The organism is Actinomadura sp. RB99 (assembly GCF_014706005.1).
GTDB lineage: Bacteria > Actinomycetota > Actinomycetes > Streptosporangiales > Streptosporangiaceae > Spirillospora.
In genome coordinates this window covers 1-57,014 of sequence record NZ_JABMCA010000062.1, presented here as the reverse complement: position 1 = coordinate 57,014, position 57,014 = coordinate 1, and the positions used below count along the sequence as shown (strand labels likewise).

The window sequence follows — 57,014 nt, the reverse complement described above, 5'->3', positions numbered from 1 at the left end:
AGCTGTACGTCACCGGCCGCATCAAGGACCTCATCATCGTCGACGGCCGCAACCACTACCCGCAGGACATCGAGGTCACCGCGCAGGAGGCGCACCCGGCGGTCCGGCCCGACCACGTCGCCGCGTTCGCGCTGCCCGGCGAGGAGACCGAGCGGCTCGTCGTGGTCGCCGAGCGGAACCGGCGGGTGCCGCTCGGCCGGCTGGACCTGGACGAGGTCGAGTCGGCGGTGCGCGGCGCCGTGAACGTCGAGCACGAGATGAGCGTGCACGCGTTCCTGCTCGTCGAGCCGGGCGCGGTGTCCCGCACGTCCAGCGGCAAGATCGCCCGCGCGGCGACGCGGCAGCGGTACCTGGACGGCGCGCTGCCGACCACGGCGGCGCGGCTCGCGTCCCGCAAGTAGTCTCGGCCTCGCACGCACGGGGCGAGGCCGCCGCACGATCGGCTCGACACGGGCATCGGCTCGACACGGGCATCGGCTCGACAGGGGGCCGCGGGGCACCGCGCCCCGCGGCCGCGACGACACAGGAGGACCATGCTCTCGGGGCTGGGGCGTCTCATCCACCGGCGACGGTGGGTCAGCCTCGTCTGCATCGTGCTGCTGACGGGCGTCGCCGGCGCCTGGGGCCTCGGCGTGTTCGCGAAGTTCAAGGCGGGCGGCTTCGAGGACCCGAACGCGTCCTCGACGCTCGTCGCGCGGCTCGGCGCCACCTACTTCGGCAGCACGAACCCCGACGTCCTCGTCCTCTACAAGAGCGACACGATGACGGTCGACGACCCGCGCTACGAGGCGAGTGTCATCAGCACCGTCGCGCGGCTCCCCAAGGACCGCGTCGAGGAGATCATCTCCTACTGGGCGCTGGACCAGAAGGACGCGGCGTCGTTCGCGTCCCGCGACAAGCACGAGACGTTCGTCGCGGTGAAGCTGAAGGGCGACGACCCGACCAAGCTGAAGAACTACCAGGACATCAAGGAGCGGCTGAAGGCGCCGGGGCTGACCGTTCAGTTCGGCGGCGCCGTCCCGCTCGGGCAGGAGTTCGGCGAGCAGGTCACCGCCGACATCGTCCGCGCCGAGACCATCACCGCGCTGCCGCTGCTGATCCTGCTGATCCTGCTGTTCGGCGCGGTCGTCGCCGCGTCGCTGCCGCTGCTCGTCGCGGTGTTCTCGATGATCGGCGGGCTCGCCGTCCTGCACGTCGTCACCTACGCCGCCGACGTGACGTCGTTCGCGCTCGAGGTCGTCACGATGATGGGCGTCGGCCTCGCGATCGACTACTCGCTGTTCATCATCAGCCGGTTCCGCGAGGAACTGCAGCGCGGCATGGCCGCGCACGGGATACCACCCGGCAAACCCTGGAAACGGGAGCGCGGGAAGCAGGCGCGCAAGGCGGCGAAGAAGGCGCACCGGGAGGCGATGCGGCCGCTCCGCGAGGACGCCCTCGCCGCGACCCTCGCGACCGCCGGCCGCACCATCATGGTCTCCGGCGTCACCGTGTCCGCCGCGCTCGCCGGCCTGCTGCTGTTCCCGCAGATGTTCCTGCGCACCATCGGGCTCGCCGGCATCGCCACCGTCATGGTCGCCGTGTTCGGCGCGACCGTGCTGCTCCCCACCCTCCTCGCCATCCTCGGCCCGCGCGTCGAGGGCGGCCGGATGCCGTGGCGGCGCCCCACGTCCAAGCGCGCGCAGCGCGACCACGACAGCGGCTTCTGGTACCGGCTCGGCCACAGCGTCATGAAGCACCCGCTGCCGTACTTCGCCGTGGTCCTGGTGATCCTCGGCGTCATGTTCGGGCCGTTCCTGCACGTCCAGTTCGGCAGCATCGACGCCCGCGTCCTGCCGAAGGACAGCGCGACCCGCGCCGTCGTCGAGAACGTCAAGGCCGACTTCCCGAACGGCACCGCCGAGCCCATCGACGTCGTCATCTCCGGCGACCTCATCCCGCGCGACTGGAAGCCGTCCAAGTCGGGCGACAACATCCCGCCCTACCTGGAGGACTTCCGCAAGAAGCTCGCCGCGCTCCCGGGCGTCACCGAGGCGAAGTTCACCGGCTACTCCGGCGCGTACGGCGGCGTCCGCGTCTCCGTGACGCACAAGTACGAGCCGATGGACGAGCACGCCCAGGACCTCGTCAAACGGATCCGCGGCATGAGCCTCGTCAAGGACGGCTACCCGATGCACATCGACGTCGGGGGCAGCACCGCCGCGCAGATGGACCTGATGTCCAGCCTGATGCGCAGCCTGCCGAAGATGGCGATCGCCGTCGGGCTCGCCACGTTCCTCCTGCTGTTCATGTTCTTCGGCTCGGTGGTGCTGCCGCTGAAGGCCATCGTCATGAACGTCCTGTCGATCGGCGCGTCGTTCGGCGCGATCGTGTGGGGGTTCCAGTACGGGCACCTCGCCGGCGTCCTGGACTTCACCCCGACCGGCGGCGTCGAGGCCACGAGCATGATCCTCATCCTCGCGGTCGTGTTCGGCCTGTCGATGGACTACGAGGTCTTCCTGCTCAGCCGGATCCGCGAGGAGTGGGACCGCACCCACGACAACCGCGCCGCCGTCGCCCGCGGCATGCAGCACACCGGCGGGATCATCACCAGCGCCGCGCTGCTGTTCCTCGTCGTCATCGGCGCGTTCAGCATGGCCGGGATCACCGTCGTGAAGCTGATCGGCGTCGGCATGTTCGTCGCCGTCGTCGTGGACGCCGCGCTCGTCCGGTCCCTGCTCGTGCCCGCCACCATGCGGTTCATGGGCAAGGCGAACTGGTGGCTGCCGGGCCCGCTCGCGTTCCTGCACGCCAAGATGGACCTGCGGGAGCACAGCGTGGCCGCCGCCGGTGCGGGGGCCGCGACCGTCGCCGTCCCGCCGCCGCTGCCCGAGGCGCAGCCGTACCCGTACCGGATGCACTGGGAGCAGGGCACGCCCGAGACGCCCGCGCCCCCGGCCCCCGCCGCGCCTCCCGCGCCCGCCGCGCCTCCCGCGCCCGCTGTGCCTGCGGCGCCGGTGCTGGACGCGAACGACGCCTTCCAGCCGGCCCTGCAGCCCACCCCCAGCGGACCGCCCGACGGCGAACGCCCGCAACTGGTGTTCCGCGACCCGCACCCGTCGGCCGCGCACGCGCCCGCGGCGCACGCGCCCGCGGCCCGTACGGAGCGGCCGCAGGCTCCGTGGGCCCCGTGGGCGAACGGCCAGCCGCAGCCCCGCCCCGTCCGGCCCCCGCGCGTCAAGCGCCGGATCGTCCCGTCGCCCGACGGCGACGGCTGGACGTGGAGCTCCGACTGACCCTCAGCGCAGCAGCCCGTCGATGACGTCCCGGGCGCGGCCCACGCCGTCCTCCGCCCGGATCCGCCGGCCCACCTCGTACGCCCGGTCGGCCATCTCCTGGTCCTCGGCGACGCGCCGCAGCTTCCGCGCGAGCCGCGGCACCGTCATCGCGCGGAACGGCAGCGGCGCGGGCCCGGCGCCCAGCGCGGCGACCCGCTCCCCCCAGTACGGCTGGTCGCCGAAGAACGGGCACACCACCGTCGGCACCCCCGCCCGCAGGCCCGCCGCCGTCGTCCCGGCACCGCCGTGGTGCACGACCGCCGACATCCTGGGGAACAGCCACGAATGCGGGACGTCCCGCACCGCGAGGACCTCGTCGTCCGACGTCTCCGGATCGCCCTGCACCACGCCGCGCACACCGGCCAGCCGCAGCGCCGCCCGGACGGCCCGCCCGGTCATCTCCGCGTCCTTCGGCACCATGCTCCCGAACCCGACGTAGACGGGCGCGGGGCCCGCCTCCAGGAACGCCGCGATCTCCTCCGGCGGCTCCCACTCCGGCTCGTCCAGGAACCAGTACCCGGTCATGTGCACGCTCGCCGGCCAGTCCTTCGGACGCGGCACCACCGCCTCGCTGAAGCACGCGAGCACCGTCGTCCCGTCGCGGCGCAGGCCGCGCAGCGGAAGCCGCGGCAGGCCCAGCCGCTCGTCCCGCCACGGGTTGATGAACGGGCGCGACAGCTGCCACGCGATCTGGTCGACCGCCCCGAAGCTCGCCCGGTTCCCCCACCGGCCCAGCATCCGCGCCTGCGGCACGAACGGATGCGGGAACGCCCCCGTCGGCTGGCTCGGCTGGAAATGGATCAGCGCCCGCGGCACGCCCAGATGCGCGCCGATGTGCTCCGGCAGGAACCCCAGCGTCGGACCCAGGATCAGATCGGCGCCCTTGCACGCGTCCAGGCACTCGCCCAGCAGCCGCTCCGCCATCGGCCCGAGGATGCGCCGGAACCCGCCGAGGAACTTCACCGGGTTCCGCCCGCCCGCCAGCAGCTCCTGCCCCGCGTCCGACTCCAGGATCTCCGTCGGATCGGCCGTCAGCGGCGCCAACTCGAGCCCCGCCGCAACGGCCATCGGCGCGTACCGCGCGCTCGCGACGAGCCGGACCTCGTCGCCCCGCTCCAGCAGCGCCCGCCCGAGCGCCACGCACGGCTGGACGTCCCCCCGCGAACCCGCGGCGAAGATCACGATTCGGCTCACGGCAGCTCCCTACCAGGCGTCGCTACGCGGACTGACCGACGGCTCGCCGGACGGGTCGTCGTCCTCGGGCACGTACGGCGTGTACAGCCATCCGTCCGGCGGCGGCGGAGGCCACCCCGGCCCGCCGACCTCCGGAACCTCCTCGGCGACCGCCCCGTCCCCGTCGGGTCCTGCCGCGGCCGCGGCGCCTCCGCGTCCGGCCACCCAGGCGTCCCCGGGCTCCCCGCCCAGAGCGCCCGCCTCACGAGGCTCGTCCTCCGGGGCCTGCTGCCCCACGCCGCCGGTCTCGGAACCCTCGGGCGTCACGGCCTCGCCGGGACCGTGTCGCTCGTCGAGCGGGTCGGCGCCCTCCGAGCTCGAGGCAACCGGCGGCGGCGCGACGGCGCCGTGCCCGCCGGCCTGCTCTTCCGCGGTCGTCGTCGCGCCGAGAGGGTCGGTGCCGTCCTGGTTCGAGGTGACCGGTGGTGGCGGTGCGGTGGGCCCGTTGACGTGCTGGTCGCCGCGCGGACGTGCGGTCTCGCGCGAGGCGGCCCGGTTCGGCGGCGCCTCGCCATCGTCCTGGGGGTCGGGTGCCTCTGACCTCGCGGTCGTCGTCGGGGCGGGGGCCTGCGTCCGGGGCGCCGCCGGCTCGACGTTCACGGTCTCCGGATGTGACGTCCTGAGTGCCGGGTCGCGCTCGGCGTCCACTGGTTGGACGGGGGTGTCGGCGGCCGGTGCTGGGGTGCCGTCGGTGGGGGCCGTGCCGTCGTCCTCGGGGGCGGCGGTCTCGGGGCCAGGGGTGAGGGGGGCCGGAGGCTCGCCGTCGGGGAGGGCCGCCTCCGGCGATTCGGGGGTCGCGGGCTCTGGAACGCTCGGTTCGGGGGGCGGGGTTCCGGTGGTCGAGGGGCTCTTGCCGCGGGACGCCAGTTCTTGGAGGAGGGCGTGGGCTATGGGCTCCGAGCTGGGCGTGGGGGCGGAGAGGGGGGAGCCGCCCGGGGTCCAGCGGTCGGGGAGCGTGGCGAGGGGGTCGTCGTCGGGCGGGAGGGTGCCGCGGGAGCGGGCGGCGGACTCGTCGTCGAACCACTTGCTGGTGGGCGGCGGCGGGGGCTCCTCGGCGGGGGTGGTCCAGGTGGGGATGGCGGTGTCGGCCCAGTCCTGCCAGGGGGACGTCGCGTCCGGCGGGGTGGGGCGCCAGGTGGCGGGCGCGTCGTCGTCGGGGGTGTCGCTCCACCAGTGCGGGCCGGGGGTGCGCGGTGCGGCCATGGGATCCGTTTCCGTCCTGAGGGGGATGGGCGCGGGGACGGGGTCGGCGGACGGGACGGCGCCGACGGGGTCCGGGCCCGGGACGACAGGGAGCGGGTCGCGGGGGGTCGCGGTGGCGGTGGCGGTGGCGGTGGCCGTCGCGAGGGCGGGTTCGGGACGGGCGGCGGCGGGTTCGGCGACGAGGGGGGCCTGCTTGCCGTGCTTGGGGCCGGTCCAGCCGCGCCGGCTGGGCAGGGTGAGGGCGCTGATGACGCCGCCGATGAGGACGAGGGCGGCGCCGAGGGCGAGCCCGGAGGAGGTGCCGTGCCGGAAGGATTCGAGGGCCCGGGCGCTCGCGCCCTCGTCGGGGACGGTCTGGATGAGCAGGCCGACGATGGCGATGCCGAACGCGCCGGACGCCTCGCGGATGACGTTGATGACGCCGCTGGCGACGCCGGCGCGCTTCTCGGGCACGGCCTTGAGGACGTACATGACGAGCGGCATGGCGAGGGCGGCGCCGACGCCGACGAGGAGGACCCCCGGCATGAGGTCCGCGTACCCGTCGCCGATCTCGAGGGTGGAGAACAGGATCATGCCGACGCCCATCAGCGCCATGCCGGCGCCGATCGCGGGGCGAGGGCCGATCTTGGTGGCGAGGAGGAACGCGACCGGGGTCAGCACCATGATCGTGAGGGCGGGGGGCAGCATGACGAGCCCGGCCTCGGGCGGTGAGAAGCCGAGGAAGCGCTGCAGGAACGGCTGGGAGTAGAACATCATGCCGTTGAAGCCGATGCCGTAGAGCATCTGCGAGACCAGCCCGCCGGAGAAGACGCGGTTCCGGAAGAACCGCAGGTCGATCATCGGGTCGGGGGCCCAGCTCTCGACGACGATGAAGCACACGAGCGCGATGCCGCCGAGCGCGAAGGTGCTGAGGACGGACGGGTCCGCCCAGCCGTGCTTGTTGCCGTCCTCCAGGCCGTAGATGAAGGCGAACAGCATCGTCGCGGAGATCAGCACGCCGGGCAGGTCGATGCGGGCGTGCGGGTTCTTGCTGCGGCCGGTGAGGACGACCGCGCCGAGCAGGATGACGAGGATTCCGGGGACGATGTTGATGAGGAAGATCCAGCCCCAGTGGAAGTGCTCGACGATGATGCCGCCGATGGTGGGGCCGAGCGCGGTGGCGCTGGACGCGGCGCCGATGAAGACGATGTTCCCGATGGAGCGCTGCTTGTCGTTGCGCCCGACGGTGACCATGACCTGCGTGGCGGGAAGGACGAGCGCGGCGCCGCCGCCCTGGACGATGCGGGCGAGGATGAGCACCTCGGAGGTGTGGGCGAGGCCGCAGACCGCCGAGGCGGAGGTGAAGACGATCATTCCGGTGGTGAAGGTGACGCGGCAGCCGTAGAGGTCGGTGAGCCGCCCGCCGGTGATCATCAGGCAGGAGAACATGAGGATGTAGCCGGTGGCGACCCAGTCCTTGGCGGAGGACGACATGCCGAGGTCGGCCATGATCCTGGGCAGGGCGGTGAAGACCACCGTGTTGTCCATGGTGGTCATGAACGCGCTGACGGCCACCACCGCCAGCGCCCATCGGTATCGGCCCCGGGTCACCTGATCCTGCGGCGGGGGTCCCGTGCCGCCGGGAAATCCGCCGCTTCCCCCTAAAAGCGTTCGTGGCTATTGTTACTATTGGTTGGCATCCGGTCACTCGGCCCACGGTTAGGGCAGAGTCCCTCAACTATCCCATCAGGCCACATTGGTTACTGCCGAGTCTTGTCATCACCGTGACAAGTGGCCGGGGAGAAAAGTGGTCTGGATGCGCATCGTGAGCCGGTCACCGTAGGACAAAGTGGTCCCTCCGCTTCGATGAACGATCCCGGTTTCATGGGGGGAACCCACCGCATGCAGAGCAACGATCGTTCCGGAGCCGCGCGGGACAACGCGGAGGGCGACCCACGGATCGGCGAGGACGCGATTCGCCGGCACCTCATCGAGCAGATCGCGCGGCGCTCCAGGATCGCCGAGGCCGAGGTCGACCCGGACCGTCCCCTGGAGGAGTTCGGGCTGGCGTCGCGGGACGCGGTGGCGATCGCGGGCGACCTCGAGCAGATGCTGGGCCGGGCCCTTCCCGCGACGCTGGTGTGGGAGCACCCGACGATCAGCAAGCTCTCCTGTGCGCTGGCGGGCGGCGCCGACGCCGCCGAGGCGGAGCCGGCGGCGGTGCCGGCCCGGGCGGCGGCCCGGGACGACGAGCCGATCGCGGTGGTCGGGATCGGCTGCCGGTTCCCCGGCGGTGACCGCGACCTGACCGGGCCGGCGGAGTACTGGCGGTTCCTGACGGGCCGTGGCGACGCGATCCGGGAGGTGCCGGACGGCCGCTGGGACGCGTTCGACGACGGGTCCCCCGAGGTCGGCGACCTGCTGGCGAGGACGACGCGGCTCGGCGGGTTCCTGGACGACGTGGCGGAGTTCGACGCGGGGTTCTTCGGGATCACGCCGCGCGAGGCGGCGGTGATGGACCCGCAGCAGCGGCTCGTCCTCGAGGTGGCGTGGGAGGCGTTCGAGCACGCGGGGATCGGACCGGCGTCGCTGCGCGGCAGCCGCACCGGCGTGTTCGTGGGCGTCTCGGCGCCGGAGTACGCGGCGTTCACCGCGTCGGACCTGGCGTCGCTGGAGCCGTTCACGGCGACCGGCGCGGCGCTGAGCATCATCGCGAACCGGCTGTCGTACCTGCTGGACCTGCGCGGCCCGAGCATGATCGTCGACACGGCGTGCTCGTCGTCGCTGGTGTCGACGCACCTGGCGGTGCAGGCGCTGCGCAGCGGCGAGGCGGACGTGGCCCTCGCGGGCGGCGTGAACGTGCTGCTGTCGCCGACGGTGACGATGACGTTCGACCTGGCGGACGCGACGGCCAGGGACGGGCACTGCAAGGCGTTCGACGCGTCGGCGGACGGGATGGTCCGCGCGGAGGGCTGCGGCGCGGTGGTGCTGAAGCGGCTGTCGGACGCGGTCCGCGACGGCGACCGGGTCCTCGCGGTGATCAAGGGCTCGGGCGTCAACTCCGACGGGCGGTCCAACGGCCTGGTGGCGCCGAACTCGGACGCGCAGCGGGCGCTGCTGCGGGATGTGTACGCGGCGGCGGGCGTGGAGACCACCGAGGTCGACTACGTCGAGGCGCACGGGACGGGCACGTTCCTCGGCGACCCGATCGAGGCGAAGGCCGTCGGGGAGGTGCTGGGCGCGGGCCGCGCGGCGGACGAGCCGCTGCTGATCGGGTCCGCGAAGAGCAACCTCGGCCACATGGAGTCGGCGGCGGGCGTCGCGGGGCTGATCAAGACCGTCCTGGCGCTGCACCACAAGGTGATCCCGGCGAGCGCGCACTACAAGGAGCCGAACCCGCACATCCCGTTCGACGAGCTGCGGCTCCGGGTGGTCGCGGACGAGACGCCGTGGCCGGAGCGGAGCCACCCGGCGCGGGCGGGCGTGTCCGGTTTCGGGTTCGGCGGGACGAACGCGCACGTGCTGCTGGAGGAGGCTCCGGCGCAGGAGGTCGTGAGCCGGCCGGCGGTGGTGCGGACGTTCCCGCTGTCCGACACGAGCGACGACCGCGTCCGCGACCACGCCGCGCTCCTCGCGGAGTGGGTCGCGGACCGCGATGACGTGAAGCTCGCCGACGTGGCGCGGACGCTGCACCGGCGCGGCGGCCGGGGACGGTCCCGCGCGGCGGTGTCGGCCCGCGACCGCGCCGGCCTGGTCGAGGGCCTGAAGGCGCTCGCGGAGGGCCGCCCGCACCCCGGCGTGGTGATGGGGTCGGCGCTCGGCGTCCCGGGACGTCCGGTCTGGGTGTTCTCCGGGTACGGCGCGCAGCGCGCGGGCATGGCGCAGCGGCTGCTGGAGGAGGAGCCGGCGTTCGCCGAGGCGATCGACGACCTGGACGGCCTGTTCGCCGAGGAGGGCGGCCCGGACCTGTGGTCGCTGCTCGAGGAGGGCCGCAAGCCGGACGGCCCGGCCGACACGATGCCGGTGCTGTTCGCGATCCAGCTCGGCCTGGCGCGGATGTGGGCGTCGTACGGCGTCGTGCCGGGCGCGGTGATCGGGCATTCGATGGGCGAGGTCGCGGCGGCGGTCGTCGCGGGCGCGCTCACCCCGCAGGACGGCGTGCGGGTGATCGTGCGGCGGTCGAAGCTGCTGACGCGGCTGGTCGGCGGCGGCGCGATGGCGGTGCTCGGCGCGTCCGCGCAGGAGGTCGAGCGGCTGGCGGACGGGCTGCCCGAGGTGTACGCGGCGGTGCACTCGTCGCCGAAGCAGACGGTCGTGACGGGCGACGCCGACCAGGTCGCGGAGGTTGTGAAGCGCGCGGAGGCGGAGGGCCGCCTCGCCCGCATGGTGCAGGCGGAGGGCGCCGGGCACTCCCCGCAGGTCGACCCGCTGCTGCCCGACCTGCGCGAGCAGCTCGCCGAGGTCGGTCTCGAACCCGGCACGCCGCTCGCGGACGGCATCAGGCTCTACACGACGGCGCTGCCCGACCCGCGCGCGTTCGACGGCGCGGACGCCCGCCTGGACGTCGAGTACTGGGCGGCGAACCTGCGCAACCCGGTCCGGCTGACGGACGCGGTGTCGGCGGCGGCCGAGGACGGGTTCCGGACGTTCGTCGAGGTCAACGCGCACCCGATCCTTGCGCACGCGGTCGGCGAGACGCTCGGCGGCAGCGGCGCCCTGGTCACGCACACGCTGAAGCGCGCGCCGAAGGGCCAGGAAACCGACGACACCCTGACGTTCCACGCGCAGCTCGCGACGCTCGCCGCGCACGGCCTCGCCGTCGCGCCGCCCGCCGACGGCCGGATCGTGGACGTCCCGCAGTCGCCGTGGCGGCACGAGCGCCACTGGGTCGACCTGTCCACGCGCAACCGCGGCGGCCGCGACGAGCATCCGCTGCTCGGCGCGCACGTCGAGCTGCCCGGCGAGGACCGGCACGCCTGGCGCGCCGACGTCGGCCTGGACGCGCAGCCGTGGCTGTCCGGTCTCACCGTGCACGGCCTGCCCGCGCTGCCGGTCGCGGCGTTCGCGGAGATGGCGCTCGCGGCGGGCGCGACGGCGCTCGGCACCGACGCGGTCCGTGTCAACAGCCTGTGGATAGAGCGCCCGCTCGCGCTCACCGAGCACACGACCGTGACGACGACGTTCGCCGAGGCCGAGCAGCGCGTCGAGGTGCACGCGCTGACGCCCGCGGGCACGTGGGCGCGGCTGGCCAGCGCGGACGTCGGCGAGGACGCCCGTCCCGCCCCCGCGCCGGAGCACGGCGCGGCGACCGAGGTCGCGGGCGCCGAGCGCGGGTCGCGGCACTACCGGCTGCACCCCGAGGTGTTCGACCGCTGCCTGGCCGCGCTGTCGGCGGAGGCGGCGGCGGTCGCGGGCGGCGGCGTCTGGCTCGCCGAGACGATCGGCAGCCTGCGCGTGCACGGGCCCGCGCATCGCGGCGGGCACGTCCGCGCGGCGGCGGCCGAGGACGACGGCGAGATGACCGGTTCCGTGCTGCTGCTCGGCGCGGACGGCGAGGTCCTCGTGGAGGCGACCGGCATCGTGCTGCGCCGCACCGAGCGCCACGACGTCCCCGTCCCCGTCGCGGACAAGCTGGTCGAGCTGGTGTGGGACGAGTCCGAGGCCCCTGAGACCGGCGAGGGTGACGGCGCCTGGCTGATCCTCGCCGAGGACGGCGACGCGCTCGCCGCGGCGACCGCCGCCGGGCTGGAGGAGCGCGGCCACCGCGCCGTCCGCCGCGACCTCGCCGACCTCGGCGACACGTCCGGGGTGGAGGGCGTCGTCCTCGTCCCGTCCGCCGACCTCCTCGACGAGGACCTCGTGCTGGCCATCGCGGAGACGAGCCGCTCGCTGCCCGACGGCCCGCGCCTGTACGTCGCGACGCACCGCGCCGTCCCCGTCCTGGACGGCGAGGCCGGCGAGCCCGGGCACGGGTTCGCCGCCGCGCTGACCCGCGTCCTGGCGTTCGAGCGGACCGTCCAGCGGGCGACGCTCGTGGACGTCGACCGCCCCGCGGACCTCGTCGGCGAGTTGCTCGGCGGCGGCGACGCCCGCGAGGTCGCCTGGCGCGGCGGGAGGCGGTACGTCGCGCGCCTCGCGCAGGCCGCCCTCCCGGCCGGGGACGCGAAGCCCAAGAAGATCGTCCGGCGCGGCGGCGCCTACGTCATCACCGGCGGGTACGGCGGGATCGGCCTGGTCACCGCGCGGCTGCTGGCCGAGCGCGGCGCCGGGCGCATCGTGCTGTCCGGCCGGTCCGGTCCCGGCGCAGACGCCGAGAAGGTGATCGCGAAGCTGCGGGAGAGCGGCGTGGACGTCGGCGTCGTCCTCGGCGACATCGCCGCGCCCGGCACCGCCGAGCGCCTCGTCGAGGCCGCCCGGGAGGGCGGCCTGGCGCTGCGCGGCGTCGTGCACGGCGCCGGCGCGATCGACGACCGGCTGATCGCCGACCTCGGCGCCGAGGATCTCCACAGGGTGTGGACGGCGAAGGTCGAGGGCGCCAGGCGGCTGAGCGACGCCACCTGGGACGCGGACCTCGACTGGTTCGCCGTGCACTCGTCGGCGGCCGCGCTGCTCGGCTCGCCCGGCCAGGCCGCCTACGCGGCGGCGAACGCGGCGATCGACGCGCTCACCGCGTACCGGCGGGCGCACGGCCGCCCCGGCACCACGATCAACTGGGGCACCTGGTCGCGCGTCGGCGGCGCCGCCGAGACCGCGGTGACCGTCATCGACCCGATCAGCCCCGAGGAGGGCGCCGAGGCCCTCGAAGCGGTCCTCGCGCACGGCCTGACCGCGACGGGCGTGCTGCGGTTCGACCCCGTCACGGCCGTCGAGCTGTTCCCCGAGATTCGCTCCATGCCGTACTTCGCGGCGCTGACCGAGGCCGCCGCCGAGCGCGGCGCCGACGACGCGGGCGACTGGCCCGGCGTCGACGCGCTCAAGGAGCTCGACCCCGCCGAGGCCCGCGCGCTGATCGCCGCGCGGATCCGGTACCGGATCGCGTCCGTCCTCGGGTTCGACCCCGAGCGCCTCGACCCGGCCGTCCCGCTCACCGACCTCGGCCTGGACTCGCTCGTCGCCGTCCGGATCAAGAGCGGCGTCGAGCACGACCTCGGGCTGACCGTCCCGCCGTCCGTGCTGCTGCAGGGCGCGAGCGTGAACGTGTTCGAGGAGTGGGCGTCCGGCGAGCTGGGCCTCGCCGGCGCCGCCGCCCCGGCCGCGTCGAGCGCGGTGTCGAACGCCGAGTCCGGCTACGTGATGCCGCGCGACGCCGCCGAGCGCCTCGCCGTCCGGATCTTCGAGGACGTCCTCGGCCTCGACCGCGTCGGCGTCACCGCCGACTTCTTCGCCGACCTCGGCGGGCAGGAGCACCAGGCCGACCGGGTCGTCGCGATGGTCGCCGCCGAACTGGGCGGCGAGGTGACGCGCGGCGAGCTGTTCGAGGTGCCGACCGCGGAGAACGTCGCCGAGGTCATCCGGGCCGCCGACGAGGAGGCCGCCCGGCAGACCGTCCGGCCGCTCAAGCCGACCGGGGACCGCCGGCCGATCTTCATCGCGCACCCCGCCGGCGGCACCACCGCCTGCTACCGGCAGCTCATCGACCTGCTCGGCGACGACCAGCCCGTCTACGGCCTGGAGCGGTTCGAGGACGCGCCGTCCGTCGAGGAGCGCGCCGCCCGCTACGTCCAGCACCTGCTCGAAGCGCAGCCCGAGGGCGCGTTCCGGCTCGGCGGCTGGTCGTTCGGCGGCGTCCTCGCCTACGAGACCGCGCGGCAGCTCCGCGCGGCCGGACGCGACGTCGAGTTCGTCGCGCTGTTCGACGCGGGCATCCCCCTCCCCGTGGACGACGAGTCCGACACCCTCGCCCGCCGGTTCTCCGCGTTCGCCGACTACATCAACGAGACGTACGGCCTGGACGTCACGCTCACCTACGACGAGCTGTCCGGGCTGGACGAGGAGGCGCAGTTCGCGCTGGTCATGGAGCGGGCGGCGCCGCTGGTGGACTACATCCCGCCCGCGGCCCTCACCCACCAGCTCACGTCTCACCAGGACACCCGATCCCTGGAGGCGTACCGGCCCGAGCCCTACGACGGCCGGGTCATCCTCTACTACGCGCCCGAAGAGACCCCCTGGGCGGTGCGCGACGCGCGTTACGTGCTCGACGGAACCAACGGTTTCGGCGGGCTCTGCTCCGACCTGGAGATCGTCACGATCCCCGGGGTGCACCACCTGAACCTGCTGGACCCGCCGGGCGTGGAGATCCTCGCCGCGCACCTGGAGGGCCGGCTCGCCGGACGCGCCGCGGGCGCGGACGGCGCCACCCGGCGGCCCGCGGACGGCCGGGACGCGGACGCGTCCGGCCGCGCCCGGACCGCGGCACGGTCAACTCTGGCCCGCTGAGGGCCGCGCCCCCCACCCGTCGTTCCACGGAGGACACCCATGGCCCACGACCTGCTCGACGCCGTCCGGTCCGGAGCGAGCGGACCCGAGCTGCAGGAGATCGACCTGCCGACCCGGTTCCGAGCCGCGTTCACCCGCAAGGACGAGGTCGGCATCTTCGACGGGCAGACCGACAAGGACGTGCGCAAGTCCCTGCACGTCGGCGAGGTCGACATGCCCGAGCTGGCGCCCGACGAGTGCGTGGTCGCGGTGATGGCGGCGGCGATCAACTTCAACACGGTCTGGTCGGCGATCTTCGAGCCGGTGCCGACGTTCGCGTTCCTGGAGAAGTTCGGCCGGCAGGGCTGGTACGGCGCCCGCCACGACCTGCCGTACCACATCCTCGGCTCCGACGGCTCCGGCGTCGTCGTCCGCACCGGCAGCGGCGTGAAGAGCTGGAAGGTCGGCGACAAGGTCGTCCTGTCCCCGTCCTACGTGGACGAGGAGGACCACGGCTCCTACGACGACGGCATGATGTCGGAGTCGCAGCTCGCCTGGGGCTTCGAGACCAACTTCGGGTCGCTCGGCGAGTACTGCATCGTCAAGGCGAACCAGCTCATCAAGAAGCCCGCGCACCTCACCTGGGAGGAGGCGGGCTCCAACACGCTGTGCGCCGCGACCGCGTACCGGATGCTCGTCGGCACCCACGGCGCCCGCATGAAGCAGGGCGACGTCGTGCTGATCTGGGGCGCGACCGGCGGGCTCGGCTCGTTCGCGACGCAGCTCGTCCGCAACGGCGGCGGCATCCCGGTCGGCGTCGTCTCCTCCGAGGAGAAGGCGGACATCGTCCGCGCGCAGGGCTGCGAGCACGTCATCAACCGCAACGACCTGAACCTCGGCGAGCAGGGCCTGCGCAACCCGAAGGCCGGCCGGATCCTCGGCGAGGCGATCCGCGGCCTCGTCGGCGAGGACCCCGGCATCGTGTTCGAGTACCTCGGCCGCGAGACGTTCGGCGCGTCCGTCTACGTCGCCAAGCGCGGCGGCAAGATCGTCACCTGCGGCTCGTCGACCGGCTACAAGCACGAGTACGACAACCGGTTCCTGTGGATGCGGCTGAAGAGCATCATCGGCTCGCACGGCTTCAACTACCACGAGGCCGTCGAGGTGAACCGGCTGTTCTCGCTCGGCATGATCCACCCGACGCTGTCGAAGTCGTTCCCGCTGGACGAGGCGGGCGAGGCGACCCGCGCCGTCCAGACGAACCAGCACATCGGCAAGGTCGCCGTCCTGTGCGGCGCCACCGGCGAGGGCCAGGGCGTCGACGACCCGGCGCTGCGTGAGCGCATCGGCGAGGACAAGTTCAACCTCTACCGCCGCTGACCGTCCCGCCGACGCGCGGCGGGGCGCGCCCGTGACGGCGCCCCGCCGCGCCTCGACGATCAGGAGGCGGTCATCGCCGCCTGGACGAAGAGGTGCTGCGGGAAGGCGTCCTTGCCGGCGCTCCGCGTCCGGTCCGCGGCACCCGGCGCCCCGGCTAGCCCCCCATGGTGACGCCGAGCACGACGACGATCGTGATGAGCACGCCCAGGACGAGCCCGACGGCTTCGGGCGTCACCCGGTTCCGCAACCGTTCCGGCGGCCGGACTCGCGCGGCCGGGTCCGTGCTCGCCTCCCACCGGTCGATCACTCGCTGGACGTCCGCGCGGAAATCGGGATCGGGGTAGCGGGGGCTGTGCTGGAGCGCGGGCAGCGTGCGGCGCCGCCCGTCCGCGAGGGTGATCCGGGCCGCGAGCACCCGCCCGTACCGGCTCTCGGTCTCGCGGACGTCGATCCACCGGATCTCCTGCCAGGGGTAGGAACGGCTCCGCCCGATACCCGAGGAGATGGTGATTCCGGCGGCCCCGACCGTGGTCTCGCTCCGGAGCGACAGGGAGATGCCGAGCGCGACGAGCGCGACCGTCCCGCCCAGCAGCCAGCAGGAGCCGGCGAGGCCGAGCCGGGTGAAGGTCAGAGCGCCCTCGACGACGAGTCCGAGGCCCAGCGCCGCGAAGTGCGGCCATGACGGGCGGTACCGATCTTTGCCTCGGAAGCGCAGTTCGTTCACGGAGCGCACGCTACATCTCCGGCTCTCGACCGGACGTGGCGCCCCTGCCGGGCGTACGCCGTGGAGATGATCACGCGTCGGGCGGGGCGGCTTCGGTGATGACGGCGCGGAGGTCCGCCGCGCCGGCCCGCAGGGCCTCGGCGAAGTCGGTCTCCTCGTCGGCCGTCCACCGTTCGGTCGCCAGGCGGAGGACGGCGAGGCCGGCGTCGGTGGCGAGGCGCGCCGTCCTCCGCTCGCAGCCGCGGCGGACCAGGGCCGCGGTGAGGGCCTCGGACAGCGAGACCAGCTTGATCAGCTCGCGCTCGCGCAGCGGCGGGTTGGCCGCGATGACCCCCGCCCGCCTCGCCAGGAAGTCGCGGGGGCGGAGCACCTCCGGCGCGGCGGCGAACGCGGCCAGCAGCGTCGGCAGCGCGCCGGTGCCCGCCGGAACGGCGTCCATCGCGGCGAGGAACCGCTCCTCGAGCTCATCGCCGCCGAACAGCACCTCGCGCTTGTCGCTGAACCAGCGGTAGAACGACCGCTCGGTGAGGTTCGCGCGCCGCGCGATCTGCGCGACCGTCGTCCGGTCGTAGCCCTGCTCGTCGAACAGCTCCAGGGCCGCCCGTTCGAGGCGGCCCCGGGTGTCGCCCTCCCAGCGTGCCATGCCCGCGAGTATAGCGACAGCAGATGCTGTCATCACTCTGCTAGCGTGGAAGGTGACGACAGCATCTGCTGTCACTGCTTCCGAGGAGGTTCCATGCGCACCCTTCGCTTCCACGAGCACGGCCCGGCGCTCGACGTCCTGAGGCTCGACGACGCCGAACCGCCCGTGCCCGGCCCCGGCCAGGTCCGCGTCACCGTCGAGGCGTGCGGGCTGACCCCGGCCGACTGGGCGCTGTGCGGCGGGCTCTTCCCCGGCGCCCTGCCGCGCGGTATCGGGCTCGAGGTCTCCGGCACGGTCGACGCGGTCGGCGACGGCGTGGCCGGCACCGGGATCGGCGACCCGGTGTTCGGCCCGGCGCCCTTCACCGGACCGACCGCCGGCGCGTCCGAGCAGGCGCTCCTCGACACGTGGTTCCCGCGGCCGGCGGGGCTCGACCCGGCCGGCGCCGCCGCACTGCCGATGGCGGTCGAGACGGCCTACCGGGGCCTGGACGCCCTGGGCGTCCGCGACGGCATGACCGTCCTCGTGCACGGCGCCGGATCCACCGTCGGGTACGCGGCGGTGCAGATGGCGCTCCAGCGCGGGGCGCGGGTCGTCGCCACCGCCGGTGAGACCTACGCCGGCGCGCTGCGGTCCGCGGGCGCCGAGGTCACCGGGTACGGAGACGGCATGGCCGAGCGCGTGGCGGCGCTCGCGGGCGGGCCGGTCGACCTCGCCTTCGACGCGGCGCCGGTCGGCGGCGCGCTGCCCGCGCTCGTGCGCACCGTCCGGGCGCCGGAGCAGGTGCTGACGGTCAGCGACTTCGACGCGGCCAAGGAACTCGGCGTGCGGTTCAGCGGACCCGGCGGCGAGGGCGTCGTGAGCAACCATGTGCTCGGCGAGTACGCGGCGCTCGCGGCCGAAGGCCGCTTCTCGGTTCCGGTGGCCGGCGCGTTCCCGCTGGAGGACTGGCGTACTGCCGCCGAGCTGAGCCTGTCGGGGCGGGCGCGCGGCAAGCTCGTCCTGGAGATCGGCTAGCCCGGGCAGGCGTCGGGTAGGTGTGGATGGGCGGTCGTGTCACATGCGGGGGGCGCCGATCGTCTATGAGGTGTAGGCAGATGGCCCGAGCCGCACAGGGGGGCGCCATGCCGGCCGAGGACAGGAAGCGAGCGGTGCACGACGCGCTGGTCGACCGCGTGCTGCACGGGGACGGCAGGGCGTCCGCGGAGCTGCGGGCGCGCGCGTTCCGCAACGAGGGGCTCGCGCCGCCGCTGGACGCGCTGATCGGCAAGGTCGCCGACAGCCCGGCGCAGGTCACCGAGGCGGACCTGGCCGCGGCGAAGGCGTCCGGCTGCACCGAGGACGAGCTGTTCGAGCTGGTGGTGTGCGCCGCCGTCGGCCGGTCCTCCCGGATGTACGAGGCCGGGCTCGCGGCCCTGGCCGAAGCGACCGCCGAGGAAAGGCCGGATCATGCGCCTTGACGTCCTGAACCGCGGCTACCGCCCCGGCGCCAGGCTGCTGTTCGCCGCCGTCCGGCTGTTCTCCGGCCGTCCGCTGCCGGACGCCGCGAAGGTGACGTTCTACCGGCCCGACTTCTACGGCGCGCTCGCCAAGGAGTTCACCCACGAGGCGATGCGCGGGCCGTCCGCCTGGTCGGTCGGCGACCGGGAGCTGATGGCGGCGTACGTGTCGAAGGTCAACGGGTCCGCGTTCTGCGTCGGCGCGCACACCGCGACCGCGACGCAGGCGTACGGGGACGCGGCGCGGGTCGCGGCGGTGCTGGCCGACCTGGAGGCGCCGCCGGTCGAGGAGCCGCTGCGGGCGGCGCTGCGGATGCTCGGCACGCTGACGCGGGACGGCGAGGTCGGCGCCGGTGACGTGCGGGAGGTGCTGGACGCCGGGGCGTCGCCCGAGCAGGTCCGGGACGCCCTGGCGGTCTGCGCCGCCTTCAACACCACCGACCGGCTCGCCGACGCGTTCGGGTTCGGGCTGCTCAGCCCCGAGGGCTACGCGGCGGGCGCGAAGTTCCTGCTCAAGCGCGGCTACCGATAGGGCGGCCGGCGCGTCAGGACTCGGCGGCCAGGCGGATGCCCAGGCCGAGGAGGACGAGCCCGGAGACCTGCTCCATCCGGCGGCGGATCGACGCGCGCTGCAGCAGCGCGCGGGCCCGTCCGGCCAGCCAGACCATCGGCAGGTACCAGATCATGTCGACGACGGCCCAGATCACCGAGAACAGGACGAGCGTCGCCAGGACGGGCGCGCCGTGCGGGACGAACTGCGGCAGGAACGACACCGCGAACACGCCCGCCTTCGGGTTCGCGAAGTTGGTGATCAGGCCCTGCCGGAACGCGCGCCCGTGCGAGACGGCCGCGGCCGGGGCCGGTTCCTCGTCCGCGTCGGCCTTGTGCCGTGCCTTCCACAGCGCGCGCGCCCCCATGTAGACGAGGACCACCGCGCCCGTGATGCGCATCGCGTCGTAGGCCAGGCGCGAGGCCAGCAGCAGGGCCGACAGGCCGAACGCGGCGGCGAGGCCCCAGAGCAACACCCCGCATTCGTTGCCCAGGACCGTCGCCATGCCGTTGACGCGGCCGTGCATCACCGAGCGCCGCAGGATCACGGCGGTGCTGGGACCGGGGACCATCGCGATCAGGAACGCCGCGCCGACGAATGCCACGATCGAGGACATCATTCGCCAAGTATCCAGAGTCGCCTGTATCCCGACAATGCCTTTCCTGGTGCCGCCGGCTCCGCCCGGTCCGATCAGGCCCCGGTGACGAGGACGAGGCGGTCGACGAGGGCGTCGGCGTACTCGGGGGTGAGCTGGCCCGCGCCGTGCCCTGGCCTAGCCGAACTGGCCGGGCTGGTAGTCGCCGGCGGGCTGCTGCGTGATGACGTTGAGCCGGTTGTAGGTGTTGATCACGGCGATGAGCCCCACCAGCGCGGCGAGCTGCTCCTCGTCGAAGTGCTTGGCGGCGTTCGCCCAGGTCTCGTCGCTGACCCCGGACCCGTCGGCGAGGCGCGTGCCCTCCTCGGTCAGCTCCAGCGCCGCGCGCTCGGCGTCGGTGTAGACCGTGGCCTCCCGCCACGCGCCCACCAGGTTGATCCGCTGCTGGGTCTCCCCGGCGGCCGCGGCGTCCTTGGTGTGCATGTCGAGGCAGAAGCCGCAGCCGTTGATCTGGCTCGCGCGGATCCTCACCAGCTCCTGCGTCGCGGCCGGGAGGCTCGTGTCGGCGAGGGCCCTGCCCGCGGAGTTCAGGTACTTCGCGACCTTCATGGCCACGTCGCTCTCGTAGAAGTCGATCCGGGCGCTCATGGTGATCTCCTCATGGCGGTGTCGATGCTGATACCTCCATGACGGGGCGGGCCCGCGTAATGTGACGCGGCGCCCGCGCGCCCCCGGCGCCCGCTTCAGGGCAGCTGCGCGCCGAACGTCTGGAGCGCCTCGGTGACCGGCTGGAAGAACGTGACGCCGCCGGTCCGGCAGTCGCCCGACCCGCCCGACGTCAGCCCGAGCGCGGTGTTCCCGCTGAACAGCGGCCCGCCGCTGTCGCCCGGCTCCGCGCAGACGGTCGTCTGGATCATGCCGGTGACCGTCCCCTCGGGGAAGTTCACCGTCGCGCCGACCGCCGTGACCCGCCCGGTGTGGACGCCCGTCGTGCTCCCGCTGCGCGCGACCTGCTGGCCGACCACCGCGTCCGCGGCCTTCGCGATCGGCTGCGCGGTGCCGTCGTGCAGGTCGACCGCGCTCTGCCCGCCGTCCGTCGCCTGGACGAGCGCGAAGTCGTTGCCCGGGAAGTCGCTCTGCACCGTCGTGCCGAGGGCCTGCGCGCCTTCCTGGTCGGCGGTCCAGTCCTTCACGATGTTCCCGCAGTGCCCGGCGGTGAGGAAGAACGGCTGCCCCTCCCGCTGCACGTTGAAGCCCAGGGAGCAGCGCGCGCCGCCCCCGAAGATCGCGTCGCCGCCGAGCGCGAGGGTGCGCAGCCGCCCCGGGACCCGCACCATCCGCACCGCCGGCCCCATGCTCGCCGCCTCGCGGCGGACCCCGGCCATCCGCGCGCCCTTCACCGAGTCGTCGACCCACATCACGACCTGCGACGTCGCCGGATCGACGGCCCATCCGGTGCCGGGCGTCCCCGCCATCGACCGGCGGAGCGCGGCCGTCGTCCTGGCCAGGGTCCGGGGGCTCGTCCGCAGCATCTTCGGCACGGCGCCCGCCGACCGCACCATCGCCGCGTCCGCCGCGGTGGCGACCGTGACGACGGGCCGTCCCGCCGCGTCCAGGTACCCGCCGGCCGTGCGGCCGCCGAGCCGCCCGGCGACCCGCGCCGCGAGCGCCGCCGCCCGCGCCTGCGTTCCCCCGGCCCGCGCGCCCCCGGCCTGTGCGCCATTGGCCCGCGCGCCCCCGGCCTGTGCGTTCCGTGTCTGGGCGTCGCCGGCGAGTTTCGCCGCCTGCGGCCCATCTCCGGTGTGGACGGCGTACAGCGACCCGGCGACGAGCCCGGCCGCGCCGGCGACCGCCACGCTCGTTCCGACCACGGTACGCAGACGACGTTCCCTCGCGGCGTTCCGGCGCCTCATGAGCCCTCCAGCTCCCGAGATGACGATCTACGGGAGGTGTTACGGCGCCGCGTCCGACGGCGTTCAACGCCCGTCCGCCGATCCCGCCGGAGCGTCGAATGAGCTGGTCAGAGGCTTAAGGATCTACTTACGGCGAGTAGTCGCGCGGTTGCGCAGCGGGTAGAGGAGGTGAGGAAGCACGGGCCCCGGAAGGGCCCCGAACCCCTGGAGGAGAAATGAAGATCCCGAGTCCGCTGCGCTCGGCGGTGCTGACCGCCGCCGGCCTGACCATGGCGGCCGGCCTGGCCGCGTTCGCCCCCGCCTCCGCTTCGGCGAGCGCGGCGGAGACGGCCACGGCCGCCCGGGCGTATCCGCGTCACTGCCCGTGGGGCACCCACTGGGACCCCTACTGGCACAGATGCGTCCGGGACCGCGGCCACGGCGGCTGGGGCGACCACGACGACCACGGCCACCACGGCGGCTGGGGCGACCACGGCGACCACGGCCACCACGGCGGCTGGGGTGACCACGGCGACCACGGCGACCACGGGCACCACTGGTAGAGCGGGCTGAGGCGTCCGGCCGTCCCACCGAGGTTCGGGACGGCCGGACGTCTTCTCCGAGCGCATTCCGCCCCCGCATATGCGAGCCTCTCCTCCCGGGCCCCGCGAGCGGCCGTACGTCTCCCGCATCGCCACGATCTGGACCGGTCCCGCCACTGCCGCAGGAGCCGCCCGGCGTGCGCCGGCGCCGGTGGTCAGGACAGGTCGCGGACCAGGCGGGTCGCGCCGATCGCCATGTACGCGCCGGTCAGCGCCGTGTACCCCAGCGCGGTGGGGCGCGGGAGGCCGCCGCGGGCGAGCCGGGCGGCGCCGTGGGCGGTGTCGAGGGTGTCGACCAGCAGCGCCAGCCGCTGCCAGCGGGACCGCTCGGGTCCCGGCGCGGTCAGGTACCCGAGTCCCAGCGCGATCGCCCGCGCCCCGAAGACGCGGGTCATGTAGCCGAGCTCCGGTGACGGGCGCACCCCGGACGCCTTGGCCATCGCGTGCGGCGCGACGATGGCGGCGGCGCCGAGCACGATCCGGCCGGCGGCGAGGCCGCGCAGCGCGGACGCGAGCGCGCCGCGGTCCGGCTCGTCGGCAGGCGTGGCGGCGGGCGTGGCGGCGGGCGTGGCGGCGGGCGTGCCGGTGGGCGTGCCGGTGGACTGGTCGAAGGGCCTGGTACCGGTGCTGTGTTCGCGAGTGTTCACGGCGCTTATGCTTCACCGCATGGCCGCACCGGCGCTTCCACGAACGTGCGCTCCCGTGCGGCTGTGGGTCCGGCTCGGGCACGTCGTCTACGTCGGGCCCTCGCTCGGGCTCGGCCCGCACTCCACGGCGGTGGCCTGCCTGGGCGTCGGCCTCGACGCGCCCTTCACCGTCCGCGCCGACGGCCTGCCCGTCCGCACCGTCCGCAGCTTCCTGTTCCGCGCCAGGGTCCGGCACGAGGTCGTCGGCGGGACGGGCCGGATGCTGTTCTGCTTCTTCGACCCGACGTCCGCGCGGATGGCCCGGTGCCTCGGCGGCATGCGGCGCACCGCCGGCGGGTTCGGCAGCGACCACCACAGCGAGGCCGAGCTCATCGACCTCGCCGCCCGCGACGAGGTGGACGTCGAGCGGCTGCTCGCGGCGGCCAGCATCCCCGTCGCGAAGCCCCGCGACCCGCGCATCGCCCGCGTCGCCGCGCGGATCCGCGACGATCCGGCGCGGCCGCAGCGCGCGGAGGCCGCAGCGCGCGAGGCGGGGCTGTCCCGCTCCCATTTCCTGCGGACGTTCTCCGACCAGGCCGGCACCAGCTTCCGCCGCTACGTGCAGTGGGCGCGGATCCTGCGGGTCGCCGAGGCGTTCGCCGCCGGCCACGACTTCACCCGCGCCGCCGCCGACGCGGGGTTCGCGTCGCCGTCGCATCTCAGCGGGACGTTCCGCGGCATGTTCGGGCTCACCCCGACGGCCCTCGCGGCGCTCGGCCCCGACCTGGTCCTCGACGAGCCCGCCCGCCCGCGCTGACCTGGGGCGCGGCGGGGGATGATGGCCGGGACGGGAGGTGACCCCGGCGTCCGTTATCTGCGATGATGGCCGGTCTTGCCGGTTACCGTCCCGTGACCTGCCGCGGCGACGGGCCGGGCGGTGGCCGCCGGAGAGGGCCACCTGAGGGGGCCGCCAGAGAGGGAAGGACGCATCACCGTGGACGTCGAACGGACCGCCCTGCCGGGGATCGGCCTGCAACACGTCGTGACGACCGAGCGGGGCCGGCAGCTCGGCATCATCTCCCACCGGTCGGGCCGCCGCGACCTCGTCGTCTACGACCGCGAGGACCCCGACAGCTGCGTCGCGACGGTCGCGCTGACCGCCGAGGAGGCCAACGCCATCGCCGAGCTGCTCGGCACCGGCCGGATCGTCGAGCACCTCGCCGAGCTGCACCGGCAGGTCGAGGGGCTGGTCACCGAGCAGCTGCCGATCGCGCCGGGCTCGCCCTACGTCGGCCGCCCGCTCGGCGACACCCAGGCCCGCACCCGGACCAGCGCGTCCATCGTCGCGGTGGTCCGCGAGGGGCAGGTGTTCGCCAGCCCCCGGCCCGATTTCGTGTTCGCCGCCGGCGACGTGGTGGTGGTCGTCGGGACGGGCGAGGGCACGGCGGCCGTCGCCGCGATCCTCGCCGACGGCTGACCCCGCATGGAGTCGGCCGTCCAGCTCATCGAACTCGGCGCGATCATCCTGGCCCTCGGCATGCTCGGCGCCGTGTCCGTCCGCTTCTCGATCTCCCCGATCCCGCTCTACCTCATCGCCGGCCTCGCGTTCGGGTCCGGCGGCGTCTACCCGCTCACGACCAGCGAGGACTTCGTGTCCATCGGCGCCGAGGTCGGCGTCATCCTGCTGCTGTTCACGCTCGGCCTGGAGTACACCGCCGACGAGCTGGTCGGCACGCTGCGCACGTCCGCGCCGGTCGGCCTCGCCGACATGGCGCTGAACGCGGCGCCCGGCGTCGCGGCGGCGCTGCTGCTCGGCTGGGGGCCGGTCGCGGCGGTCGCGATGGGCGGCATCACCTACGTCACCTCGTCCGGCATCACCGCGAAGGTGATCGGCGACCTCGGCTGGCTCGGCAACCGGGAGACGCCCGCGCTGCTGTCGGTGCTGGTGTTCGAGGACCTCGCGATGGCGGCGTACCTGCCGATCCTCACCGCGCTGCTCGCGGGGGCGGGGCTGGTCGGCGGCGCCGTGGCGCTGGCGGTCGCCGCCGCCACGATCGCGGTGATCCTGTTCGTCGCGCTGCGGCACGGCGCCTGGGTGGAGCGGTTCGTCTCCTCGCCGAGCGAGGAGGTGCTGCTGCTGAAGGTGCTGGGCCTGACCCTGCTGGTCGCCGGGATCGCGCAGCAGCTGCAGGTGTCGGCGGCCGTTGGAGCGTTCCTAGTCGGGATCGCGCTGTCGGGGTCGCTCGCGCACACCGCCCACAAGCTGCTGTCGCCGCTGCGCGACCTGTTCGCCGCCGTGTTCTTCGTCTTCTTCGGCCTGCACACCGACCCGCACGACCTGCCCCCGGTGCTCGGCATCGCCGCGCTGCTGGCGCTGGTGAGCATCGGCACGAAGCTCGCCACCGGCTGGTTCGCGGCGAGCCGCGCCGGCGTCGCGGTCACCGGGCGGCTGCGCGCCGGCGTCGCGCTGATCCCGCACGGCGAGTTCAACATCGTCATCGCGGGGCTCGCGGTCAGCGCCGGCACCAACGCCCGCCTCGGCCCGCTCGCCGCCGCGTACGTCCTCATCCTCGCGGTGGCCGGACCCGTGCTCGCGCGCGGCGTCGAGCCGCTGACCAGGGCCGTCCGCGCGCGCCGCAACGCGCGCCGCGAGGAGACCCCGCAGACCGACGAGGACGTCCCCGTCGCCCCCGCCCCCCGCCACGACCGCCCGACCACCCACGGCTGACCCGCCCCGCCCGTCACGACGGCGCGGGTCGCGGTGCACCGCGGAGGGGAGCCGCGCGGGCGGGCGGGGCCGGGGCGCCGGCCGCCGCGCGCGGGCACACCCACCGCGGGGACTCAGGGGCCGATCGCGGGCCGCTCCTCCTCGGCGCGATCGGGGGCGGCGCGATCGGGGGCGGTGCGGTCGGGGTCGGCGAGGTCGTGGACGAAGCGGCGGTTCAGCGCGATGCGGACGCGGCCGAGGCCGGAGCGCCGCTCCGGCGGCTCGACGCCCTTGGTGTCCGGACGGTCCAGCGACACGGCCGCGGGCGGGCGGTCGTCGGTGATCCGCGCGGTCTCCTCGGCCGGGAGGTGCCGTTCCACCTCGATGTACTCGCCGCCCGGCAGCCGCCGGATCACGCCGGTCTCCAGCCCGTGCCGGACGAGCCCGAGGTCGCGGCGCTGGAGGCCGAGGCAGATGCGGTACGCGACGGCGTAGGCGAGGACGGGGCCGAGGATGATCGCGCAGCGGAAGAACCAGGTCGTCCAGAACAGCGGGACGTCGAACCGGTCGGCGATGACGTCGTTGCCGCCCGCCGCCCACAGCACCCCGTAGAAGACGACGCCGCCCATGCCGATGCCGGTGCGGGCCGGGACGTCGCGGGGCCGGTCGAGCAGGTGGTGGACGCGGCTGTCGCCGGTCACCCAGCGTTCGACGAACGGGTAGGCGGCGAGGCCGGTGAACAGCAGGCCGGGCACGCCGAGCGCCGGGACGAGCACGCTCATCGGGACCGTGTGGCCCCACGCGTCGATCTCCCAGGCGGGCATCATCCGCAGCGCCCCTTCGAGCCAGCCCATGTACCAGTCGGGCTGCGAGCCGGAGCTGATCGCGGCGGGGTCGTAGGGTCCGAACAGCCAGATCGGGTTGATCTGGAAGAACGCGGCGAGCAGCGCGGTGACGCCGAGCACCCACAGGAAGAACGCGGTGGTCTTGGCGATGAAGACGGGGAAGAACGGGTAGCCGCGGACGGTCGTGTTGGTGCTGCCCTTGCCGGGGAACTGCGTGTGCGTCTGCCGCCACGTCAGCACGACGGCGTGCAGCGGGATCAGCGCGAGGAGGATGCCCGGGATCAGCAGGATGTGGACGACGTACAGCCGCGGGATGACGTCGGTGCCGGGGAACTCGCCACCGAACACGAACATCACCAGGTAGGAGCCGGCGAGCGGGACGGACGCGAGCACGCCCTCCAGGATCCGGATGCCGGTGCCGGACAGCAGGTCGTCCGGCAGCGAGTAGCCGAACAGGCCGTTCACCATCACCAGCATGAACAGCACGATCCCGATCAGCCAGTTCAGCTCGCGAGGCTTGCGGAACGCGCCCGTGAAGAAGTTGCGCAGCAGGTGGACGGTGATGGCCGCCATGAAGACGTCGGTGGCCCAGTGGTGGATCTGCCGCATGAGCAGCCCGCCGCGCACGTCGAAGCTGATGTGCAGGGCGGAGGCGTACGCCTCGCTCATCCGGACGCCCTTCAGCGGCCCGTACGACCCGTCGTAGACCGTCTCGTTCATGCTCGGGACGAAGAACAGGGTGAGGAACACCCCGGTCAGCACGATGATGACGAACGAGTACATGGCGATCTCGCCGAGCAGGAAGCTCCAGTGGTCGGGGAACGCCTTGCGGAGCGCCTTGCGCGCGAAGGCGGCCCCGCCGAACCGGTCGTCGACGGCGCGGCCGCCGGCGGCGAGGGCCTTCGCGGGGACGCGGCCGGCCGGGTTCGCGGACACCGGGCACCACCTCACGCATGCTGGTCCGTGACGTGCGCATGCTCGCCTGTGCCCTTCACTGTCGCACCGGACGGGCGGTCAGGCCAGGGGCGGTCCCGACTGTGCACAACCATCGAACCGACCGGCCGAACCTGGTCGTATCTCGACCTAGACTTTGCGCCCGGGCACAGCACGGGTCATGATTTGCCCCACACGAGTCCCATAAGTAAGTAATTACCCCGTGTGTACGGCGCGCAACGCAGGGGGACGAGCGGCGGGGAGGTTCCGTGTCGGACGATGGTTCGACCACGTTCGGGCGCCCGTGGGCGGATCTGCCCAGGGAACTGGCGGATCACATGAGGCCGCACCTCGACGAGGTGGCCGACGACATGATCCAGGAGATCCAGACCAAGGTCCGCGAGTACGACCGTCCGGGCGACGGCTCCTACTCGGGGACGCTGCGCCAGGCCGTCGAGCGCGTACTGCACTACTTCGTCGACCGGGTGGCCGATCCCGGCCACGAGCCCGCCTCGGTCACCGATTTCTTCCGCGCCATCGGCCGCGGCGAGGCGGGCGAGGGCCGCAGTCTCGACGCGATGCAGTCCGCGATGCGCGTCGGCGGCATGGTCGCCTGGCGGCGGATCACCGAGGGCGCCGAGGCGCAGCAGGTCTCGCCGCGCACCCTCGGCGCCGTCGGGGAGGCCCTGATGCAGTTCCAGGACGAGCTGGCGAAGGCCGCCGCCGAAGGGTTCTCGCAGGCCAAGGCCGCCGTCGCGGGCGAGATGCAGCGCCGCCGCAAGCGCCTGCTCGACCTGCTGTTCGCCGACCCGCCCGCCGCGCAGGAGGCCATCGCCGACCTCGCCGCCGCCGCGCACTGGCCGCTGCCGCGCACCGTCGCCGCCGTCGCGCTCGGCCGTCCCGGGCAGGACGCCCGGCAGCCCGCGTTCCCGCCGGACGTGCTCGCCGACCTGACCCGCCGCACCCCCGCGCTGATCATCCCCGACCCGGACGGCCCCGGCCGCGCCAAGCTCGTCGACCGCGCCCTGTCCGGCACCCTCGCCGTCGTCGGCCCGACCGTCCCGCTGATGGAGGCGGCCCGCTCGATCCAGTGGGCGCGCAAGACGCTGTGCCTCGTCCAGCGCGGCGTCATCGAGGCCCACGACGGCGTCATCCGCAGCGTCGAGCACATGTCCACGCTGATCCTGTTCCAGGACGAGGGCCTCATCACCTCCCTCGCCGACCTGCGCCTCGCGCCGCTGTCGCACCTGCGCGCCAGCCAGCAGGACCGGCTCGCCGAGACGCTGCTCGCGTGGCTGCAGTCGGGCCGCAACGCCAACGAGGTCGCGATGCGCCTGCACGTCCACCCGCAGACCGTCCGGTACCGGCTGCGGCAGCTGGAGGAGCTGTTCGGCGACCAGCTGCTGGACCCGGACCTGCGCTTCGACCTCGAGATCGTGCTGCGCGCCCGCGCGCTGCTCGCCGACAACGCGGGCGAGCGCATCATCCCGCAGGCGCGGGAGGCGGTCGGCGACAGCGCCGAGGTCGTCACCTTCCGCCGGAGCTGACACGGGCCGCGTCCGGCGCGCCGCGTCCGGCGCCGCCGCGGCCGGCCGGGCCGCGGCGGTCAGCCGGGGACCGCTCCGCCGCGGAGGCGCTCGGCGGTGGCGACCCGCTCGGCGAGGCGGGTCTGGGCGTCGCACAGCAGCCACAGCTCGCCCTCGTCGAGCGCGGAGATCTCCTCCAGGCAGCCGTTGAGCAGCTGGTAGTCCGACAATGGGGTGACCCGGGTGGCCCTCAGCCCCCGCTCCGAACGTTCGCCGTGCCAGCCGGGCATGCACGTGATCAGCGACATCGACGCGGACTCCTTGGTCGGCCTATGGTAGGTCTACCCTAGGCCGACCGCACCGGCCCCGCGCCGAGTTCGGCAGAATGCCACGGGAGGCTCCCCGGCAGGCAGCAGAGAAGGATCCGGTATGCCGCGTCCCCCCACCAAGGCCCAGGCGATCACCAGCGCGCTGGCCGCCCGCATCGTCGAGGGCGAACTGGAACCCGGCGCCTGGCTGCCCTCCGAGCGCGACCTCGCCCGCGCGTTCGGCGCCGACCGCTCCACCGTCCGGCGCGCCCTGCGGATGCTCGCCGAGCAGGGCCTGGTCGAGGCCCGGCAGGGCGCCGGCGTGCAGGTCCGGACGGCCCGCCCGGTGCGGCGCGCCGCGTCCGACATCACCCGGCAGGTCGGCGCGTGGCGCGGCTTCCACGTGTCCGCGCAGCGGGACGGCCACCGCCCGTTCACCCGCACCACCGTCGCGGAGGTCGAGGCGGACGAGCGGCTCGCGCGGCACCTGGACGTCCCGCCGGGCACCCGGGTGCTGGAACGCGCGCGCGTCCAGGGCGTCGAGGGCGAACCGCCCGTGCAGACCGCCACCACCTGGGTGATCCTCGACATCGTCGACGAGATCCCGAGGCTGCGCGAGGTCGACACCGGGCCGGGCGGGATCTACTCGCGGCTCGAGGAGGCCGGGCACCGCATCGCCTTCGAGGAGACCGTCACCTGCCGGCTGCCCCGCGCGGAGGAGCAGGAGACGCTGCGGATCGGCCCCGAGCAGCCGGTCCTCACGCTGTGGCGGCGCGGCACCGACGAGGACGGCCGCGTCGTCGAGGTCACCCACCGCGTCGTGGTGGGCGACCGCCACGAGCTCGTGTACCGCTACGGCCCGGGAGCATGACGTGACAGAGACCGAGCAGCCCGCCGTCCGCCGTGTCGGCTCGCGGGTCGTCTACGAGAACCCGTGGATGCTCGTCCGCGAGGACGAGGTCGAGCGCCTCGACGGCTCGCGCGGCATCTACGGCATCATCGAGAAACCGGACTTCGCGCTGGTCATCCCCGCCGAGGGCGACGCCTTCCACATGGTGGAGGAGTTCCGGTACCCGGTCGGGAGGCGCACCTGGAGCTTCCCGCAGGGCTCGCTGCCCGACCGGCGGCGCGCCGAACCCGAGGAGCTGGCCCGCCTCGAACTCGCCCAGGAGACCGGCCTGCGCGCCGGCACCCTCACCCATCTCGGCCACCTGAACTGCTCGCACGGGATGAGCGGCCAGGGCTTCGACGTCTTCCTCGCCACCGACCTGACGGCGGGCGAGGCCGACCGCGAACCCGAGGAGCAGGACATGCGGCAGCGCCTCGTCCCGCGCGCCGAGTTCGCCGAGATGATCCGCGACGGCCGCGTCACCGACGACTCCACGGTGGCCGCCTACACCCTCCTCACCCTCCACGAGCAGCGCTGAGCCGCGGCGCGGGTCAGCGCGGCGGGCCGCCGGGGAGGGCGACGCGGATCCGGCAGCCCTCGTCGGTGTCGAGGACCGTGATGTCGCCGCCGTGCAGCTCCGTCGCCCAGTTCGCGATGGCGAGGCCGAGGCCCGTCCCGCCGCCCGGCGTCCCCGCGCGCGGGCCGTTCGCCGCGCCGCGCGAGAACCGCTCGAACACCCGCGCGCGCTCCTCCGGCGGGATGCCCGGCCCCTCGTCGGCGACCTCGATGACCAGCGCGCCGGGCACCGGACCCGGACGCGCCGTCACCGTCACCGGACGGCCCGCCGGGCCGTGCTTCGCCGCGTTGTCCAGCAGGTTCGCGACGACCTGGTGCAGCCGATCCCGGTCCGCCGTCGCCCGCAGGCCCGGCGGCACGTCCGCCTCGAACCGCGCGCCCGGATGGCCCGCCGCGGCCTCCGCCGTCACGTCGCCGATGAACGCCGCCACGTCCAGCTCGTCCAGGTCGAGCGGCGCCGCCCCCGCCTCCACCCGCGACAGGTCCAGCAGCTGCGTGACGAGCCGGCCGAGCCGCTCGGTCTGGTCGAGCGCCGACTCCAGGACGTCCGGCGTCGCGGGCGTGACGCCGTCCGCGACGTTCTCCAGCACCGCCCGCAGCGCGCTGATCGGCGTCCGCAGCTCGTGCGAGACGTTCGCGACGAACTCGCGGCGCTGCCGGTCCACCTCGGCGAGGTCGGCGGCCATCCGGTTGAACGCCTGCGCCAGCTCCCCGACCTCGTCCCGGGACGTGGCCCGCACCCGGCGGCTGTAATCGCCGCGCGCCATCGCGCGCGCCGCCGCCGTCATCTCCCGCAGCGGCGCCGTCATCCCGTGCGCGAGGAGCTGGATCACCACCAGCGAGATCAGCACCCCGACCGGCATCGTCTGCCGCGCCCGGAACCCCAGCGGGTACCCCCACAGCACGATGAGGACCGCGACGCACGCCGTCACCACCACGACGACGCCGAACTTCATCTTGATGGACCGCAGCGGGTCCAGCGGCCGCGGCCACCTCGTCCACAGCCTGTGGAAAACCCTCGCCTCCATCACTTCGCGGCCTCCAGGCTGTAGCCGACGCCGTGCACCGTGCGGATGAGGCCCTGCCCGAGCTTGCGGCGCAGCGCCTTCACATGGCTGTCGACGACCCGCGTGCCGGACGCGTCCGCCCAGTCCCACACCTGCTCCAGCAGGACCGCGCGGGTCAGCACCGCGCCCCGGTTCCGGACCAGGCACGCGAGCAGGTCGAACTCCGTCGGCGTCAGGTGCACCTCGCGGCCGTCCCGCCGCACCCGCCGCGTCCGCGGGTCCACCTCCACCGGCCCGGCCCGCATCGGCCCGTGCCCCGCCGCGTCCACCCCGGGCCGCTCCACGCGCCGCAGCACCGCCCGGATCCGCGCCACCAGCTCCCGCATGCTGAACGGCTTCGTCACGTAGTCGTCGGCGCCGACGCCGAGCCCGACCAGCAGGTCCGTCTCGTCGTCGCGGGCCGTCAGCATCAGCACCGGCACCGCGCGCTCCGCCTGCACGCGCCGGCACACCTCCAGGCCGTCGAACCCGGGGAGCATCACGTCCAGCACGACGAGGTGCGGGCCGAACGCGCGGGCCCGCTCCACGGCGGACGGCCCGTCCGCCGCCGTGTCCACCGCGAACCCCTCGGCGACGAGGCGGTCCGCCACCGCCCGCGCGATCGTCGGCTCGTCCTCCACCACCAGAATCCGCGTCTCGCTCACACGCGCACTCTAAGCACACCGAACGCCCACCCCGTGCCCGACATGTGCAGATTCTGTGTTGACCCAGGGGGCGACCCCCTGGAACCCCCGTCACGGTCAGCAGGCTGTTTCCCCGCTCCGCTGGCGCTCCGCGGCGAAACAGCCTGCTGACCGACGGGCGTGCCCGCTGCGCTCGCTGCACTCGCTCCGCGTGCACGCCCGTACTTCCCAGGGGGACGCCCCCTGGAACCCCCGTCACGACGGAGGGGCTGTTTCCCGCTCCGCTGGCGCTCCGCGCGAAACAGCCCCTCCGTCGCCGGGCGTGCCCGCTGCGCTCGCTGGCGCTCGCTCCGCGTGCACGCCCGTGGGCCGGCTGGGGTTCAGGCGTGCCGGTGGCGGGTGTTCGTCGTGGGGGCGTTCACCATTCGTGGACCGGGGCGTTGGTGCGCATGTTCTCTACGTAGCGGCGGGTCATGAGGCGGAGGGCTTCGTGGCGGGGGGCGGCGGTGGACTCCTCGATGGCGTCGACGGTGGCGATCTGCCAGGCGGCGCCGGTCTGGCCGGTGACGCAGCGGCGCTCGATGATGCCGAGGAGCCGGTCGCGGCGGGACGGGTCGACGCCCCAGCGGTCGAGGCCCTCGTGGGCGAGGGGGAGCAGCTTGCGGAGGATGAGCTCGGCGGCGGGGACCTCGCCGACGCCGGGCCAGTAGAGGGTGGCGTCGATGCCGTCGCGGGCGGCGCGGTGCAGGTTCTCCTCGGCGGTGTTGAACGACATCCGCGACCAGACGGGGCGGTCCTGCTCGGCGAGCATGCGGACGACGCCGTAGTAGAACGCGCCGTTGGCGACGACGTCGGCGACGGACGGGCCGGCGGGCAGGACGCGGTTCTCGATGCGCAGGTGGGGGCGGCCCTTGACGACGGCGTAGATGGGGCGGTTCCAGCGGTAGATGGTGCCGTTGTGCAGGGTCAGCTCGCCGAGTTCGGGGATGCCGCCCTCTTCGAGGACGGTGAGCGGGTCCTCGTCGTCGCAGAGCGGGAGCAGCGACGGGAAGTAGCGGGTGTTCTCCTCGAACAGGTCGAAGACGGAGGTGATCCAGCGTTCGCCGAACCAGACGCGGGGCCGGACGCCCTGCGACTTCAGCTCGTCGGGGCGGGTGTCGGTGGCCTGCTCGAACAGGGTGATGCGGGTCTCGTGCCAGAGGCGGTGCCCGAACAGGAAGGGGGAGTTGGCGGCCATCGCGACCTGCGCGCCGGCGATGGCCTGGGCGGCGTTCCAGTAGGCGCCGAACTGGTCGGGGCTGACCTGGAGGTGGAACTGGACGCTGGTGCAGGCGGCTTCGGGGAGGATCGTGTCGGTGTGCATGCGCAGCGGTTCGGGGCCGTCGATGGCGATGTGCATCTCCTCGCCGCGCGCGCGGAAGATCTGGTCGTTGAGCATCTTGTAGCGGGCGTTGGAGGAGAGGGTCTCCTCGCCGATGTCGCTGCGCCGCAGGGTCGGCAGGACGCCGATCATGACGAGTTCGCCGCCGACCTCGCCGGCGCGGTCCTCGGCGTGCTCCAGGTGGTCGCGGACCTCGGTCTCCAGCGCGCCGGTCCCTTCTCCGCCGAGTTCCCGCGGCGGGATGTTGATCTCCAGGTTGAACTGGCCCAGCTCGGTGGCCCAGGCCGGGTCGGCGATGGCCTTGAGCACGTCGGCGTTGCGCATCAGGGGGTCGCCGAGCTCGTCGATCAGGTTGAGCTCGATCTCCAGGCCGATGTGCGGGCGTTCGAAGTCGAACTGGGATTCGCCGAGCATGCGGGCCAGTACGTCCAGGCATCTGCGGACCTTGTCGCGGTAGCGCCGGCGGTCTTCGCCGCTGATGGTGACCGAAGCCACGTCCCTGCCCATGTGTCCGTCCCTGTGCTTCGGAGGAACCGTCATAAAACGGGATGTCCCGGCTAGGGGGGTGGAAAACCCGGCCAGTGATTTCGGGCCACGTTTAGTGACTGGCCGGTAACCTGTTTCGGCGACCCGGTAACCCGTGACACTCTGTGATGCATGCGGATGCGCCCCCGGTCGATCAGGGCCAGGGACACCGTCGTCGCGGCCGTCATCGCGGCGCTCGTGTGGGGCGTCAGCGCCGTCGGCGTCGATCTCGCGATCCGCACGATCGTCCGGGACGACCTGCTGCAGCGCACGCAGGTGGACGCGCGGCGGGTCAGCGGCGGCGTCCGGGACGGCACGCTGCGCGGCCCGATCCCCGACTCCAGCGACGGCCGCGTGCTGGTACAGGTCGTCGCGCCGGGCGGCCGCGTCCGGGAGGCCACGCCGGCCGCCGCGGGACGCCCGCCGGTCAGCCGGCTCTGGCCGTCCCCGGGCCTGCGGGTTCGGGACTTCACCGAGTGCCACGGGAGCTGGCCGCACCGGCGGTGCCTCGTCGCGGAGGCGATCCGCGCCACCACCGCGCCCGACTCGGTCGTGGTGTACGCGGCCGAGCCGATGCCGTCCTACCTGGTCAACGGGCTGCTGGAGGGGCTCCTCGCGGCCGGGGTGGCGGTCCTCGCCGGGATCGCGGCCTGGGTCACCTGGCGGGTCGTCGGCCGGACGCTCGGTCCCGTCGAGGCGATCCGCGCCCAGCTCGCCGAGATCAGCGCGACGGATCTGAGCCGGCGGGTGCCCGAGCCGCCCGGCGAGGACGAGATCGCGCAGCTCGCCCGCACCGCGAACGCGACCCTCGACCGGCTGGAGGCGGCGGTCGGGCGGCAGCGGCAGTTCGCCTCGGACGCCTCGCACGAGCTGCGCACCCCGATCGCGGGGCTGCGCGCCAACCTCGAGGACGCCTCGATGCACCCCGAGGACAACGACCTGCCCGCCGTCGTCGAGCAGGCGCTGCACGACACCGACCGGCTGGAGTCGATCGTCACCGACCTGCTGCTGCTCGCCCGCATCGGGACGGGCGGGACCGTCGCCCAGGAGCCGATCGACCTGTCCGCGCTGGCCGGCGCGGAGATCGGCCGCCGCACGTTCCAGGTGAAGATCGAGAAGGAGCTCGCGCACGGCGTGACGGTGCGGGGCGTGCGGATGCAGCTCGTGCGGCTGTTGGGGAACCTGCTGGACAACGCCGAGCGGTACGCCGACGAGGTCATCGCCGTGGAGGCCGTGCGCGACGGCGGCCACGCGCTGCTCACCGTGACCGACGACGGCGTCGGCATCGCGGCCGCGGACCGCGAGCGGGTCTTCGAGCGGTTCACCCGGCTGGACACCGCGCGCAGCCGCGGCGCGGGCGGCACCGGGCTGGGGCTGGCCATCGCCCGCGAGATCGCGGAGGCGCACGGCGGCACGCTGCGCGTCGAGGAGGACCCGCGCGGCGCCCGCTTCGCCCTCCGCCTCCCCCTGGCCCCGGCCGGTGAATGACCGGGCACCGGGCGGACCGTGGAAAGGGGAAAGGGCCGTCCACGGGGTGTGGGACGGCCCTTTCCGGTGGGCGCCCGTGCGGGGCGGGCGCCCGGGAGGATGGTTCGGTCAGGCGCGGACGGCCTGGATCTCCAGCTGGAGGTTGACCTTGTCGCCCAGGAGGGCGCCCTCGCCCTTCAGCGGGACGTTGAACTCGATGCCCCAGTCCTTGCGGTTGATCGTGGTCTCGGCGGAGAACCCGGCGCGCGTGCCGCCCCACGGGTCCTCGGCGACGCCGTTGAACTCGACCTTCAGGCTGACCGGACGGGTGACGCCCTTGATCGTGAGGTCGCCGTCCAGGTAGTACTCGCCGCCCTCGGCGCGCACGCCCTTGGTGTTGAAGGTCATGGTCGGGTGGTTCTCGACGTCCAGCACGTCCGCGGTGCGCACGTGGGCGTCGCGGTCGGCGTTGCGGGTGTCGAGGGAGGCCACCTTGATCTCGGCGTGCGCGGTGGAGCCGGCGAGGTCGTCGGCGATCTGCACGGAGCCGGAGAACTCGGTGAACGACCCGCGCACCTTGGTCATCAGGTGGCGGATGGTGAAGGTGACCTCGGAGTGGGTCGGGTCGATGTTCCAGGTGCCGGCGGTCAGGCCCGGGGCGATGGTGTCGATGCTCATCGGTGACTCCAATGCGACGTAGGTGCTTGAAACTTCAACGACTATCCCGGAGGTTAGTTGAAGGCTCAAACACATGTCAACCGCCCCTTGTTCCCCGGCGCGCGAACCGGCGGGACGCAGGGCCGGGGTGGCCGTGCGTCCCGCCGGGCGCCGAAGGGCGTTAGGACGCGGCGCTCTCCGGGCGGGCGCCGAGGAGCGGGTGGGCGCTGCCGTCCAGCAGGACGCGGGCGACCCGCGGCGGGTCGTCGGACATGGGGACGTGCCCGCAGCCCTCCAGCCAGACGAACCGGGCGTGCGGGAGCCGGCGCTGCGCCCGGACGGCCTGGCTGCGCAGCAGCAGGCGGTCCTTGGTGCCCCAGGCGATCGTGACGGGGACGTCCGCGCAGGCGCCGGCGAAGCGGGTGGCGCGGCCGGCGCGGAGCGTCGGCTCGAAACCGGCGGCGTCGCGCATGGCGCGGGCGTCGCCGGTGAGGGCCTCCAGGTCCATCAGGTCCGGACGGCCGTAGATCATGCCGAACATGGCGGCGCGGCGGCGCGGGGAGCGCGCCAGCCGGGCCAGGACGGCGTCGGGGACGCGGGCGCCGAGCCGGGACGCGCGCAGCACCGAGGACGCGTAGCGCAGTTCCGCGGCGTTGAAGAACCCGGCGGGCGACAGCACCGTGGCGGAGCTGACGAGGCCGCGGTCGGCGGCCTCCAGGGCGAACAGGCCGCCGAGCGAGTTGCCGGCGATGTGCGGGCGGTCCAGGCCGAGGTCGGCGAACGCCTCGGCGAGGACGGAGACGGCGGAGTCGAGCGTGTAGGGAACGCCGTCGGGCAGGGGCGGGGACTCGCCGAAGCCGGGCAGGTCGACGGCGATGACGTCGCGTTCCGCGGCGAGCAGGTCCAGGACGGGGGACCAGCCCTGCCGGCGGTGGCCGATGCCGTGCAGGAGGACCAGCGGCGGGCCTTCGCCGCGGCGGTCGAAGACGATGTCCACGGGCCGAGGGTAGGCCCGAAGTTACTCGTCGGTCACTAGTGACGCTCGTCACCTCCGCCGGCGGGCAAGGGGGCACGGCGGGCGGTCAGCCCGGCGCGACCTCGGCGGGGCGGCGGTGCTCCAGCGCGTTGCGCAGCTGCGCCCGGCCCCGGTGGATGCGGGAGCGGACGGTGCCGAGCTTCACCCCGAGGGACGCGGCGATCTCCTCGTAGGTGAGGCCCTCGATGTCGCACAGCACGACGGCGGCGCGGTACTCGGGGGCGAGGCCGTCCAGGGCCTTCTGGATGTCGGCGTCGAGGTGGCGCTCGTCGTAGGACTGGGCGGGGCTCGGCTCGCGGCCTTGGAGCCGCTCGGCGGCGTCGTCGGCGAGCGCGTCGAAGCGGATGCGCTGCTTGCGGCGGGCGCGGTCGAGGAACAGGTTGGTGGTGATGCGGTGCAGCCAGCCCTCGAACGTGCCGGGGCTGTAGGACGACAGCGAGCGGAAGACCCGGATGAAGACGTCCTGGGTCAGGTCCTCGGCGTCGTGCCGGTTGCCCGTAAGGCGGTACGCCAGCCGGAACACCCTTGTGGAGTGCTCGGTGACGATCTCCTCCCACGTCGGAGGAGTCCACGCCATCGTCCCTGCGCTCACCACGACCCCCGTCTGATACGAAATCGTTACGGCCAAGCATGCCGGTACCCAGATAAGACCGGTGTAAGAAGCTTTCGGCGTGGCCGGATCCGGCGGTCCGGCGATCCGGCCCTTCACCTGGGGATCATCGGCCGGACATCCTGGGGCTCTACGGTCCCGGCTGTGACAGATCGCTCATTTCCTTACCGGACGCTCATCGCCGGCCTCGCCCTCGCGGCGGGCCCCGCCGCCGTGCTCGCCCCCGGGACCGCGCTCGCCGCGTCCCGCCCGTCCCCGGAGAGCGCGACCCTTCCGCGGATCCCGCTCGCGCGGTTCCAGAACGGGCTGCTGCCCGGCAGCGTCGCCGACGACCACGGGGTGGCGCTCGGCGGGATCGGCAGCGACCTGTTCCACGAGAAGGGCGCCCCGCGCGACGAGTTCTGGGCGATCACCGACCGCGGCCCGAACGGCACCGTCACGGTGGACGGCGAGGACCGCACGACGTTCCCCGTCGCCTCGTTCGACCCGACGATCGTGAAGCTGCGGGTCCGCAAGGGCGCCATCAAGATCACTCGGGCGCTGCCGATCGCGAACGCGCAGGGCCGCCCCGTGACCGGACTGCCGAACGTCGAGGGCCGCGAGTCCGCGCCGTACACCCTCGACGGGAAGACGCGGCTGGCCTACAACGGCGACGGCATCGACTCCGAGGGGCTCGTCCGCACGAAGGACGGCGACTTCTGGGTGGCGGAGGAGTACGGCCCGTCGCTGCTGCACCTGGACCGCCGCGGACGCGTCGTCGAGCGGTACGTCCCGCAGGGCTGGACTGGGAAGGCCGGTTACCCAGTGAAGGCGGTGCTGCCTTCAATCCTGAACAAGAGGACCGAGAACCGTGGCTTCGAGGGCCTGACCGTATCTCCGGACGGTAAGTCCTTGTACGTCGCGGTGCAGAGCCCGCTGTCGAATCCGGACAAGAGCGCCTACAAGAAATCGCGGATCGCGCGCGTGTTCCGGTTCGACCTCCGGAAGGGGAGCGTGTCCGGCGAGTACGCGTACCGCTTCGAGGACGTGTGCGCGTTCGACCCGTCCGACTGCGGGGACCAGAAGGAGATGAAGATCTCCGCGCTGACCGCCGTGAACGACCACGAGCTGCTGGTGGACGAGCGCACCGACAACGTCGCCCGGATCTACCGGGTCGACCTGCGCAAGGCCACCGACATCCTCGGCATGCGCTGGGACGACGAGCGGACGACGCCGTCGCTGGAGCAGTCCGAGTCGGGCATCGCGCCGCTGCCGAAGACCTTGGCCGTGGACCTCGGGAAGGTCGCGGGCGTCCCCGGCAAGATCGAGGGCGTGGCGCTCGCCGACGGCCGCACGCTCGCGGTGATCAACGACAACGACTTCGGGCTCGGCACGTTCGGACCGGACGGCCGGCTGGTCGACAGCGGCGTCCCGACGAAGCTGACCTACGTCCCGCTGCCGCGCTGACCGGACCGCCGGGCACGCGCGCCGACCGGGCCGGCACCGTGTGACCGAACTCATTGGACTCGATGACAACAGCCATTGAGACGATCGCCGGTCGCCGAGGATGATCGGAGGCGTCCCACCCACCCCGACATCCGAGGACGTGGCATGGCGCGCAGCTACAACCTGGCCGATCTGCTCGAGATCCTGGCGGAGGCGGGGCCCGAGCGCCCCGCCCTCGTCGCCGGCGGCGAGCGGCGCACGTACGCGCAGCTCGACGAGCGGGCGAGCCGGGTCGGCCACCATCTCGCCGCCGCGGGCGTCCAGGCCGGGGAGCACGTCGCGATCCTCGCCTACAACCGGGCGGAGTGGGTCGAGGCGATGATCGGCGCGTTCAAGATCCGCGCGGTGCCGATCCCGGTGAACTACCGGTACGTCGCCGGGGAGCTGCACCACGTCCTGTCCGACTCCGACTCCGTCGCGCTCATCGGGGAGCGGTCGCTGCTGGAGAAGGTGGAGGAGGTCCGCGGCGACCTGCCGAAGCTGCGGCACGTCGTCGTCCTGGAGGACGGCTCGTCCGCGGACATCCCGGACGCCGTCGGCTACGAGGAGGCGCTCGCGGCCGCCGCGTCCGGCAACGACTTCCCGGAGCGCTCCAGCGACGACCGCTACATCATGTACACCGGAGGCACCACCGGCTACCCCAAGGGCGTCGAGTGGCGCTGCGAGGACATCTTCTTCGGCGCGCTCGGCGGCGGGAACGTCCTCGGCGACCCCATCACCAGCCCGGAGGCGATCGCCGCGAACGCCGAGCAGCCGCCGATGGCCGTGCTCGACTGCGCGCCCGTCATGCACGGCGCCGGCCAGTGGGTCGCGTTCATGGGCCTGTTCAGCGGGGCGAAGGTCGTCCTCTACACCGACCACGCCTTCGACGCCGGGACGGCGCTGACGCTCCTCGCCGAGGAGCAGGCGAACGTCCTGATGCTGGTCGGGGACGTGATGGCCCGCCCGGTCGCCAAGGCCGTCGCGACCGGGGCGTACGACACGTCCTCGCTGATGGCGATCGCGTCCGGCGGTGCGCCGCTGACGGAGGGCGCGAAGGCGGCACTGCGCGAGCACCTGCCGACCATCATGTTCCTCGACAACTACGGCGCGTCCGAGACGGGCGCGTGCGGGCCGTCCGTGGACGCCAAGGAGGGCACCGCCCGGTTCATGATGCGGCCCGGTATCACCGTCCTGGACGACGACCTCAAGGCGGTCGCGCCCGGCCGGATCGGCAAGCTCGCGCGCAGCGGCCACATCCCGATCGGCTACTACAACGACCCGGCGAAGACCGCGTCGACGTTCTTCACCGACGCCGACGGCACCCGCTGGTCGGTCCCCGGCGACTTCGCGAGCCTGGAGGAGGACGGCACGATCACGCTGCTCGGCCGCGGCTCCCTCATGATCAACACCGGGGGCGAGAAGGTCTACCCGGAGGAGGTCGAGGTCGCGCTGAAGGACCACCCGGACGTGTACGACGCGGTCGTCGTCGGCCTGCCGGACGAGCGGTTCGGGCAGCGCGTCGCCGCCGTCGTCGCGCCGCGCCCCGGCGCGACGGTCACGCTGGACGGGCTGACCGAGCACTGCCGCGGCCGCCTCGCCGGGTACAAGCTGCCCCGCGAGGTGAAGGTGGTCGACGAGGTGCAGCGCACCGCCGTCGGGAAGTCCGACTACAAGTGGGCCAGGTCCGTCTTCGCCTGATCCGCGCCGGTCGCCGGAACGGCGGCCGCCGCAACCAGCGACGCGCCGGAAAGCGGTCAAGAAAGAATTGACGGGGCGGGGGCGTGCGGCGCCGATTCCGGGCGCATAACGTCCCCATGGACGGGGACCGGCCGGAACCGCTCGCGCGGCGGTACCGGCTGCTCTCCGTGGTCGGCCGCGGCGGCATGGGCACCGTCTGGCGCGCCTACGACGAGATGCTGGACCGGGACGTGGCGGTCAAGGAGGTCCGGCTGCCCGGCCGCATCACCGGGGCGGAACGCCGGGCGCTGTGCCGGCGGCTGCTCGCCGAGGCGCGGGCGACCGCCGCGCTCCGCCATCCCGGCGTCGCCGCCGTCCACGACGTCCTCATGGAGGACGGCCGCCCGTGGATCGTGATGGAGTTCCTGCCGTCGTGCTCGCTGAACCGGCTGATCGGCGAGGGCGGGCCGCTCGGCGTGCGGCGGACGGCGCGGATCGGCGCGGCGGTGCTGTCGGTGCTGCGCGCCGCGCACGGGGCGGGCATCCTGCACCGCGACGTGAAGCCGAGCAACGTCCTGGTCTGCGACGACGGCCGGGTCCTGCTCACCGACTTCGGGCTGGCGCTGCACACCGACCGGGGCCGCGGCGCCGGCGGGGCGCTGCAGGCCGAGACGATGGCGGCGGGCATCGAGGGGTCGCCCGCCTACCTCGCGCCGGAACGGGTGCACGGGCTGCCGAGCGTCGAGGCGTCCGACCTGTGGTCGCTCGGCGCGACGCTCTACACCGCCGTCGAGGGGTTCTCGCCGTTCCTGCGCTGCCATGCGCTCGCGTCGATGGTCGCGGTGCTGCTCGGCGACCGCCCGCGGCCCGTCCGCGCAGGGGCGCTCACCCCTGTCATCGAGGGGCTGCTGCGGGAGCGGCCCGAGGACCGGCTGTCCGCCGAGGCGGCCGCCCGGATGCTGCAGGAGGTCGCGGACGCCGAACCGGCGGGCGCGACGGCCGCGGTCCTGGGCCCCGTCCCGAGGCCGGCCCGGCCGGAACCGGTCCGGGCCGGGTCAGGAGGGCACCCGGCCTGCGCGGACGGTGCGCCGCGCGTCCGGCGGTCGCTGCGGGTCCCGGTGCCGGTCGGGCGGCGGCTGCGGCCCGGCGCGGTGCTGAGCGTCGCGCTCCTCGCGGCCGTGGCGGCCGGGGTCGGCACGTGGACGGCGCGGTGGAACTCCGTCGGGAAGAGCGACTCGGTGGCGCTGCGGCCGGCCGCGGGCGTCGAGGCGAAGATGGTGAAGTACACCGAGGAGGGCGGCTACTCGGTGCGCGTTCCGGCCGGCTGGCAGAGCGAGCGGCGCGACGACGTCATGGAGTGGCAGGACGAGGCCACCGGGCGGGGGCTGCGCATCTCCCCGGCTCCGGGCGAGCCTCTGAGCGGGCTGCGCGCGGCCGAGCGGAGGTCCGAGGCGCGGCACCTGTATCCCGGGTACCGCCGGCTGCGGCTGGAGGCCGCACCGGAACTCGGCGGCGACGCCGCGGAATGGGAGTTCGTCTGGAACGGCGGCGGACAAGGCGGCGGTGGGCAAGGCGACGGGCAAGGCGGCGGGCAAGGCGGGGGTCAGGGAGCCTCGGCACAGGGCGGGGTGCACGTGCTGTGCAGCCGCGCCGCCGGATACGAGTTCTGCTTCCACGCGCCCGAACCGCACTGGACGCCGGGTCAGCGGCTCTACGACCGCGTCCTCAGGACGTTCAGGCCGCAGAAGGGCTAGAGGCTCTTCTGGAGCCGGAGCAGGAACTCGGCGTTCGACGAGGTGCCCTTCATCTTCTCCAGCAGCTGCTCGATCGACTGCTGCCTCTCCAGGCCCTGGAGGGCGCGGCGCAGCCGCCAGGTGAGGGCGAGCTCCTCGGGCGACATGAGCAGCTCGTCGCGGCGGGTGCCGGACGCCTCGATGTCGACGGCGGGGAACACCCGCCGGTCCGCGAGGCCCCGGTCGAGCTTCAGCTCCATGTTGCCGGTGCCCTTGTACTCCTCGAAGAACACGTCGTCCATCCGGGAGCCGGTCTCCACCAGCGCGGTCGCGAGGATGGTCAGCGAGCCGCCGTTCTCGATGTTGCGGGCGGCGCCGAAGAACTTCTTGGGCGGGTAGATCGCGGTGGTCGCGACGCCGCCGGCGAGGATGCGGCTGCTGGACGGCGCCGCGAGGTTGTAGGCGCGGCCGAGCCGGGTGATCGAGTCGAGCAGCATCACCACGTCGTGGCCCTGCTCGACGAGCCGCTTGGCGCGCTCGACGGCCAGCTCGGCGAGGGAGGTGTGCTCCTGCGCGGGCCGGTCGAACGTCGAGTGGATCACCTCGCCGCGGACCGTCCGCTGCATGTCGGTGACCTCTTCGGGGCGCTCGTCGATGAGCACCATCATGAGGTGCACCTCGGGGTTGTTCGTGCTGATGGCGTTCGCGAGGGCCTGCAGCACCATCGTCTTGCCGACCTTCGGCGGCGACACGATCAGCCCGCGCTGCCCCTTGCCGATCGGCGCGACCAGGTCGATGACGCGGGTCGCGAGCGGGCCGGTGTCGAGGCGCAGCCGCTCGTCCGGGAACAGCGGGGTCAGCTTGGCGAACTCGGGGCGGCCGGCGGCCTGCTCGGGCGGCAGCCCGTTGACGGACTCGACGGTGGCGAGCGCGCCGAACTTCTCCCGGCCGCTCTTCGGCGGGCGGGCGGTGCCCGCGACGGCGTCGCCGGGCCGCAGGTGGTACGTCTTGACCTGCGCGAGCGAGACGTGCACGTCGTCGTTGCCCGGCAGGTAGCCGGACGTGCGGACGAACGCGTGCTTGTCCTGGACGGCGAGGATGCCGTGGAACGGGACGGCCGGCTGGTCGTCGGCGGCGGGCCGCCTCGCCTGCTGCTGAGCGCTCTTGCGCGCGGCCGGGACGGCGTGCGCCCGGCTCTCGGCGGGGCGGCGCTCCGAAGTCAGTGTGGGAGTGGACATACGGGTCCCTTCTCAGGGCGGCGCGGTGAACGCCGCGCCCCCTGGAGTCGATTCCCGCGTACGGCGGCGGAGCCCGCGGCGCGTACGCGAGGAGAATACGAGAAATGCAGCTCGGTTCACCGGGCTGACGTCGGCTCCCTTGTGCGACGGTCCGGGACGCTCGTCGGCGCGTCCGGACGGGGGATCACCGGGCGCTCAGATGGCCCGGGCGGGGAAGAAGTGCGCCTCAACCGCGGATCGCGGGAAATCAAAGGCGCTGCCTTGACAGTACAGCACCGGAGGCCGTCCGCGCATTCCCCAAGGTCATCGGTGCGTCCTCTCCTCGGGTCGGCGCGTCAGCTGGCGGGGCGGCGGGCACGGGGCAGGGTCAGGGACGACAGCGGGCGCGTCTGGAGCAGCCAGAGGGCGCCCTCCCGGTCGAACCCGAACTCGATCTCCTGCGGGCCGCCGAACAGGGCCGCCGCGCGCGCGGCCAGCTTGACCAGTGCCCGAAGCTGCGGCCGGGAGAGCGGCTCCTCCTCCGGCGCGCCGGTGTCACGCTTCATGCTCAGGACCTTGCCGCGCCGGTTGAGCGCGTAGGTCGTGGCGGCCTGGTTGTCGCGGAGCGCGCGCGGGCCGCCCAGCGCCGCCGAGACGATGACCCGCTCGGCGCGGCTCTCTAACGGGTCCGCGCCGAACAGCACGCCGCCCGCCACCAGCTCCAGCTGCGGCTGGACGAGGATCGCCGTGGACGCGGGCCCGGTGGCGGAGGCCACCACGCCCCTGACGGCCTTGAGGAACTCCGGCCAGCCCTTGACGTCCAGGGCGGACACGTACCGGCCCGGGGCGCCCTCCTCGTGCGTCGACGAGGACCGGACCGCGAGGGCCCGGGCGCCGTTCCCGCTGAGGCGGGCCCACGCCTTCCGCAGCTCGCCGGTGTTGCGGTAGTGCTCGCCGCGCGGGAAGCACTGCACGGGGATCACGAAGCCGGGCGGCACCGGCAGCCCGTTGCGCGCGGCGCGCGAGAGGTCGGACGCCTTGGCGCCGGCCATGTCGGGGGCGGCGGCCAAGGGGTCGTCCAGGTTGATCGTCCAGAAGGCGTGCGCGCTCTGCTGCACCACGAGCTCCGTTTCGGGTCGGAGGGACCCCTGATGTGTCCATAATCCGGCGGGCGTCGCCAGAATTCCTCCCTCACGCGGGGTGTTCCTAATCCATCCGGAAGGAGTATCCGTGGGGCGCTTCTGTCGTCCTCGGGGCGGAGGGGCGCCCGCCGCGCCGGGTCCGTACGATGATGCCGCTGGTGGAGCGGTAGGGAGGGCCATGGGCGGCGGGTTGCGGTGCGAGGTCGCGGGCGGGGTGGGGACGATCACCATCGACCGCCCGGAGAAGCGGAACGCCATGTCGGCGGACATGTGGCGGGCCCTGCCCGGCATCCTGGACGGCCTGGAGGCCGACTCCGGCGTCCGGGTCGTGGTGCTGACCGGGGCGGGCGGGAACTTCTGCGCCGGCGCGGACATCGCGGAGCTGACCGACATCCACCGCGACGACGACTCGCACCTGTCGACGGTCGCCGAGCGCGCCCTCGCCGCGTTCCCGAAGCCGACGCTGGCCGCGATCGAGGGGTTCTGCGTCGGCGGCGGCTGCCAGCTCGCGGCGGCGTGCGACCTGCGGTTCGCGGCGCCGGGCGCCCGGTTCGGGATCACCCCCGCCAAGCTCGGCATCGTCTACCCGGCCGCGGCGACGGCCCGGCTCGTCCGGCTCGTCGGGCCGTCCGCCGCGAAGTACCTGCTGTACTCGGCGGATCTCGTCGACGCCGACCACGCGCTGCGGATCGGGCTGCTGAACGAGATCGCCGGCGACCTCCCGGCGCGGGTCGCGGCGTTCGCCGAGACCCTCGCGTCGCGCTCGCTGCTGACCCAGCAGGCGACCAAGGACATCGTGGACGCCATCGCCGCGGACGGCCCCGTCGAGGAGAAGGTCCGGGGGTGGCTGGAGGAGGTCGCGGCGCGCGGCGAGGTCGCCGAGGGCATCGCGGCGTTCCTCGAACGCCGCCCGCCCCGCTTCACCTGGACGGGCAAGTAGTTCGCCGGGACCGCGGGCTGGGGTCCGTCTCGAAGTGGGCCGGGACTGCAGAAATACGGGCTAGGACGCGTCGAGGAGGCGGGCGGCGGGGAGCCGGCGCAGCCGGGCGGCCGCGCGGGACGGGTCGTCCAGGAGCCCGGCGGTCTCCGGGAGGCGCAGCTCCGCCAGCGGCAGCACGCCGCACAGCAGGTCCCCGGACGTCCGGACGATCAGCAGGGGCCCGACCTGCGCGGCGGCCCGCGCGGTGCCGCGCAGCGCGTCCAGCAGCGCCGCCGCCTCGGCGGTGGCGGCGCCGGGGCCCGGGCGGAGCGCGGCGAGCAGCTCGATGAAGTCGCGTTCCAGGCCGCGGGGGCTGCGGCCGGACAGGTAGAGGCGGTCGCCGTCCGCCAGCTCGCACCACAGCCCGTAGCGTTCGAGGAACCGCTCGAACGGGTCGGCCAGCGCGGCGCGGGCGGCGTCGGGCGCGGCGGTGAGGGACGCGGCGACGAGGTCGGCGGGCTCCGCGCCGAGCGACGCGGCCACGGCCTGGTCGAGCCGCGCGACCAGGTGCGCGCGGAGCGCGGCGACGTCGGCGGCGAGCCGTTCGAGGGCCGCCTTCTGGGTGTTCAGCCGCTCGTTGACCTCCGGCACCATCCGGTCGTTGATCTGCGCGACCAGCGAGCCGATCCGGTCGTCGGTCTCGCGCAGCGACTCGGCCAGCCGGTCCTGCCCGGCGGTGAGCGGCGCCAGCTCCGCGGCCCGCTCGGCGGTGAGCCGCTCCAGCCGCTCGCGCTGCGCGGAGCGGAAGTGCTCCAGCTCGTCGCGGGTGTCCTTGAGCGCGGTGAGCTGGGTGCGGATGTCGGCGATCTCCGGTGCGCCGGCCCGCCGCCTGCGGTCGAACGCCAGGTAGAGCTCGCGGCCCGCGATCGCCAGGCAGAGCAGGACCAGGATCACCTTCATCGCGCCCTCCCAAGGGCCCCTTTTCGCCCGAGCAACATAGTTCACCGCGCGGGGGCCCGGGTAGTCCGCTCCGTCAGTGGTTGAGGTAGGCGAGGACGGCGAGGACGCGGCGGTTGGTGTCGTCGGTGACGGGCAGGTCGAGCTTGGCGAAGATGTTCGCGGTGTGCTTGGTGACGGCGCGCTCGGTCACGACCAGCCGCTCCGCGATCGCCGCGTTCGAGCGGCCCTGCGCCATCAGCTCCAGCACCTCGGTCTCGCGGGGGGTGAGCCGGCCCAGCGGGGTGTCGCGGGTGCCGCTGGCGACCAGCCGGGAGATGACCTCGGGGTCCATCGCGGTGCCGCCGGAGGCGACCCGGCGGACCGCGTCGACGAACTGGGCGGTGTCGAACACCCGGTCCTTCAGCAGGTAGCCGATGCCGCCGGTGCCGTCGGCGAGCAGCTCCCGGGCGTACAGCTGCTCGACGTACTGCGACAGCACCAGCACCGGCAGGCCCGGGATCCGGCGGCGCGCCTCCAGCGCCGCCTGCAGGCCCTCGTCGGTGAAGGACGGCGGCAGGCGCACGTCGACCACCGCCACGTCCGGGCGGTGGTCGACCAGTGCCTTCAGCAGCGAGGGCCCGTTGTCGACGGCGTCGGCGATCTCGAAGCCGTGCGTCTCCAGGAGGCTGACGAGGCCCTCTCTCAGGAGGGCGAGGTCTTCGGCGAGGACAACGCGCACGGCAGCTCCAGCGTGACGATGGTCGGGCCGCCCACGGGGGAGTTGAGGGCGAGCACGCCGTCGAATGTACCGATCCGCCGCTCGATCCCGCGCAGCCCGGTGCCGCCGGCCAGGGACGCGCCGCCGTGCCCGTCGTCGGTGACGGTGATGCGCAGCATGCCCCGCTCGTGCCGCATGTCGACCCAGACGCGGGACGCGCCGGAGTGCTTGGCCGCGTTGGTGAGGATCTCCGACACCGCGAAGTAGGCGGCGGACTCGACCGGCGGCTCGGGGCGGGCCGGCAGGTCGGCGGTGACCTCGACGTGCAGCGGGTGGTCGAGGGCGAGCGCCTTCACCGCGTCGCCGATGCCGCGGTCGGCGAGCACCGGCGGGTGGATGCCGCGGACGAGGTCGCGCAGCTCGTGCAGCGCCTTCGCGGACGACTCGCGGGTCTGCGCCAGCAGGATCCGCGCCTTCTCCGGGTCCTTGTCGAGCAGGTGCTCGATCGCGCCGAGGCTCATGCCCATCGCGACGAGCCGGGCCTGCGCGCCGTCGTGCAGGTCGCGCTCGATGCGGCGCAGCTCGGCGGCGGAGGCGTCCACCGCCTCGGAGCGGGTCTCGGTGAGGTGCCGGACGCGCAGCGCGAGCCGGGACTTCTCGGTCGGGCCGAGGACGGCCTTGCCCCACCGCCCGTACACCCGCATCATCGCCGGGCCGAGCAGGTGACCGGCGACGACGCACAGCGTGGCGACGACCAGCGTGGAGCCGACCCGCCCGGCGTCGCGGCCGTAGCCGTCGGTGACGTGGATGTAGGCGTACCAGTCGCTGCCGCCGTAGTGGCCGATCATGTCGCCGGCGAACGTCGCGACGGCGTACCCCCACAGCCCGTACAGGATGAGTATGCCGGGCAGCGCCGCGGTGAACAGCGCGACGAACGGGTCGGCGGCCACCCACAGGTAGTCCCGCCAGGTGGCGGGGTCGGAGGCGAGCGCCATGAAGCGGCGCACCGCGCCCTTGACCCCGGGCTCCGGCGCGGGCTCGGGGAGGTACGGCCGCTCGATCCGGTGCCCCGTCCACTGCTCGATCTTGGCGCGGTAGACGTCGAGCTGCTTGCGCAGCGCCATCGTCGCGGACGGGAACAGCAGGATCCCCACGAAGCTCGAGATCAGCGAGATGACCGTGAGGAACCACAGTCCCACGAAGGTCGCCGGGATCCCCAGGAACCACAGCCCGAGCCCGCGCCAGGGCGTCTTCAGCCACCGCTGCCAGGGGGCCTCGCTCACCGGCCGTTCGTTCACCGCGTGCTCGTTCACCGTGTTCCTCCGGTCGTCGCCTGCCGTCGTGCGTCCAGTCTCCGGCCGGCGTCCGTCCAGCACAGTGTGCCCGCAACCCGGACGAGGGGTGTACCTGACTACACCCCCGGACGGTGGTCAGGGCCATGTCGGCGGGGCCGCCGCCCCTATTGGCTTCTTGGTGTCACCCCGCACCGACGACCCCCAGGGGACTCCCATGAGAAGGAACCTCGCCGCCGCGCTCGGCGGCTGGAGCGCGCGGCACCGGATGGCGGCCGTCCTCGGCTGGCTGCTGTTCGTCGTCCTGGCCTCGGTGCTGGGCGGCGCGGTGGGCCAGACCACGATGGCGGAGCACGAGCAGGGCGCCGGGCGGTCGGCGCACGCCGAGAAGATCATCGACGACGCGGGCATCGACGACCCCGACTCGGAGACCGTGCTGGTCACCGGGCCCGCGGGCGCGCCGCAGACGGCCCGCGCCGTCGCGGCCGTCCGGGCGAACGTGCGGGCCACCGGGAAGATCACGGACCTGCGGCCGGACACGGTCGCGCGGGACCGGCGGCACGTGATCGTCCAGTTCACGCTGAAGAAGGCGCCGGACGGCGCGCCGGACCCGCTGCCCGCCGTCGAGGACGCGGTCGCGAAGGCGCAGCGCGACAACCCGAAGGTGACGATCGGCGAGTTCGGCGGCGCGACGGCGGACGCCTGGTTCGACAACGCGCTCGGCAAGGACTTCAAGCGCGCCGAGATGACGGCGGTGCCGCTGGCGATCGGGATCCTGCTCGTCGCGTTCGGCGCGCTGCTCGCCGCCGTCCTGCCGGTGGTGCTGGCGTTCACCGCCTACCTCGCGGCGGGCGGGCTGCTGGCCGTGGCCAGCCACGCGGTGCACGTGGACGACACGACGAACTCGGTGATGCTGCTGATGGGCCTCGCCGTCGGCGTCGACTACTGCCTGTTCTACCTGCAGCGCGAGCGCGAGGAGCGGCGCCGCGGCCGGGACCGGGAGAGCGCGCTGGCGATCGCCGCGGCCACCTCGGGACGGTCCGTGCTGGTCTCCGGCGTCACCGTCATGATCGCGATGTCCGGGATGTTCCTGTCCGGGCTGCTGCTGTTCAAGGGGTTCGCGGTCGCGACGATCCTGGTCGTGTGCATCGCGATGCTCGGCTCGGTGACGGTGCTGCCCGCGCTGCTGTCGCTGCTCGGCGACAAGGTGGAGTTCGGCCGGATCCGGCTGCCGCGCCGGCGCGGAGCGGGCCGCCGCGGTGAGCGCGCCGGTCGTCGCGGTGAGCGCGCCGGGGTCGTGGGGGTGCTGCTCAAGCCCGTCCTGGCGCGTCCCGGGATCGCGGCGGTGCTGTCGGCGGGGCTGCTGCTGGCGCTGGCGGCGCCCGCGCTCGGCATGAGGACCGCGAAGCTCGGCATCGACCAGCAGGTCCCGCCCGGCGAGCGGATCGCGCGGACCTACACGGAGCTGAACAAGGCGTTCCCCGGCAACCCGGCGCCCGCGAACGTCGTGGTGAAGGCCCGCGACATCGACGCCCCGCAGGTGAAGGCGGCGATCGGGGAGCTGAAGCGGCGCGCCCTCGCGTCCGGCGAGATGAACGCGCCGATCGAGGTGACCGTGCACCGGAAGGCGAACGTCGCGGAGATCGAGGTGCCGCTCGCCGGCTCCGGGTCGGACGCCGCCTCGAAGCACGCGCTGCGGACGCTGCGGGACACGATCGTCCCGCAGACCGTCGGACGGGTCGCGGACGCGCCGGTGAGCGGGCAGCTCGCCTGGTCCACCGACTACAACGCGCAGCTCAGGCACGCGATCGTGCCGGTGTTCCTGTTCGTCATGGGCGTCACGTTCCTGCTGATGCTGGTGTTCTTCCGGTCCCCCGTCATCGCGCTGACCGCGATCGGGCTGAACCTGCTGTCGGTGGGCGCCGCGTACGGGGTGATGGTCGCGGTGTTCCAGCACGGCTGGGGGGACTCGCTGGTCGGGACGCGGGGCGCGGGCGCGCTGGAGTCGTGGATCCCGCTGTTCGTGTTCGTGGTGCTGTTCGGGTTGTCGATGGACTACCACGTGTTCGTGGTGTCGCGGATCCGCGAGGCCCGGGACCGGGGGCTCGACACCGCCCGCGCGGTCGGCGAGGGCGTCCGCGCCACCGCCGGGGTCGTGACCAGCGCCGCCGTCATCATGGTCGCCACGTTCGCGATCTTCGGGACGCTGTCGATGCAGGACTTCAAGCAGCTCGGCGTCGGCCTGGCGGTGGCGGTGCTGATCGACGCGACCGTCGTCCGGATCGTGCTGCTGCCCGCGGTGATGGCGCTGCTCGGCCGCGCGAACTGGTACCTGCCGCGCTGGCTGGGGTGGCTGCCGCGGGTCTCGCACGGCGAGGCCGCGCCCGTCCCGGCATCGGCGCCGCCCGCCGTCCCGGTCCCCTAGCCCTCCTCGGCCGGCCCTAGCCGGGCGGCGGCTGCTCGTACGGCTGCCGGAATGCGTCGTCCGGCGCGGGATGGCCGTACGGAGGCTGCTGCGGCGGCGGGGCCGGCTGCTGTACCGGTTGCTGGGCCGGGGACGGCGGGAAGGCCGGTTGCGGGAGGGCTGGCGGGGGCGGTGGTAGGGCGGGCTGTGCCGGTTGCTCGACGGCACGGCCCGCCCTGCGCTCCTGGTAGGCGTCCCGGATGCGGCCGCCGAACCGCTTGCCCGCGTCCTGCACCTGCTGCGCGCGCTCGCTCGCCGCGACCTCGCGCAGCTTCCCGGCGGACTGCCGGCCGAGCTCCCGCAGCCGCTCGGCCCGCTCGGACTCGATCGCCTGCTGCACGCGCTCGTGCTGGGCGAGCCGCGCGGCGTTGTCGCGGGCGGCCTGCCCCACCACCTGCCCCGCGGCCTGGGCGCCGTCCCACGCGATGACGGCGCCCTGCCGCGCGGCCGCCGCGGCGCGCCGGTAGGCGCCCGCCCGCATGACGACGGTGCCGCCCACGAGGTCGGCGAGCGTGCGCCGCCGCCGGCCGGCGAGCGCGGGCAGGCTGTTGGCCAGGAAGGCGAGGACCGCGAGCGTCCACAGCAGGACGGCGAAGAAGAACAGGCCCTCGAGAAGGAGCACCCAGGCGAGCGCGTAGAGGCCGGTGCCCGACGCGGTCGTGAGCAGCGCCCGGCGCAGCGCGCGGCCCTTGCCCGGACCGGCCTCCGCGGAGGCGTGCCGGACGCGCAGGTCCATCGCGGCCTTCCCGGCCGTCCGCCCGGTCCAGGCGAGCCCGACGAACTGGTGGAGCAGTTCCGCGAGGACGAGCAGCAGCAGGGCCTGCTCGACGGCGGTGACGAACGCGCCCCAGGCCCCCGCGCCGAGCTCGCCCGCCGCCTTCCCCACGCTCCCGCCGGACACCAGGAGCTCGAACCCCGCCGACATCGCCTTGCGCGGCAGGTCCTCGGCGACGTAGGACTGCAGCCGCCCCCACGTCACGCCCGCGAGCAGCACGGCCACGCCGACCAGGATCGCGGCGTCGATCGACCAGGCCAGCAGCCGCCGGCCGCGGGGCGCCGCCTCGCTCGCGGGCCCGGACGGCTCGGACGGCTCATACGAGCCGTATGACGCATACGGCGTGTACGGCGGCGGGGGCGGCGGTGGAGCCGGTTGCGCGGGGCCCTGGTACGGGCCGCGATAGGGCTCGGGGAACGGGGAGGGCGGAGGGCCGTGCACGCGGGAACCTCTCTGGCTCGATGGAGATCATCGCGATCCTAGGGACCCCGCTCCCCGGCCGCCATCGGTTGACCGCGACTTGCCGGCGGGAGGCGCTCGTCTGCACCGATCCAAAACTAGGTTGAGTCTAAAAATAGCCTTGACCGAGTAAGTGGACTGAGCCTAAAGTTCGGTTCGACCTACTTACTTGGAGGTGTCCATGACCGCGCCCTCCCGCGCGCCCGCCGCGCCGGCCGCCGCCCCGGAACGGCTCGACCCGGCGCTGCTGAAGACGTCGTTCGTGCTGGTCCTCGGGCCGATCCTCGCCCTGCTCGACACGACGATCGTCGGCGTCGGCCTGGACGCGGTCGCCCGCGACCTCGGCGGCCCCGTCACGACCCTGCAGTGGGTGTCCGCCGGGTACCTGCTGGCGATCTCGATGGTGATGCCGCTCGCCGGCTGGGCGAGCGACCGGTTCGGCGCCCGGACGATGTGGATGACGTCCGTCGCGCTGTTCACCGCCGGGTCCGCGCTGTGCGGGCTCGCCTGGTCGGCCGGGAGCCTGATCGCGTTCCGGGTCCTCCAGGGGATCGGCGGCGGGCTGATCCAGCCGATCGGCCAGTCGATCGTCGTGCGGGCCGCCGGGCCGAAGCGGCTCGGCCGGGTCTTCGGCGTCACCGTCCTGCCGCTGACGTTCGCGCCCGTCCTCGGGCCGGTGCTCGGCGGGCTCATCGTCGAGCGGCTCGACTGGCGCTGGATGTTCCTGGTGAACGTCCCGCTCGGCCTGCTCACGCTGGTGCTCGCGGCCCGCTACGTCCCCGCGTTCGCTGGGGCCGCCGCCGGGGCGGCGCGGCGGCTGGACGTCCGCGGCCTCGCCCTGCTGTCGCCCGGCCTCGCGGCCGTCGTCTACGGCCTCTCCGAGGTCGGGACGGCGGGGTTCGGCGCGGCCCGCGTCGTCGTCCCGCTCGCCGCCGGGACGGTCCTGCTCGCCGGATACGGTGTCCACGCCCTGCGCCGCCGCGGCGCGGCGCTGATCGACCTCGGCCTGTTCGCCCGGCGCGGCTTCGCGGTCGCGACGGCCAACTCGTTCCTGCAGGGCGCCGCGCTCTACAGCTCCATGCTCCTGCTCCCGCTCTACTACCAGCAGGTCGAGCACGTGTCGGCGCTGGACGCCGGGCTGCTGCTCGCGCCGCAGGCCCTCGCCACCGCCGTCGTGACGCTCCTCGCGTCGCGGCTGGCCGACCGGATGGCGCCGCGCCCGCTGATCCTCACCGGGATCGCCGTCACGGTCGCCGGGACGGTCGCGTTCACGCAGGTCGGCTCGCACCCGGCGGGCTGGCTGCTGGCGCTGTCGCTGATGCTGCGCGGCGCGGGCCTCGCCCTGGTGATGGCGCCCGGCATGGCGGCCGTCTACGCGAGCGTCCGCCCGGACGAGACCGCCCGCGCCGCCGGAGCCGTCAACACCGTCAACCGGGTCGGGGGCTCGCTCGGCACCGCGGTGCTGGCCGTCGTCCTGCAGCGCTCGCTCGGGCATCACGCACCGGCCGCCGCGTACGGCGCCACGTTCTGGTGGGTGGTCGGGCTGTCCGCCCTGACGCTGATCCCCGCCTTCTTCTACCCCTCCCGCGACTCCCGGAAGGAGCGCGCATGAACCTGCGCATCACCCGCGAAGAGCGGCCGCGGCTGCTGACCGTCCACGCCCACCCGGACGACGAGTCGAGCAAGGGCGCCGCGACGCTCGCCAAGTACGCCGCCGAGGGCGCGGACGTCCTGGTCGCGACCTGCACGGGCGGGGAGCGCGGCAGCGTCCTCAACCCGGCGCTCGACCGGCCGGAGGTCCGCGCGGACCTGCCCGCGATCCGGCGCCGCGAGATGGAGGCGGCGCGGCGGATCCTCGGCGTCCGGCAGCGGTTCCTCGGCTTCACCGACTCGGGGCTGCCGGGCGACGGCGAGGCCCTGCCGGCGGGCTGCTTCGCGCTGGAGCCGCTCGCGGACGCGGCGCGCCCGCTCGTCGCGCTCATCCGCGAGTTCCGCCCGCACGTCGTGGTCACCTACGACGAGACCGGCGGGTACCCGCACCCCGACCACATCAAGACGCACGAGGTCACGGCGGAGGCGTTCGACGCCGCCGCGGACCCGGGGCGCTACCCCGGGACCGGACGCCCATGGCGGTCGGCGAAGCTGTACTACCAGGGCGCGTTCTCGCGGGACTGGTTCCAGGCGCTGCACGACGGGATGCTCGCGCGCGGCCTGGAGTCGCCGATGGGGCCGGTGCTCGCGGAATGGCCAGACGGCGCCGCGCCCCTGGAGATCACCACGCGCGTCCCGTGCGCGGAGTACTTCCCCGTCCGGGACCGGGCGCTCCTCGCCCACGCCACGCAGGTCGACCCGCACGCCGGGCTCATGCTGCACCCGCGCGACGTCGAGCGGGAGGTGTGGCCCACCGAGGACTACCGGCTCGCCCGCTCGCACGTCGAGACGCCGCTGCCGGAGGACGACCTGTTCGCCGGCCTCCGCCCGCCCACCGCCGTGCGCTAGAGCGCGACGAAGGTGAGGCCGCGCTTCTTCATCTTCGGGATGACCTTGCGCAGCGCCGCGATGGTCTGCGAGCGGTCGCCGCCGCCGTCGTGGCACAGCATGATGTTGCCGGCCTTGCCACGCAGCATCGTCCGGCGGATGTGCCCGACGCCCGGCCGGGACCAGTCGCGCGGGTCGACCGCCCAGTCGATCGGCAGCATGTCGTGCTCGGCGACGAGCTCCAGGATCGTCTTCGACCACGCGCCGCCCGGCGAGCGGAAGAACTGCGGCTCGATGCCGGTGGTGTCGGCGATCCGGTCGCGCGCCTGCATCATCTCCTTCTTGACCCGCTTCCTCGGCAGGCCCGCGATGGTGATGGGGTGCGTCTCGGTGTGGTTGCAGATCTGGTGGCCGGCGGCGGCGACCCGGCGCACCAGCTTCGGCCACTCCTTCACCTGCTCGCCGATCATGAAGAAGGTCGCGTGGATCTCGTGCTCGGCCAGCAGGTCGAGCACCTTCGGCGTGTACTCCGGATGCGGGCCGTCGTCGATGGTGAGCGCGATCGTCTTCGGCGGCGGCGCCGGGGACAGCTGCGTCAGCTCGCGGACGGGCGTCTCCAGCGCGGTCAGCCGCGCCGTCGTCCACGACGCGGGGCGCGGCGTCGGCGTCGGGGACGGTGTCGGCGTCGGCTTCGGATGGATGACGGGCCGGGCCCGCGGCATGGGCACGGACGGCTTCGCCGAGGCGCGCGCCGCATGGGACGGATGCGCCTCGTCCGCGCCGATCGCGGTGAGGCCGACGGCGGCGGCCCCCATCAGCCAGAGCGCTCTGCGGCGGGACGTCCCGCCTGCCTCCACGTCCTCCACAAGTCCCACGCTATCGGGCTTTTCGCGTCCTTGAGCGGCCTTGCGGATCACAATCGACTCAAATGGGAAGAGCGGTTACAGAAGATCGTTTGGTCCGGGGGGTGGGGATGAGCGCGGGGCCCGCGGTCGGACCACTCCTGGCGCTCGTCCTCGGCTCGCTCGCGGTGGCCGCGGCGGCGCTCGCGCGGCTCGGCCGGCTCGGTCTCGGACGGGACCTGGTGGTCGTCGCCCTGCGCGCGACGGTGCAGCTCGCGGCGGTGTCCGCGCTGATCGCGGCGGTGCTGCGCGACGCCGGCTACACGGCCGCGTTCATCGCCGGGATGGTGGTCATCGCCGTGGTGACGGCGGGCCGCCGCATCACCGGCGCGCTGCGCGCCGGCGCGTGGACGACCGCGCTGCCGATCGTCGCGGGCGTCGCGCCCGTCCTCGCGCTGCTGCTCGCGTCGCGGCTCGTCCCGTTCCGCACCGTGTCGGTGCTGCCGATCGCCGGCATCTTCATCGGCGGCGCCATGTCGGCGACCGGGCTGACCGGGCGGCGCGCGCTCGACGAGCTGGCCACGCGGCGCGGCGAGTACGAGGGCGGGCTCGCGCTCGGGCTGATGCCGCGGGACGCGGCGATGGAGGTGTGCCGCCCGGCCGCCGCGCTCGCGCTGTTCCCCGTGCTCGACCAGACCCGGACGGTCGGGCTCGTCACGCTGCCCGGCGCGTTCGTCGGCGTGCTGCTCGGCGGCGCCGACCCCGTCCAGGCGGGCGCGACGCAGCTGCTGGTGCTCATCGGGCTGCTCGCCATCGAGGTCATCGCGGTGCTCATCACGCTCGAACTCGTCGCGGCGGGCGTCCTCACCCGGGCGGGCCGGCGGCCGCCGGACGGCGGTAGTCGGCGGAGATGGCGTCCGCGGTCGCGAGCAGGCCGGTGAGGTCGCCGCCGTCCGGGACGGTCACCGCCGCCACCACGTCTCCCGCCGCGTCGCGGACCGGCGCGGCGGCGTAGCGGCCGGGCGCGCCCGCGCGCGCCAGGTCGTCGAGCAGCGCGGGCGGGCCGGTGACCAGGCGGGCCGCG

At 74.0% G+C, this 57,014-nt stretch carries 45 protein-coding genes and 2 pseudogenes (1 of these 47 running past the window's edge); 23 read left to right on the top strand and 24 right to left on the bottom strand.

Annotated elements, in window-relative coordinates; genetic code table 11:
- Both amrb99_RS37735 and amrb99_RS37730 read left to right on the top strand, forming a co-directional pair.
- Nucleotides 1-401: the 3' end of a fatty acyl-AMP ligase gene (locus tag amrb99_RS37735; protein WP_190865474.1), read on the top strand. The gene continues 1,396 nt to the left of window position 1, outside the view; only the last 401 of its 1,797 coding nucleotides appear in the window; the start codon falls outside the window, past its left edge; the stop codon is at nucleotides 399-401.
- 132 nt (nucleotides 402-533) lie between these two features.
- Nucleotides 534-3,275, top strand: coding sequence for an MMPL family transporter (locus tag amrb99_RS37730; protein ID WP_190865472.1), 2,742 nt, complete (start codon nucleotides 534-536; stop codon nucleotides 3,273-3,275).
- A 3-nt stretch (nucleotides 3,276-3,278) separates the two neighbouring features.
- Here the strand turns inward: amrb99_RS37730 and amrb99_RS53460 are convergent, their stop codons facing one another.
- Together amrb99_RS53460 and amrb99_RS52760 are read right to left on the bottom strand one after the other, a co-directional pair.
- A complete protein-coding gene (locus tag amrb99_RS53460; RefSeq protein WP_190865470.1) occupies nucleotides 3,279-4,511 on the bottom strand; it encodes a nucleotide disphospho-sugar-binding domain-containing protein in 1,233 nt (410 codons plus the stop codon).
- Between the two features lie 9 nt (nucleotides 4,512-4,520).
- Nucleotides 4,521-7,343, bottom strand: coding sequence for a DHA2 family efflux MFS transporter permease subunit (locus tag amrb99_RS52760; protein ID WP_347257022.1), 2,823 nt, complete (start codon nucleotides 7,341-7,343; stop codon nucleotides 4,521-4,523).
- Between the two features lie 291 nt (nucleotides 7,344-7,634).
- Here amrb99_RS52760 and amrb99_RS37715 point away from each other — a divergent pair, with 291 nt between their 5' ends.
- Nucleotides 7,635-14,168 (top strand): type I polyketide synthase, encoded by a 6,534-nt coding sequence (locus amrb99_RS37715; RefSeq protein ID WP_190865468.1) that lies wholly within the window; start codon nucleotides 7,635-7,637, stop codon nucleotides 14,166-14,168.
- 39 nt (nucleotides 14,169-14,207) lie between these two features.
- Nucleotides 14,208-15,527, top strand: a complete 1,320-nt coding sequence (ccrA, locus tag amrb99_RS37710) for a crotonyl-CoA carboxylase/reductase (RefSeq protein WP_190865466.1) — start codon at nucleotides 14,208-14,210, stop codon at nucleotides 15,525-15,527.
- A 154-nt stretch (nucleotides 15,528-15,681) separates the two neighbouring features.
- Here ccrA and amrb99_RS37705 read toward each other — a convergent pair whose 3' ends face one another.
- Nucleotides 15,682-16,251, bottom strand: coding sequence for a PH domain-containing protein (locus amrb99_RS37705; protein WP_190865464.1), 570 nt, complete (start codon nucleotides 16,249-16,251; stop codon nucleotides 15,682-15,684).
- Between the two features lie 70 nt (nucleotides 16,252-16,321).
- Nucleotides 16,322-16,894, bottom strand: a complete 573-nt coding sequence (locus amrb99_RS37700; protein ID WP_190865462.1) for a TetR/AcrR family transcriptional regulator — start codon at nucleotides 16,892-16,894, stop codon at nucleotides 16,322-16,324.
- A gap of 93 nt (nucleotides 16,895-16,987) precedes the next feature.
- Between amrb99_RS37700 and amrb99_RS37695 the strand changes: the two genes are divergently transcribed.
- The 3 genes from amrb99_RS37695 (at nucleotide 16,988) to amrb99_RS37685 (ending at nucleotide 18,925) form a co-directional block, all read left to right on the top strand.
- Nucleotides 16,988-17,911 (top strand): NADP-dependent oxidoreductase, encoded by a 924-nt coding sequence (locus amrb99_RS37695; protein ID WP_190865460.1) that lies wholly within the window; start codon nucleotides 16,988-16,990, stop codon nucleotides 17,909-17,911.
- A gap of 107 nt (nucleotides 17,912-18,018) precedes the next feature.
- A complete protein-coding gene (locus amrb99_RS37690; RefSeq protein ID WP_190865458.1) occupies nucleotides 18,019-18,354 on the top strand; it encodes a hypothetical protein in 336 nt (111 codons plus the stop codon).
- Entirely contained in the window at nucleotides 18,344-18,925 is a 582-nt protein-coding gene (locus amrb99_RS37685; protein WP_190865456.1) for a carboxymuconolactone decarboxylase family protein, read from the top strand. Before amrb99_RS37690 ends, amrb99_RS37685 begins: the two co-directional genes overlap by 11 nt.
- A gap of 13 nt (nucleotides 18,926-18,938) precedes the next feature.
- On the opposite strand, the gene amrb99_RS37680 is transcribed toward amrb99_RS37685, so the two are convergent.
- The 3 genes from amrb99_RS37680 to amrb99_RS51780 form a co-directional block, all read right to left on the bottom strand.
- Entirely contained in the window at nucleotides 18,939-19,562 is a 624-nt protein-coding gene (locus amrb99_RS37680; RefSeq protein WP_190865454.1) for a LysE family translocator, read from the bottom strand.
- Nucleotides 19,563-19,715: 153 nt separating this feature from the next.
- A complete protein-coding gene (locus amrb99_RS37675; protein ID WP_190865452.1) occupies nucleotides 19,716-20,186 on the bottom strand; it encodes a carboxymuconolactone decarboxylase family protein in 471 nt (156 codons plus the stop codon).
- Between the two features lie 95 nt (nucleotides 20,187-20,281).
- On the bottom strand, nucleotides 20,282-21,409 hold the full coding sequence (locus amrb99_RS51780) for a S1 family peptidase (RefSeq protein ID WP_190865450.1): 1,128 nt from the start codon (nucleotides 21,407-21,409) through the stop codon (nucleotides 20,282-20,284).
- Between the two features lie 257 nt (nucleotides 21,410-21,666).
- On the opposite strand from amrb99_RS51780, the gene amrb99_RS37665 reads away from it, so the two are divergent.
- The gene (locus tag amrb99_RS37665) at nucleotides 21,667-21,993 is read left to right on the top strand and encodes a hypothetical protein (RefSeq protein WP_190865448.1); all 327 of its coding nucleotides are present in this window, start codon (nucleotides 21,667-21,669) and stop codon (nucleotides 21,991-21,993) included.
- 194 nt (nucleotides 21,994-22,187) lie between these two features.
- Here amrb99_RS37665 and amrb99_RS50285 read toward each other — a convergent pair whose 3' ends face one another.
- Entirely contained in the window at nucleotides 22,188-22,679 is a 492-nt protein-coding gene (locus amrb99_RS50285; RefSeq protein ID WP_206700263.1) for a hypothetical protein, read from the bottom strand.
- Between the two features lie 19 nt (nucleotides 22,680-22,698).
- Here amrb99_RS50285 and amrb99_RS37655 point away from each other — a divergent pair, with 19 nt between their 5' ends.
- The 3 genes from amrb99_RS37655 to amrb99_RS37645 all read left to right on the top strand — a co-directional run bounded on the left by amrb99_RS37655 (nucleotide 22,699) and on the right by amrb99_RS37645 (nucleotide 25,386).
- Nucleotides 22,699-23,475: an AraC family transcriptional regulator gene (locus amrb99_RS37655; protein WP_190865446.1), complete on the top strand. Its 777-nt coding sequence runs from the start codon at nucleotides 22,699-22,701 to the stop codon at nucleotides 23,473-23,475.
- A gap of 177 nt (nucleotides 23,476-23,652) precedes the next feature.
- On the top strand, nucleotides 23,653-24,135 hold the full coding sequence (locus amrb99_RS37650; protein ID WP_190865444.1) for a cation:proton antiporter regulatory subunit: 483 nt from the start codon (nucleotides 23,653-23,655) through the stop codon (nucleotides 24,133-24,135).
- 6 nt (nucleotides 24,136-24,141) lie between these two features.
- Nucleotides 24,142-25,386 (top strand): cation:proton antiporter, encoded by a 1,245-nt coding sequence (locus tag amrb99_RS37645; RefSeq protein WP_190865442.1) that lies wholly within the window; start codon nucleotides 24,142-24,144, stop codon nucleotides 25,384-25,386.
- 113 nt (nucleotides 25,387-25,499) lie between these two features.
- Here the strand turns inward: amrb99_RS37645 and amrb99_RS37640 are convergent, their stop codons facing one another.
- Nucleotides 25,500-27,146 carry a cytochrome b N-terminal domain-containing protein gene (locus amrb99_RS37640; protein ID WP_190865441.1) on the bottom strand — a complete coding sequence of 549 codons (1,647 nt, stop codon included), beginning with the start codon at nucleotides 27,144-27,146 and terminating at the stop codon, nucleotides 25,500-25,502.
- Nucleotides 27,147-27,412: 266 nt separating this feature from the next.
- On the opposite strand from amrb99_RS37640, the gene amrb99_RS37635 reads away from it, so the two are divergent.
- Nucleotides 27,413-28,690, top strand: a complete 1,278-nt coding sequence (locus tag amrb99_RS37635) for a helix-turn-helix domain-containing protein (protein ID WP_190865439.1) — start codon at nucleotides 27,413-27,415, stop codon at nucleotides 28,688-28,690.
- A 59-nt stretch (nucleotides 28,691-28,749) separates the two neighbouring features.
- Here the strand turns inward: amrb99_RS37635 and amrb99_RS37630 are convergent, their stop codons facing one another.
- Nucleotides 28,750-28,977, bottom strand: coding sequence for a hypothetical protein (locus tag amrb99_RS37630; RefSeq protein WP_190865437.1), 228 nt, complete (start codon nucleotides 28,975-28,977; stop codon nucleotides 28,750-28,752).
- Nucleotides 28,978-29,098: 121 nt separating this feature from the next.
- Between amrb99_RS37630 and amrb99_RS37625 the strand changes: the two genes are divergently transcribed.
- Together amrb99_RS37625 and amrb99_RS37620 are read left to right on the top strand one after the other, a co-directional pair.
- Entirely contained in the window at nucleotides 29,099-29,848 is a 750-nt protein-coding gene (locus tag amrb99_RS37625) for a GntR family transcriptional regulator (RefSeq protein WP_190865435.1), read from the top strand.
- A gap of 1 nt (nucleotide 29,849) precedes the next feature.
- Nucleotides 29,850-30,404, top strand: coding sequence for an NUDIX domain-containing protein (locus amrb99_RS37620; RefSeq protein WP_190865433.1), 555 nt, complete (start codon nucleotides 29,850-29,852; stop codon nucleotides 30,402-30,404).
- 13 nt (nucleotides 30,405-30,417) lie between these two features.
- Here amrb99_RS37620 and amrb99_RS37615 read toward each other — a convergent pair whose 3' ends face one another.
- The 3 genes from amrb99_RS37615 to amrb99_RS37605 all read right to left on the bottom strand — a co-directional run bounded on the left by amrb99_RS37615 (nucleotide 30,418) and on the right by amrb99_RS37605 (nucleotide 34,020).
- The gene (locus amrb99_RS37615; RefSeq protein WP_190865431.1) at nucleotides 30,418-31,470 is read right to left on the bottom strand and encodes a HAMP domain-containing sensor histidine kinase; all 1,053 of its coding nucleotides are present in this window, start codon (nucleotides 31,468-31,470) and stop codon (nucleotides 30,418-30,420) included.
- Entirely contained in the window at nucleotides 31,470-32,153 is a 684-nt protein-coding gene (locus tag amrb99_RS37610) for a response regulator (RefSeq protein WP_190865429.1), read from the bottom strand. The genes amrb99_RS37615 and amrb99_RS37610 overlap by 1 nt, the downstream gene beginning before the upstream one ends.
- Before the next feature lie 397 nt (nucleotides 32,154-32,550).
- Entirely contained in the window at nucleotides 32,551-34,020 is a 1,470-nt protein-coding gene (locus tag amrb99_RS37605) for a glutamate--cysteine ligase (RefSeq protein WP_190865427.1), read from the bottom strand.
- 150 nt (nucleotides 34,021-34,170) lie between these two features.
- Between amrb99_RS37605 and amrb99_RS37600 the strand changes: the two genes are divergently transcribed.
- The gene (locus amrb99_RS37600; protein ID WP_190865425.1) at nucleotides 34,171-35,526 is read left to right on the top strand and encodes an ATP-binding protein; all 1,356 of its coding nucleotides are present in this window, start codon (nucleotides 34,171-34,173) and stop codon (nucleotides 35,524-35,526) included.
- 108 nt (nucleotides 35,527-35,634) lie between these two features.
- On the opposite strand, the gene amrb99_RS37595 is transcribed toward amrb99_RS37600, so the two are convergent.
- From amrb99_RS37595 to sigE, 3 genes are all read right to left on the bottom strand, one after another.
- Nucleotides 35,635-36,183, bottom strand: coding sequence for a YceI family protein (locus amrb99_RS37595; RefSeq protein WP_190865423.1), 549 nt, complete (start codon nucleotides 36,181-36,183; stop codon nucleotides 35,635-35,637).
- A gap of 160 nt (nucleotides 36,184-36,343) precedes the next feature.
- A complete protein-coding gene (locus amrb99_RS37590; protein ID WP_190865422.1) occupies nucleotides 36,344-37,159 on the bottom strand; it encodes an alpha/beta fold hydrolase in 816 nt (271 codons plus the stop codon).
- A gap of 85 nt (nucleotides 37,160-37,244) precedes the next feature.
- Nucleotides 37,245-37,775 carry an RNA polymerase sigma factor SigE gene (gene sigE / locus amrb99_RS37585; RefSeq protein ID WP_190865485.1) on the bottom strand — a complete coding sequence of 177 codons (531 nt, stop codon included), beginning with the start codon at nucleotides 37,773-37,775 and terminating at the stop codon, nucleotides 37,245-37,247.
- Between the two features lie 177 nt (nucleotides 37,776-37,952).
- On the opposite strand from sigE, the gene amrb99_RS37580 reads away from it, so the two are divergent.
- The 3 genes from amrb99_RS37580 (at nucleotide 37,953) to amrb99_RS37570 (ending at nucleotide 42,706) form a co-directional block, all read left to right on the top strand.
- Nucleotides 37,953-39,254 carry an esterase-like activity of phytase family protein gene (locus amrb99_RS37580; protein ID WP_190865419.1) on the top strand — a complete coding sequence of 434 codons (1,302 nt, stop codon included), beginning with the start codon at nucleotides 37,953-37,955 and terminating at the stop codon, nucleotides 39,252-39,254.
- A gap of 144 nt (nucleotides 39,255-39,398) precedes the next feature.
- Nucleotides 39,399-40,973, top strand: a complete 1,575-nt coding sequence (locus tag amrb99_RS37575; protein WP_190865417.1) for an acyl-CoA synthetase — start codon at nucleotides 39,399-39,401, stop codon at nucleotides 40,971-40,973.
- A 116-nt stretch (nucleotides 40,974-41,089) separates the two neighbouring features.
- A complete protein-coding gene (locus amrb99_RS37570; protein WP_190865415.1) occupies nucleotides 41,090-42,706 on the top strand; it encodes a serine/threonine-protein kinase in 1,617 nt (538 codons plus the stop codon).
- On the opposite strand, the pseudogene rho reads toward amrb99_RS37570, so the two are convergent.
- Both rho and amrb99_RS53455 read right to left on the bottom strand, forming a co-directional pair.
- Nucleotides 42,703-43,800: pseudogene (gene rho / locus amrb99_RS37565) on the bottom strand (transcription termination factor Rho); the annotation flags it as partial. The gene amrb99_RS37570 and the pseudogene rho overlap by 4 nt on opposite strands.
- Before the next feature lie 458 nt (nucleotides 43,801-44,258).
- Entirely contained in the window at nucleotides 44,259-45,020 is a 762-nt protein-coding gene (locus amrb99_RS53455) for a PEP/pyruvate-binding domain-containing protein (protein WP_190865411.1), read from the bottom strand.
- 202 nt (nucleotides 45,021-45,222) lie between these two features.
- Between amrb99_RS53455 and amrb99_RS37555 the strand changes: the two genes are divergently transcribed.
- Entirely contained in the window at nucleotides 45,223-45,984 is a 762-nt protein-coding gene (locus amrb99_RS37555; RefSeq protein ID WP_190865409.1) for an enoyl-CoA hydratase/isomerase family protein, read from the top strand.
- A 60-nt stretch (nucleotides 45,985-46,044) separates the two neighbouring features.
- Here amrb99_RS37555 and amrb99_RS37550 read toward each other — a convergent pair whose 3' ends face one another.
- The 3 genes from amrb99_RS37550 to amrb99_RS37540 form a co-directional block, all read right to left on the bottom strand.
- Nucleotides 46,045-46,923 carry a hypothetical protein gene (locus amrb99_RS37550; RefSeq protein ID WP_190865407.1) on the bottom strand — a complete coding sequence of 293 codons (879 nt, stop codon included), beginning with the start codon at nucleotides 46,921-46,923 and terminating at the stop codon, nucleotides 46,045-46,047.
- Nucleotides 46,924-46,996: 73 nt separating this feature from the next.
- On the bottom strand, nucleotides 46,997-47,641 hold the full coding sequence (locus amrb99_RS37545; protein ID WP_190865405.1) for a LuxR C-terminal-related transcriptional regulator: 645 nt from the start codon (nucleotides 47,639-47,641) through the stop codon (nucleotides 46,997-46,999).
- A complete protein-coding gene (locus amrb99_RS37540) occupies nucleotides 47,605-48,918 on the bottom strand; it encodes a histidine kinase (RefSeq protein WP_347257021.1) in 1,314 nt (437 codons plus the stop codon). Before amrb99_RS37540 ends, amrb99_RS37545 begins: the two co-directional genes overlap by 37 nt.
- A gap of 211 nt (nucleotides 48,919-49,129) precedes the next feature.
- Here amrb99_RS37540 and amrb99_RS37535 point away from each other — a divergent pair, with 211 nt between their 5' ends.
- Nucleotides 49,130-51,337 carry an MMPL family transporter gene (locus tag amrb99_RS37535; protein WP_190865403.1) on the top strand — a complete coding sequence of 736 codons (2,208 nt, stop codon included), beginning with the start codon at nucleotides 49,130-49,132 and terminating at the stop codon, nucleotides 51,335-51,337.
- A gap of 16 nt (nucleotides 51,338-51,353) precedes the next feature.
- Here amrb99_RS37535 and amrb99_RS37530 read toward each other — a convergent pair whose 3' ends face one another.
- Entirely contained in the window at nucleotides 51,354-52,592 is a 1,239-nt protein-coding gene (locus tag amrb99_RS37530; RefSeq protein ID WP_190865402.1) for an RDD family protein, read from the bottom strand.
- Nucleotides 52,593-52,791: 199 nt separating this feature from the next.
- On the opposite strand from amrb99_RS37530, the gene amrb99_RS37525 reads away from it, so the two are divergent.
- Nucleotides 52,792-54,222 (top strand): MDR family MFS transporter, encoded by a 1,431-nt coding sequence (locus amrb99_RS37525; RefSeq protein ID WP_190865400.1) that lies wholly within the window; start codon nucleotides 52,792-52,794, stop codon nucleotides 54,220-54,222.
- On the top strand, nucleotides 54,219-55,109 hold the full coding sequence (gene mca, locus amrb99_RS37520) for a mycothiol conjugate amidase Mca (protein ID WP_190865398.1): 891 nt from the start codon (nucleotides 54,219-54,221) through the stop codon (nucleotides 55,107-55,109). The genes amrb99_RS37525 and mca overlap by 4 nt, the downstream gene beginning before the upstream one ends.
- Here mca and amrb99_RS37515 read toward each other — a convergent pair.
- Nucleotides 55,106-55,954: a polysaccharide deacetylase family protein gene (locus tag amrb99_RS37515; RefSeq protein WP_347257020.1), complete on the bottom strand. Its 849-nt coding sequence runs from the start codon at nucleotides 55,952-55,954 to the stop codon at nucleotides 55,106-55,108. The two genes, mca and amrb99_RS37515, sit on opposite strands and share 4 nt — an antisense overlap.
- Before the next feature lie 107 nt (nucleotides 55,955-56,061).
- Between amrb99_RS37515 and amrb99_RS37510 the strand changes: the two genes are divergently transcribed.
- Nucleotides 56,062-56,871: an ABC transporter permease gene (locus amrb99_RS37510; protein WP_190865396.1), complete on the top strand. Its 810-nt coding sequence runs from the start codon at nucleotides 56,062-56,064 to the stop codon at nucleotides 56,869-56,871.
- On the opposite strand, the pseudogene amrb99_RS37505 reads toward amrb99_RS37510, so the two are convergent.
- Nucleotides 56,795-57,014: pseudogene (locus tag amrb99_RS37505) on the bottom strand (IclR family transcriptional regulator C-terminal domain-containing protein); the annotation flags it as partial. The gene amrb99_RS37510 and the pseudogene amrb99_RS37505 sit on opposite strands and share 77 nt — an antisense overlap.

What these genes read in the sequence shown, in the direction of transcription:
- amrb99_RS37595 (WP_190865423.1), bottom strand. Translation starts at nt 36,183, where the DNA reads ATGAGCATCGACACCATCGCCCCGGGCCTGACCGCCGGCACCTGGAAC.
- amrb99_RS37625 (WP_190865435.1), top strand. Translation starts at nt 29,099, where the DNA reads ATGCCGCGTCCCCCCACCAAGGCCCAGGCGATCACCAGCGCGCTGGCC.
- amrb99_RS37730 (WP_190865472.1), top strand. Translation starts at nt 534, where the DNA reads ATGCTCTCGGGGCTGGGGCGTCTCATCCACCGGCGACGGTGGGTCAGC.
- amrb99_RS37675 (WP_190865452.1), bottom strand. Translation starts at nt 20,186, where the DNA reads ATGAGCGCCCGGATCGACTTCTACGAGAGCGACGTGGCCATGAAGGTC.
- amrb99_RS37605 (WP_190865427.1), bottom strand. Translation starts at nt 34,020, where the DNA reads ATGGGCAGGGACGTGGCTTCGGTCACCATCAGCGGCGAAGACCGCCGG.
- ccrA (WP_190865466.1), top strand. Translation starts at nt 14,208, where the DNA reads ATGGCCCACGACCTGCTCGACGCCGTCCGGTCCGGAGCGAGCGGACCC.
- amrb99_RS37715 (WP_190865468.1), top strand. Translation starts at nt 7,635, where the DNA reads ATGCAGAGCAACGATCGTTCCGGAGCCGCGCGGGACAACGCGGAGGGC.
- amrb99_RS37630 (WP_190865437.1), bottom strand. Translation starts at nt 28,977, where the DNA reads ATGTCGCTGATCACGTGCATGCCCGGCTGGCACGGCGAACGTTCGGAG.
- amrb99_RS37550 (WP_190865407.1), bottom strand. Translation starts at nt 46,923, where the DNA reads ATGAAGGTGATCCTGGTCCTGCTCTGCCTGGCGATCGCGGGCCGCGAG.
- amrb99_RS37655 (WP_190865446.1), top strand. Translation starts at nt 22,699, where the DNA reads ATGGCCGCACCGGCGCTTCCACGAACGTGCGCTCCCGTGCGGCTGTGG.
- amrb99_RS37555 (WP_190865409.1), top strand. Translation starts at nt 45,223, where the DNA reads ATGGGCGGCGGGTTGCGGTGCGAGGTCGCGGGCGGGGTGGGGACGATC.
- amrb99_RS37665 (WP_190865448.1), top strand. Translation starts at nt 21,667, where the DNA reads ATGAAGATCCCGAGTCCGCTGCGCTCGGCGGTGCTGACCGCCGCCGGC.
- amrb99_RS37535 (WP_190865403.1), top strand. Translation starts at nt 49,130, where the DNA reads ATGAGAAGGAACCTCGCCGCCGCGCTCGGCGGCTGGAGCGCGCGGCAC.
- amrb99_RS37700 (WP_190865462.1), bottom strand. Translation starts at nt 16,894, where the DNA reads ATGGCACGCTGGGAGGGCGACACCCGGGGCCGCCTCGAACGGGCGGCC.
- amrb99_RS37575 (WP_190865417.1), top strand. Translation starts at nt 39,399, where the DNA reads ATGGCGCGCAGCTACAACCTGGCCGATCTGCTCGAGATCCTGGCGGAG.
- amrb99_RS37695 (WP_190865460.1), top strand. Translation starts at nt 16,988, where the DNA reads ATGCGCACCCTTCGCTTCCACGAGCACGGCCCGGCGCTCGACGTCCTG.
- amrb99_RS37510 (WP_190865396.1), top strand. Translation starts at nt 56,062, where the DNA reads ATGAGCGCGGGGCCCGCGGTCGGACCACTCCTGGCGCTCGTCCTCGGC.
- amrb99_RS37525 (WP_190865400.1), top strand. Translation starts at nt 52,792, where the DNA reads ATGACCGCGCCCTCCCGCGCGCCCGCCGCGCCGGCCGCCGCCCCGGAA.
- amrb99_RS37645 (WP_190865442.1), top strand. Translation starts at nt 24,142, where the DNA reads ATGGAGTCGGCCGTCCAGCTCATCGAACTCGGCGCGATCATCCTGGCC.
- mca (WP_190865398.1), top strand. Translation starts at nt 54,219, where the DNA reads ATGAACCTGCGCATCACCCGCGAAGAGCGGCCGCGGCTGCTGACCGTC.
- amrb99_RS37615 (WP_190865431.1), bottom strand. Translation starts at nt 31,470, where the DNA reads ATGGAGGCGAGGGTTTTCCACAGGCTGTGGACGAGGTGGCCGCGGCCG.
- amrb99_RS37680 (WP_190865454.1), bottom strand. Translation starts at nt 19,562, where the DNA reads ATGATGTCCTCGATCGTGGCATTCGTCGGCGCGGCGTTCCTGATCGCG.
- sigE (WP_190865485.1), bottom strand. Translation starts at nt 37,775, where the DNA reads ATGGCGTGGACTCCTCCGACGTGGGAGGAGATCGTCACCGAGCACTCC.
- amrb99_RS37690 (WP_190865458.1), top strand. Translation starts at nt 18,019, where the DNA reads ATGCCGGCCGAGGACAGGAAGCGAGCGGTGCACGACGCGCTGGTCGAC.
- amrb99_RS37570 (WP_190865415.1), top strand. Translation starts at nt 41,090, where the DNA reads ATGGACGGGGACCGGCCGGAACCGCTCGCGCGGCGGTACCGGCTGCTC.
- amrb99_RS37600 (WP_190865425.1), top strand. Translation starts at nt 34,171, where the DNA reads ATGCGGATGCGCCCCCGGTCGATCAGGGCCAGGGACACCGTCGTCGCG.
- amrb99_RS37685 (WP_190865456.1), top strand. Translation starts at nt 18,344, where the DNA reads ATGCGCCTTGACGTCCTGAACCGCGGCTACCGCCCCGGCGCCAGGCTG.